Below are 56,253 nucleotides of genomic sequence, written 5' to 3'. Positions count from 1 at the left end.
TTTTTGCCGGGATAAAATTGTCGCCTTCTGCGTGTGTGTTTACAGGGAATGTGATGAAAAAACAGCTATTACAAAACCATCCAGGAAGTGAGAAATTTTCTTTTAACGGTTGGGAAATATTTAATATTAGTCTGGATTAGATAATTAAAGAAAATAAAGCCATGCTGGTTTATAAGTGGGGGTTTTATTTAACCTGTGCTTTTGCCGCTTTGTTTGTTGGTGCAGGTCTCACAGAAAATGGCTTAAGTAATAAAGGTAAAATGTCCGCTGGCTATGCTTTTCTTTATCTATTAATTATGGCTGGGTTAGTTATTTACGCAGGCTTCAGGGCAAAAAAAGAACAGTTGCACTATTATAAGGTTAAAGGAATTGAGCCGCTGAGTGAGGAAAAATTGCAGGCATTGCGGCTGGTTGCACCTCATCGCTTTAATTATAAACAGTGGTCTGAAACGCTTGAGTTTTGGCCACGCCAGCCAGCATCGGGAACGGATACTTTTCGTTATCAAATTTTAAGCTTTGAGTCTGTCGGCGTGACTCGCCAGCGTCGTAAGTGTTTAGACGACGACTGGGGGATAGTCGATACCGAAAGTTATATCGCGCTAATGGAATATTTTCTCTCGGGGGAGCATGGCGCTAATCATTTTAAAGAACACATGGAAGAAAATCCGCAAGAAGTCATTGCGATGTTAAGTAAGGTTAAGGAATTTCCTGAAGATTATCTTTATGACTGTACCGTCCGTCGATTTGATAAGTCATCTCCGCGCTTGATATGGGGGGCCGAGATAGAATGGATAATAGGCTTAACCTGCTCAACATATCAGAATGGAACGATTGAGGAAGATCTGGCCTGGCACTATATTTTGATTGCCTCGAAAAAGGCCTATGAACTGTTTGAGAGCGAAGAAGAATTCCATCGAAACAGGTTGATGGGGTCCTGGTACTGGCATGCTTTCTGCTATCGAATGAAGCTTATGGATGCTGAACTGGAAGAAGGGCATCTTTACGACGTGGAAATTCTGGAACATTATCGTAAGAATTGTCTCTGGCCCATTAAAAATCTCCCCTGGGGCACATCCTCAACCTGACCTCTTCGCCGGGGCGCTGCGCTTGCCCGGCCTACAATAGCGCACAATTTCAATGAATTGCGTCCAGTTGTAGGCCTGATAAGCGCAGCGCCATCAGACATTTGCTACTTAAATCACACCCTGTGATAGCATTGCATCGGCAACTTTCACGAAGCCTGCGATGTTCGCGCCCTGCACGTAGTTGGTTTGCTTGCTTTCGCCGCCATGCTCGACGCAGGCATGGTGAATATCCAGCATGATGTGGTGCAGACGCGCATCGACTTTCTCGGCTTTCCAGCCCAGACGCGCGGCGTTTTGCGCCATCTCCAGTCCTGACGTTGCCACGCCGCCCGCGTTCGCCGCTTTACCCGGTGCAAACAGCACGCCTGCTTCAAGGAACAGTTCGGTGGCTTCGATGGTGGTTGGCATATTCGCACCTTCGGCAACGGCTTTGACGCCGTTAGCAATCAGTACGCGAGCCGCATCGGTATCCAGCTCGTTCTGCGTGGCGCACGGCAGGGCGATATCAACCGGTACGGACCACGGCTGCTGACCTTCCAGATACACCAGGTCAAATTCACGCGCGTAATCGGCCACGCGACCGTCGCGGCTGGCTTTGATTTCAATCAGACGCGCCAGTTTCTCTTTGGTGAAGCCGCTTTCATCCACCACGGTGCCGCTGGAGTCGGATGCGGTAACCACACGTGCGCCGAATTCCATCGCTTTTTCAATCGCGTATTGCGCGACGTTACCGGAGCCGGAAACCGATACGCGCATGCCTTCAAAGCCCAAACCGTGACGTTTAAGCATCGCTTCGGTGAAATAAACCAGCCCGTAACCGGTGGCTTCCGGGCGAATCAGGCTGCCGCCGAACGAAAGACCTTTGCCGGTAAACACGCAGGCGGTGTTGTTGGAGAGTTTTTTCATCATGCCAGCCATAAAGCCGACTTCGCGACCGCCCACGCCGATATCGCCCGCCGGGACGTCGGTGTCTGCGCCAAGATGACGATAGAGTTCAGTCATCAGCGCCTGACAGAAGCGCATCACTTCGCCTTCGCTTTTGCCTTTGGGGTCAAAATCGCTGCCGCCTTTGCCGCCGCCCATAGGCAGGGTGGTCAGGGCATTTTTGAAGGTTTGCTCGAAGCCGAGGAATTTCAGAATAGACAGGTTAACGGAAGGGTGGAAACGCATCCCGCCTTTGAACGGCCCAATTGCCGAACTGAACTGAACGCGCCATGCGCGGTTTACCTGTACCTGATTGCGATCGTCCACCCATACCACGCGAAACTGGATCACGCGCTCTGGTTCAACCAGCCTTTCGAGCAGCGAGAGGCGACGATATTGCGGGTTCTGTTCCAGAAATGGCCAAAGAGTGGTCATGACTTCGCGTACGGCCTGAGAGAATTCTGTCTGGTGTGGGTCGCGTTGCTGAACGTGGGCAAGGAAGTTTTCCAGAGAGCCAACCTGATCCATAAGTATAAGTTCCTCTTATAGTTAATGATGTATGTGCTTGTTGTGATTTATGTTTTAACGTCGTGATGTTTTTTGACTATATCATTACGTTGCTAACTTTTGACAAGCAAAATTGAGCCCGAAAGGAAAATTAATACGCAGCGGTGGGTCATAATAAAAACCGATAGGCATTTACACTTAAGGAAGTGAGTAAATGGGTCGATATAAAGATACACAGAAGCAGATAACAGGGGCTCGACGATGAAAACGCAATGGCTGGCAGGGTTACTGGTGGTAATGGCGGGAGCCGCATTCGCGCGCCCGCAGGTGGAGGTGAATGTGCCCCCCGAGGTGTTCAACACACAGGGGAAAAACGTGCAGAATTGTAGCCAGTGCTGTGTGTATCAGAATGAATATTATTCCGAAGGCGCGGTCATTAACACCGATGGCGGCCTGTTACAGTGCCTGCGAGACGAGAAAACCCTCAGCACCAACCCGCTTATCTGGCGTCGCGTAAAGTGATAAATGCCTCAAGCAGTGGGACATCGGCGGGTGCAAGCTCATAACCGAGTGCTTCATCCGGGAGGCACCACACGAGCGCGCTATGTTCGTGGGCGACGATCTCACCCTCGTAAACCGGAACGTGCCAGGCGTGCAGATGAATAATTCGCCCGGAGACCTCACGCTGGTGGCTGGCGATGTAGCGGGTGGGTTGCGCGATAATACCTAACTCTTCACGTAACTCGCGGATCAGCGCTTGCGGCTGGCTTTCGCCGTGTTCCACTTTTCCCCCGGCTAACTCCCACATTCCGGCCTGATCGGCGTGAGCAGGGCGCTGGGCGAGAAGGATTTTTCCATTTTGTTCGATAATGGCGGCGACAACATCAATGGTTTTTAGCATATCGGTCAAAGATCCTGTGAATGTATTACCATAATATCCTTGCCTCTTCTTTCGCTAAAGCCTTGCCGGAGTTTTCGGGTGAAAAACAAACCATTCTGGGTGCAACCGCTGGCGTCATTGCCGCTGAGCCTCAAACCCATTGCCGCCATACAGCAAAAACATTACGGCGCCGTGCTGAACCCTACGCGCTGGTGGGGGCGTATGCCGCGTTTGTTCTGGCTGGTGGCGCTGTTTGTCGGCTATCTGGAGCGCAAAAACGCGCGGCTTGACCCTGGCCTGCGGGCGCTATTGATGACGCGGGTGTCCCAGCAGTGCGAATGCGCATTCTGTATTGATGCCAACAGTCTGCGGCTAGCGCAGCGCAGCGGCGCGATGGAGAAAGTGCAGGCAGTGGCGCAATGGCGTGATTCAGCCCTGTTTAGCCCAGCGGAACGTGTCGCGCTGGCCTATGCGGAAGCGGTTACCGCAACGCCGCCGGTGGTCACCGAGGCAGAAAAAGAGGCGTTACACTGTCACTTTAACGATGCACAAATTACTGAAATGACGGCGCTGATTGCTTTTCAGAATCTCTCGGCGCGATTCAACGCCGCGCTGGATATCCCTTCTCAGGGTTTATGTTCCCCAACAGGAAAACCGCATGCTTGACCGACATCTTCACCCTCGACTGAAACCCTGGCTCAATCGTGCGGCGAGCGCACTGGATCGCCCGTCAGTCACGCCCGATGGCGTCACGCTGGTCGGTTTTGCCATTGGCGTGCTGGCGCTGCCGTTTCTGGCGCTGGGGTGGTACGGTGCGGCGCTGGCAGCGATAGCACTCAACCGTCTGTGCGACGGGCTGGACGGCGCGCTGGCGCGGCGGCGGGGGTTATCAGATGCAGGCGGCTTCCTTGATATCGCGCTTGATTTTCTTTTCTACGCGCTGGTGCCGTTTGGTTTTGTCCTTGCGGACCCGGTGAACAACGCTATAGCGGGTGCGTGGCTACTGTTTGCATTTATCGGTACCGGCAGCAGTTTCCTGGCGTTTGCCGCGCTGGCCGCCAAATACAATATCGATAATCCCGGCTATGCGCACAAATCATTTTATTACCTCGGCGGCCTGACGGAAGGCAGTGAAACTATCGCGTTATTTGTGCTTTGCTGCCTCTTCCCGGCTTACTTTTCCTGGCTGGCGTGGATTTTTGGCGCGCTATGCTGGCTGACAACGTTTAATCGGGTGTGGGGAGGGTATGTGACGTTGAAAGAGTATGAGAAATGACAAATAATCGAGACAGGATAATAACGTCGATTATCATGCTGTTATGAACAAGAAAGCCAAACCCAGAAAAACACAGACCGCGAGCGTGAGCCCTGAAATGAGCACAACGGTCCAGATAATCCAGCCCGTTTTACCGGAACTATCCTGAGCGACTTTGATTTTTCGCCATACCAGGATGGCGACAATGAGGCTTGCCAGAAGCGGAAATACCACGACATAGCCAATAAAGGCGTGAAAGAAGGGAATTGAAACGTACATGTAGAGCCCTTTATTCCGGTTAACAGGAAATAAGATAAACAGTTCGAATAAGAAGGGGTTAACTCGTCAGAGATGAGATGAAAAGCAGAAAACCAACGCCGGCACTGATAACAATCCCCAGAATCGCGTCACGCCAAACGCGCCAGTGCTTACCTGCATAGTGTGGCCCCACATTATGCTTCTGCCAGCTATTCAGTGCCACGATGATACCAATGATGATTGGCATGATCACCAGCAATACCAGTGCAAGAGTTGTGACGTCATTAAGCCGTTGTTCACTTATCATGAATTGATTATCCTTAATCCGTTAGTTGCCGGAATACTCCGGCTCAACATTCATTCTCAGCCCACTTACTGGGTGATTGCCCCTAAAACGACTAAAATGCCAATAATAAGACATCCTAAGAATGCCAGAATACTGTTGCGCCATACGCGTGCTTGTTTCGCGGGTTCGTCAAGACCGGAGTGTTGATTCTGGTTAGTTTTCAGTCCCACGATGATACTGACCGCTAAGGGCATTATCACCATACAAACGACCAGAAGACGTATAAGATTGCCAAAATATTCCATTTTTTGGTTCCTTCCAGTGGATATGCGACGTTATTCTCTTATTCAGGCGATAATGAAAAATTGTCTGCACGATCGAGAGATCTCTCCCGGTCATGTCGGGTAACACCGTTACCCGACAGAGTCTCTTGCGCTATTCAGGTTTGCGATCGCCCGTCGCCACCGGGTTTTTCGGGTTCGCGCTCCATTCGTACCAGCCGCCGTCGTAGACTGCAACGTTTTGCCAGCCCATGGCACGCGCGTACATAAAGGTCTCAGAGGCGCGCCAGCCGGTGCCGCAGTAAAACGCAACATGCTGTTCAGGCGTGATATTCCAGCTCTTCCACATTTCCGCAATATCATCCGCACTGCGCATGGTGCCGTCCGGGTTGTGGAAATCTTCCATATGCGTGGAGTCGCTGCCCGCGTGGCCCCAGCGTGCACCAGCGATGTCGCCTTTTGGCTTAATGTAGCTATACCCGCTGGTGGTGCCGATAAATTCCGGCCAGGAACGAATGCTGACCAACGAGGCGTCTTTACGGTTGAGCAGGCCGCGAGCCTGTTCCATATCCAGCATCAGCTGCGGCTGCGCCGGAATCGTGACGCCAAAGTCTGGCTCGGGTTTGACTTTCGCGGCAGTACCGCGTTCAACCGGCAGTCCTGAGTCAGACCAGGTTTTCCAGCCACCGTCGAGCAAACGGACATCTTTCACCCCGGCGTAGAGCATAATTTGTGCCACGCGCGCGGCGGCATAAACGTCACGGCCGTAGAGAATAACCGTAGTGTCGTGGCGGATGCCGTGCTTCGCCAGCATCGCTTTCAGCTGTTCGTCAGAGACTTTATTCCACAAAGGCTCGCTTTCGACTTCGTTGGTATCAATGTAGCCCGCCCCTGGAATGTGGCTAAGTAAGTAAAGTTTCGGCGCGCCCCAACCGGCTTCAAATACCTTCCAGTCACCCGTAGGTTTAGCCTCTACAGATTTGCTTTTCTGGAGATCGTGAAGCCACTGTGGGTAGACCAGTTGTTCAAAGTGGGGGAGCTTTTGCAGGCGATTTGGCTGTTGCAGGGCGTCGCTTAAACGTGAGATCTGCGTGTAGCCGATTTTCTCTAAACGGTCAGCAACGGCCTGATTGTCTTTATCGCTGCCGTACAGCGCGAGAGCGGTCTCTTTTTTCAGCTTATGCTGCTGCGCCCAGGCGGCAAGCTGCTCGTCGCTCATCGACGAAAGCCAGCTGGCTGACAGATTAAGCGCCATCGGTTCATGCCCCTGCGGGCCATTGGCGCTTTGCGGCCAGCCGTTATAGAACGCGCTCATCCGCGTATCAATAGCGACGCCATTTTGTTGCAACAGGTGGGAATAGCTCAGCGTTTTCGCCATATCAGCAGCCAAAACCGAGGTGGAAAGACCAAGCGCGAGGGCCAGCAAAGAGAATTGAGAAACACGTTTCATCGAATCGCCCGACAAGTAAAAAATGGAACGCCATTTTGAACGCCTGCCTCAGTAAATACTTTGCGTTAACGCAGTATTATCGCGCCTGAACAGTTTTCATGGTGAAATATCACGTCGCTAAATAGTATGATGCCAGCGCATCATATCAAGGCATGGCGCATTTTCAGGCGCATCCGCCGCATCGTGCGTCACCAGAAGAGTGGGGATATTTTGCGCGCGAATCATGTCGAAGACCCACTGGCGGAAAGAAACTCGCAAGGTGCTATCCAGCCGGCTGAAGGGCTCGTCCAGCAGCAGTGCGTCGGGCTCGGCCAGCAGCGCGCGCAATAGCGCTACCCGTGCGCGTTGGCCGCCTGAGAGTGTTGCCGGATCGCGGACATAAAAATCGCTTAGCCCGGCACGCGCCAGTGCGTCTTGTGCGGCGACCTTGCGCTGATGACCGCGCACCGAGGCCGGGAGCGCCAGTTGAAGGTTGTGGCCCACGCTCAGATGGTCGAACAACAGCGCATCCTGAAACAGAATGCCAATGCGTCGCCGCTCGGTAGGCAACTGTTCAATGCGCGAGCCGTTCAACCACAGTTCGCCACTGGCCTGAAACGCGGAGGGCAGCGCGCCAATCATCCAGGAAAACAGCGTGGATTTTCCGCAGCCGGAGGGGCCCATCAGCGTGACGATTTCGCCAGGCTGAACGGTCAAGGAGACATCGCGCAACAGCAGCTGTTGGCCTTTCTTCAGCGTGACGTTGTTTATCTGCAACATTAGCGTAGTCCTTGTCGAAAGTGGCCGATCGTTCGCGCAAGAAGCGCCGTGAGCGTGAAAAACAGCACGGGCAGTATGAGCTGCCAGAGCCCCTGAGCGGCAAGTTGCGCCGATGCGCCGCCGCTGGAAAGCGCTACCGCTTCGGCGGTGAGCGTCGGAACGCGGCCTGCGCCCAACCACTGGGTAGGTAAATATTGCGCAATGCTGACTGAAAAGCCCACCGCCAGCGCAGAGAGTAGCGGTTTGAGTACCAGCGGGCATTTGATTTGCACAAAAATGCGCGTCTGATGCCAGCCGAGGGTGCGGGCAATCAACACCTGTCGCGGGTCGATGCGTTGCCAGGCCGGGCGGAGGATGAAAAGCATCCAGGGGATCACCCATAGCAGATGTCCCCATAGCACGGTGGTAAATTGCCCATCCAGCCAGCCATATAACGCAATCTCATACTGTCCCGCCGCTAGCGGCAAGGCGGGCAGAATAAGCGGCAACCACAGACAGCGCGTCAGGGCCCCTGGCCCCCATTCCAGCCATAGCAGGCAGAGCACAGCGCCCAGCAATGAAGCCCACAATGCCAGCCAAAAACTGTTGCTAACTATCAGCGCATCCGCAAGTGCGGCATGGGCGAGCAGCACAAGCGTCAGTGTACAGAGCACACCGCTCAGCGGGATGACTTCACTCACTAGCTTCCCGCTCAACCGTGACGTTTGCGCACGGCGACGACCATGAAGGCCGGGAAAGAAATATTGCCAGGCTCGCCACAGCCCACATGCGCTAAGCGCCAGCGCAGCCAGCAATACCAGCAGTATCATACAGCTCAACTGGCCTTTGATTTGCGCATGGTCATCCCCCTGATTGAGCCATTGCCACGCCAGCACGGCAAGCGTTGGCGGGTTACCGGGCCCAAGGATAATCGCCACATCGACGACGGACAGCGTCCATGCAGTGGTCGCCAGCAGGGCGACGCTCAGTGCGGGCAGCAGAGTGGGCAGGATCAGATAGCGCAAGCACTGCCCCCGGCCATAGCCGAGACTGCGCATGACGATGAGCTGTTCACTGAGCTGTTTTTCGCCTAATACCGCCCAGCTTACCCACAGCAGAAACGCACTCTCTTTAACCGCCAGCACCAGCCCAAGCCCGATACCGTAGCGGTCAGGGATCGCGTGCATAACGGGGATAAAACGGTAGATAACGCCACCTTCAGCAAACAGCAGCAGTGCGCCGGTAGCGAAGGCCACGTGCGGCAGCGCGAGCAGCAGCGGCAGACGGGCTGTGAGGCGCTGCCAGCCGGGAGAAGGCCATAGCGCGGCAACCATGAGTAGCGTCAGGGTGAGTGCGCCGCCCACGGCAATCAACGATGAAATAAGCGTGGCACTAAGGGCCTGGCTGAGTTGCGGATCGTCAGCCAACAGACGCCAGTTTTCTGGGGTAAATGCCGGGCGCAAAAAGCCTGCCGCAGGAAACAGCGGCAGGTAGATAATCAGCATTGCGCCGCAACAGAGAGCGCTTAATGTGTACCGTAGCGGCGTAGCCATTCCTGCTCCAGCGCGTTAACCCATGCGGCATGCGGCTCAGCCAGCACGGGGGGCAGGTCAGCGGGGATGCGGGCCAAAAGCGCATCGCGCTGTGAGGCGTTGAGCTTGTTTGCATCCAGCACGCTCGGGTCGCCCCACACCGCAGGGTCGGCTTTGCGCAGTTGCGCTTCAGGCGACAGCAGGAAATTCGCCACAACCTGCGCCGCCGCGCTGGCCCGGGCGTTCGCCGGAATCGTCACAAAATGGACGTTACCCAGCATTCCGGCCTGAAAACCAAAGCTGTAACTGTCGTCCGGCAGTTCGCGGGTGGCGATTTTTTGCTGAGCATGCAGAGGGTTGAAGGTCAGCGACAAACGCAGCGTCCCGTTCGCCAGCATGGCATCCATTCGCGCAGGCGTTGGCGGGAAATCGCGTCCGTTACGCCACAGCAGCGGATGAAGTTCGTCGAGATAGCGCCAGAGCGGGGCGGTAACCTGCGCGAAGTGACCCGCCTGTGGAGGCTGTTTGAGCGCATCAGGTTCGGTGGTGAGATTAATCAACAACTGCTCAAGCAGCGCCGTCCCGATAAAGTCTGGCGGACGCGGGTAGGTGACGGTTCCCGGATACTGTTTCGCGTAAGCCAGCAGCGCCTGGGGCGACAACGGCGGCTGCGGCGTCTGCGTGCGGCGGCCGATAAACGTCAGCTGCGCGCTGCCCCACGGCGATTCCGCGCCCTCTACCGGCACAGAAAAATCTTCGCGCACCGGTTTTTGCGTATCGACATACTGCCAGTTGGGCAATTGCTCGGCCCAGCCGGTGCGCAGCAGGCCGCCTTCTTTCAGCGTGCGGAAGTTTTCCCCGTTCACCCACAGTAGATCTACCGAACCACCTGCGGTGCGCCCGGCTTTGGCTTCGGTCTGAATGCGTTTGACCGTATCTGCCGCATCGGCAATGTGCACGATCCGCAGGTTTATGGCGTAATCACGTTTTACCTCGCCGCTGACCCACTCCAGATAGTGGTTGACCGCCGCATCGCCGCCCCAGGCGTTGAACCAGACTGTTTGGCCTTTAGCTTCGTGTTCGATAGCCTGCCAGTGAGCATCCCCGGCGGTGGCGAATTGAGGCGCCAGCAATAACACTCCCAGGCACAGCAGGCGGCATCGCAGAAAACGCATAATTTCTCCTGAATCGTTTTAATGTTCGTTTTTTCCCCGGGCAAGCCACAGGCTTTTCGCCATGACAATCAACACGCTCAACGCAAAAAGGATAGACAAACCCGTGACAAACCAAAAGGTTCCTCCCGTCAGCATGCTTCCCACCCACGAGTAGACCACGGTAGCGGGAAGCTGGCCGATGGCCGTCGCCCAGAAGAAATGACGAAAGCGCAGGGATGTCAGACCCGCCGCATAGCTAATGGGATCAAAGGGGACAAAAGGCAGCAATCGACAGATAAGGATCGTATGTTTGCCGTAGCGGGCAAAAAAGCCGTCCATGCTTTTCAGAACGCTTTTACCGGTGAGCTTTTCTACCGCTTCGCGCCCAAGGATGCGGGCAAGATAAAAGCACAGCGTGGCCCCGGCCATGGCGCTGCTCCATGAAAGCAAGGCGCCCCAGAACGCGCCAAACAACGATGCATTGGCGAAGGTGATCACGAAAGCCGGAAGCGGGGCAATAATGGCCTGTAAAATCATCAGGAAGAAGGATACGACTGCTGCCTGAGGGCCCCAGGAGTGAATAAAGTGTTCTATGCCCTGTTGGTCCAGCGAGGCGAGTGCGGCAATACTGTGGTTGATAAACAGGTTCACCGCAGGGATAAAGGCCCATGCGAGCGCAGCGGTTATCACCAGGACGGCAATGGCTGCACGGCTCCACCAGACGTTATTCATGGTAATTCTCCTGGCGCAAATCGATTTTACGGTAACGCGCGTAGCGCTTCGCTATCTGAACCAACAGAAACAATACACCGCCCGCCAGGCAAAGCTTTACCATAAATATGGCCGTTAATCCTTGCGCGGCGAGTTCATTGGCCATCAGGGTGTAGATAAATATACCCGGCAATGTGGTGACCGCAGAGATTAATGTATATCGCCAGAACGGAATAGCCGTTAGCCCGTAGGCGTAATTCTGGATGTTGTAAGGGAATAACGGAATTAGCCGCGTCAGAATTAAATAATCGCTGCCGCTGCGTAGTATTCCTTTTTCTATGGACTGAAAGACGGCAGTATGGCCGAGATATTTCAACAGAATATCCCGGCCCAGCCAGCGGGCAAATAAAAATGACACCGCCGAGGCCAGCGTCGCCGCAATCAGAGATAACAGCGTGCCTGTCAGGGTGCCAAACACCAACCCACCAACAATAACCACCAGACTACCCGGCAGCAGGAACAAGCTTGCAAGGATAAATAACGCAATATACAGCGCATAACCTCGCGTACCGCTTTGCTGTACGACAGTCTGTAAGCGAGAGAAATCGGTTAATAGCGAAAATAATCCGTATGCATGCAGCAGATAGCTCACCACGCCGAAGAATAAACCGGCAAGGATCAACTTACTCTCTGCCCGAATTAACACTTCTTTCGCATGATGGTTCCCTGAGTAAGCCAGTTATAAAAGAGGCGCGACGGTATAATAAATCAAGGTAAACAACAAAGTGTAAGTGTGGGTTTGTTGATTTGTCGCAAAAGAAACGCTCCCGGTGGGGAGCGTCAGATTGCTGACAAAGTGCGCTTTGTTCTTGCCGGATGCGGCGTAAACGCCTTATCCGGCCTACAAAATATCGCGAACTCAATATATTGCAGAAACCTTGTAGGCCTGATAAGCACAGCGCATCAGGCAATGTTGTGTTTATCATCAGTCTCACGCTCCCGGCAGGGAGCGTTGTGAATTACTCTTTAAACGTCGCCCAGATTGGCGCGTGGTCAGAAGGTTTTTCCATGCTGCGGATCTCGTAATCAATCCCCGTTTCAATGCAGCGCTCCGCCAGTGGCGGGCTCGCCAGCAGTAGGTCGATACGCAGACCACGGTTATCGTCAAAGCCTTTAGAACGGTAATCGAACCACGAGAAGCGATCGTTGGTTTCCGGGTTGGCATGGCGGAACGTGTCGACCAGGCCCCAGTTCAGCAGGCGTCCCATCCACTCGCGCTCTTCCGGTAGGAAGGAGCATTTGCCGGTACGCAGCCAGCGCTTACGATTCTCTTCGCCGATACCAATGTCCAGGTCCGTCGGGCTAATGTTCATATCGCCCATAATCAGCACCGGATTGGTACTTTTCAGCTCGTTCTCCAGGTAATCCTGAAGGTCCTGATAAAACTTCGCTTTTGCCGGGAATTTAGTTTCGTGATCGCGGCTTTCGCCCTGCGGGAAGTAACCGTTGATGACGGTGACGTTCCCTAAGGGAGACGGGATTTCGGCGATGATCAAACGACGCTGCGCCTCTTCGTTATCGTTGGGAAAACCACGGCGCACAGCAACAGGCGTCGCTTTGGTCAGCAAGGCGACGCCATAATGACCTTTCTGCCCATGATAGAAAATGTTGTAACCGAGCTTTGCCACCTCTTCGAGAGGGAACATATCGTCGTGAACTTTTGTCTCCTGCAAGCCGATAACGTCAGGTTGGTGTTTCTCAACGATGGCTTCCAGTTGATGAGGGCGTGCGCGCAGGCCGTTGATATTAAAAGAGACAAATTTCATAGTCGCTGCCACTTTGCAAGGTGAATTGTAACGGAATGGTATCAGAAATGGTGGCTTACGTGAACGATTCGTCAGAATTTGCGAGGCGCTACGAGGAACCCGTAATTGGTCGTCAAAAAGCCGGGAAACGGGTCGCTTTTATCGGGGGATGAGCAGAGAATTCGCGTGGGTGCTTGAGGCTTTCTGGCTTCAGGCAATCGATGAGGTTCAGAAGGACGAAAGCCCCAGGAAGATGTTTAATATCAACCTGAGGCTAGCTTCCGAACCCAAACATTCGGATGTTAGTCTCTTCTTTGCATGGAGGCAAGACATGCTGACGAAATACGCCCTTGTGGCAATCATAGTGCTATGCATAACGGCACTGGGGTTCACGCTGATGGTACGAGACTCGTTATGTGAGCTGAGTATCCGGGAGCGTGGTATGGAGTTTAAGGCCATTCTCGCTTACGAACCGAAGAAGTAGCCTGACGCGCGGGGAGCTATCCCCGCGTTTCGGATGGCTGGGTTTAGCATTCAATGCACCCAATTTTTTCTTTTGCTGTCATATCACCTCATACTCCGCAGCGTAATAGAGCAAAATCTGCACCACATTGACGCGTCAGGCCCCCAAATGGCGCATAAAACTACGATAAATTTCGTATCGGATCACAATTCCAGAATTATATTTTATTAATGCATAATCGTTCGAATGATATCTCTGGAATCATCGATTGAATGTGTTTTATTCACTATTTATGCAATATGTGTGAATAACAAACATTCGTAACTTATTGATATTACATACTCCTCTTCTGGCTATGCATTTTTAACGCTGGCTGGCACGAACCGTGCAACCTACATTTACAGCGCAAACACCTATATTTATTAACATAAATGAAACCTTTCATTTACCAGAAGAGGTCGCTATGTCTCAGTCAATTACCCGTCAGGATTTTGATCAGTGGATGATGCCGGTTTACGCGCCGGCGCCGTTTATTCCGGTGCGAGGCGAGGGTTCTCGCCTGTGGGATCAACAGGGAAAAGAGTATATCGACTTTGCAGGTGGAATTGCGGTCAATGCATTGGGGCATGCGCATCCGGCTATGATCCAGGCGCTTACCGAACAGGCGGGCAAATTCTGGCATACGGGCAATGGCTACACCAATGAACCCGCGCTGCGTCTGGCGAAACAGCTGATTGATGCCACGTTTGCCGACCGGGTATTTTTCTGCAACTCCGGGGCCGAGGCTAACGAGGCCGCGCTTAAGCTGGCGCGCAAATACGCGCACGATAAGTTTGGCAGCCATAAAAGTGGCATTGTCGCGTTCAAAAATGCCTTCCATGGCCGCACGCTGTTCACCGTTACGGCGGGCGGACAGCCAGCCTATTCACAGGATTTCGCGCCTCTGCCCCCGGATATTCGTCACGCGGTTTATAACGATCTGGCTTCCGCCAGCGCGCTGATTGATGACGGCACTTGCGCCGTGATCGTCGAACCGATGCAGGGAGAAGGCGGCGTGGTGCCTGCCGATCCGGCATTTTTACGCGGCCTTCGCGAACTGTGCGATCGCCACGATGCATTGCTGATTTTTGATGAGGTGCAAACCGGCGTGGGGCGCACCGGCGAGCTGTACGCTTATATGCACTACAGCGTGACGCCCGATCTCCTGACTACCGCAAAAGCGCTGGGTGGCGGCTTTCCGGTGGGCGCATTGTTGGCAAAAGACACCTACGCCAGCGTGATGACGGTGGGTACCCACGGGACGACCTACGGCGGGAACCCTTTAGCCAGCGCGGTGGCGGGCGCGGTCTTTTCCATTATTAATACCCCGCAGGTACTCAATGGCGTGAAGCAGCGTCAGCAGTGGTTTACCGAGCGCCTGCTGTCGATTAATGCCCGTTACAGCCTGTTCAATGAGATACGCGGCCTGGGGCTGTTGATTGGCTGTGAGTTGAAAGCGGCTTATGCGGGGAAAGCGAAACAGATTAGTCAGTTAGCGGCAGAGGAAGGGCTGATGGTGCTGATCGCGGGGGCCAATGTTGTGCGCTTTGCGCCTGCGCTGATTATCACAGAAGAAGAAGTTACTCATGGCCTCGACCGTTTTGAACGCGCCTGTGAACGTTTCCTGGCAGGAGTCTCTCCATGATGATTATCCGTCCGATCGAACGCGAGGACCTGCCTGGCCTGCTACGATTAGCGGGAGAGACGGGTGGTGGGCTGACTTCGCTCCCTGCCGATGAATCTACCCTGTCGGCACGTATCACCCGATCGCTGGCCACCTGGCGGGGTGAGCTTCCACGCAGTGAGCAGGGTTACGTTTTCGTGCTTGAAGAGAGTGACAGCGGCAACGTGGTGGGCATCTGCGCCATCGAGGTGGCGGTGGGGTTGAACGATCCCTGGTACAACTACCGGGTCGGTACGCTGGTACATGCCTCGAAAGAGCTGAACGTTTACAACGCGCTGCCGACCCTCTTTTTAAGTAACGATCACACCGGCAGTAGCGAACTTTGCTCGCTGTTTCTTGAGCCTGAATGGCGTAAAGAGAACAACGGTTATCTGTTATCGAAAGCGCGTTTTCTGTTTATGGCGGCTTTCCGCGATCGTTTCAGCGAAAAAGTGGTGGCAGAGATGCGCGGTGTGATTGATGAACACGGCTACTCACCCTTCTGGGATGCGCTGGGAAAACGCTTCTTCTCTATGGATTTTTCTCGCGCGGATTATCTGTGCGGCACGGGGCAGAAGGCCTTTATTGCTGAACTGATGCCAAAGCATCCGATTTATACCGATTTTTTGCCCGACGAAGCACGGGCGGTGATTGGCCAGGTACACCCGCAAACCGCGCCCGCGCGTAACGTGCTGGAAAAAGAAGGTTTTCGCTATCGCGATTACGTCGATATTTTCGATGGCGGCCCAACGCTGGAGTGCGATCTCGACCGCATTCGCGCGATTCGCAAAAGCCGACTGGTGACGGTGGCGGAAGGCCAACCCGCGCCGGGCGAGCTGCCCGTCTGCCTGGTGGCTAACGAACAGTACCAACATTTCCGCGCCATGCTGGTGGCGGCGGACCCCCATTGCGACAAGCTGTTACTCAACGCACAACAGCTGGATGCTCTGAAATGCCGTGCCGGTGATAGCGTTCGCCTGGTGCGCCTTTGCCCGGAGGAGAAAAAAATATGAGTTTATGGATTGGTGGTGAATGGCTCGACGGGCTCGGGCAGGCGCGGGAGAAAACCAACCCGGTCACCCAACAGTCGCTCTGGCAGGGGCAGGATGCCAACCCCGCTCAGGTTGCCCAGGCGGTCGCCGCCGCCCGCGCGGCGTTTGCTGGCTGGGCGGGCGAACCGTTCGAATTACGCCAACGCATTGCTGAAACCTTCGCCCAGTTGCTTGAAAGTCGTAAAGCGTCGATGACCGAGATTATCGCCAGTGAAACGGGGAAGCCGCGTTGGGAAGCGGCCACGGAAGTGGCGGCGATGATCAATAAAATCGCTATCTCCGTTCGGGCGTATCACAGCCGCACCGGCGAGCAACATACGGATATGCCGGACGGCGCGGCTACGCTGCGTCATCGCCCACATGGCGTGCTGGCGGTGTTCGGCCCCTATAACTTTCCCGGCCATTTACCGAATGGACATATTGTCCCGGCGCTGCTGGCGGGGAATACGGTGGTTTTTAAACCCAGCGAGCAGACGCCGCTGAGTGGCGAAGTGGTGATGAAATTATGGCAGGAAGCCGGGCTGCCAGCGGGCGTGCTGAATCTGGTGCAGGGTGGACGAGAAACCGGGGAAGCCTTAAGCAGCGATCCGGGTATTGATGGGCTGCTTTTCACCGGTAGCTCACACACCGGTTTTCACCTGCATCGCCAACTGGCGGGGCAGCCGCAGAAAATTCTTGCCCTTGAAATGGGCGGCAATAACCCATTAATTGTTGATGAGCCGGAGGATATTGATGCGGCGGTACATCTGACGATTCAGTCGGCCTTTATTACCGCCGGGCAGCGTTGTACCTGTGCACGACGTTTGCTGGTGAGTCGCGGCGATCGTGGCGATGCTTTTTTACGCCGGCTGGTAACTGTTGCACAACGTATTATTCCCGGTGCATGGGATGCTGAGCCACAGCCCTTTATGGGTGGCTTAATTTCACCGCAGGCCGCGCAGCTGGTGCATCAGGCGTGGTTGCAGCATGTCGCTAATGGCGGAGTCACGTTGCTCGAGCCGCGTGTATTGCAAAGCGGCACCTCGCTGCTTACGCCTGGCATTGTCGACCTCACGGAAGTGAGTGAAGTGCCCGATGAAGAGGTCTTTGGCCCGTTGCTGTGCGTGTGGCGTTATGACGATTTTGATGTAGCGATTGCCCTTGCCAACAATACCCGCTACGGACTGGCAAGCGGGTTAATTTCGCCCGACAGGGAAAAATTCGACCGCCTGCTGCTGGAAGCGCGCGCCGGGATAGTGAACTGGAATAAACCTCTCACCGGTGCTGCAAGCACCGCGCCGTTTGGCGGCGCGGGAGCCTCGGGGAATCATCGTCCCGGAGCATGGTACGCCGCAGACTACTGCGCCTGGCCAATGGCAAGCCTGGAATCACCGACGATTGCGCTACCGCAGATCCTGAGCCCTGGGCTTGATTTTAGCCAGGAGAGTGCATCATGAACGCCTGGGAGGTCAATTTTGATGGCCTGCCAGGCCTGACGCACCATTACGCCGGTTTATCTTTTGGCAACGAAGCTTCAACGCGCAATCAGTTTCAGGTATCGAACCCACAGCGCGCAGCCAAACAGGGGCTGCTAAAAATGAAAGCGTTGGCGGATACGGGATTTAAGCAGGGGATCATTCCTCCGCAGGCGCGCCCCAACGTTAGCGTGTTGCGCCAGCTGGGGTTTGATGGCAGCGATGAACAGGTGGTGGCGAAAGTTGCCGCGCAGGCACCACAACTGTTGAGCGCGGCCAGTTCCGCATCATCTATGTGGGTAGCGAATGCGGCAACGGTGGCGCCCTCGGCGGATACGCTGGATGGGCGCGTGCATCTTACGGTGGCTAATCTGAATAACAAATTCCATCGCGCCACGGAAGCGCCGACGACAGAGGCGCTGCTGCGGGCAATTTTTGCTGATGAAAACCGTTTTGCGGTACATCGCGCGCTTCCTCCGGTGGCGATGTTCGGCGATGAGGGCGCGGCAAACCATAACCGGTTGGGCGGCGACTACGGCCAGCCGGGTCTGCAACTGTTTGTCTATGGCCGTGATGAACGGCTGGAGACACAGCCCCAGCGGTATCCGGCGCGTCAGACTCTCGCCGCCAGTGAAGCGGTGGCGCGCCTGAATCAGGTCAATCCCAATCAGTTGCTATTCGCACAGCAAAACCCGGCGGTTATCGATCAGGGCGTCTTCCATAATGATGTTATCGCGGTGAGCAACCGACAGGTGCTGTTTTGCCATCAGCAGGCGTTTGTTAATCAGCCCGCATTAATGACGGAACTGGCTCGCCGGGTACCCGGTTTTGTGCCCATTGAAGTCCCGACAGCGCGCGTGACGGTCGCGGACGCGGTCGCTACTTACCTGTTTAACAGCCAGCTATTGTCGAAACCGGATGGCAGTATGCTGGTGGTGCTACCCGCTGAATGTGAGGCGAATCCGCGTGTCTGGCGCTATCTGAACGAATTGCTGGAGCGGGATAACCCGATTAACGAGCTGAAGGTTTTTGATTTGCGAGAAAGTATGGCTAACGGCGGCGGCCCGGCCTGCTTGCGCCTGCGTGTGGTGCTGACGGATGCAGAGTATCGCGCGGTGAATCCGGCAGTGTTGATGAATGACACGCTTTTTGCCACGCTGAATGACTGGGTTGACCGTTACTACCGCGATCGTCTGACGCAGTCCGACCTCGCTGACCCACAGCTGTTACGGGAAGGACGCGAAGCGCTCGATCGTTTGACACAAATTCTGCAACTGGGATCGGTCTATGACTTCCAGCAATAAGGAGCCGCCATGCACCATTTTTTACCCCTAACGCTGGCGGAGACGCAGCCAGAGACAGTACAGGGCGAGGGGCCATCATTTTACTGGCGCTGGCGTGGGGCGGGAATTCTTGAACTGACGCCCTATCAGCCGTGTCGACGCGCGCTGGTGCTATCAGCAGGGATTCATGGCAACGAAACCGCGCCGGTAGAAATGGTTGATGCGCTGCTTGCCGGATTGTTGAGTGGAAGTGTTGTTTTGCGCTGGCGGCTGCTGGTGATTCTTGGCAATCCTCCCGCGCTGCGAAATAACCGGCGTTATATTCACAGCGATATGAATCGCATGTTTGGTGGGCGCTGGCAGCAGTTCTCGCCTTCCGATGAGACTGCCAGAGCCGCGGAGCTTGAACAGGCGATAACGGCCTTTTACCACGCCCAGCCTGCCGACAGCGTGCGCTGGCATCTTGATCTGCATACGGCGATTCGCGGCTCGCATCATTTGCGTTTTGGCGTGCTGCCTGCGCGTGATGCGCCGTGGGATGACAATTTCCTGAACTGGCTTGGGCGCGCAGGCTTGCAGGCGCTGGTGTTTCATCAAACGCCAGGCGGTACCTTCACGCACTACAGCTGTGAGCGCTTTGCGGCGCTTGCCTGTACGCTGGAACTGGGGAAGGCGCTACCGTTTGGTCACAACGATCTCTCCCGTTTTGCACTCACGCAGCAGCAACTGGGATATCTGCTGGCAGGTGAGTGGGGCGGCGGTTCATCAGATACGCCGCTTCGCTATCGTGTTGTGCAGCAAATTACTCGGCGCAGCGAGGCGTTTCACCTCTATATGTCGGCGCAGACGCTTAACTTCACCCCGTTTGCGCGCGGCACGCTGCTCGCGGAAGATGGCGACACGCGTTACGTGGTGGAGAAGCCCTGCGAATACGTGCTCTTTCCAAACCCTGATGTGGCGTTAGGGCTGCGGGCGGGGCTCATGCTGGATCGCTGCGGTTAATATGTTGATACCGCTGAGGTAACGCAGCGGTATTATTTTTTTTGCTTGTCTATTTAATACGGATTATTCCGATCAAATTGCTTTATTAATCGGCAGTGCTGTTTTATACTTCTCCATATTCCCTTCGTAATCAGTGTGTTGTTTATTCTTGTTGCAACTCTCCATTGTTTTTCCTTAATTCCTTCACAATTGGCGTAAAATTGTTTTTTACACTTTCATTGTTTTACGCACGCTCTGATTTATTGACGATAAACCCCGTAAAGTTAATATCGTCAACACGGCAATGCGCCGTTATATACCCGTCATACTTCAAGTTGCAGATGCGTTGGCTGCGCTCGCTCACTCCAGTCACGTACTTATGTACGCTCCTGGGGATTCGTTCACTTGCCGCCTTCCTGCAACTCGAATTATTTTGGGTATAGAAGAACTTCAACGTAAGGAATTAATGATGAAAAAGATGACTGCACTGTTTGTTGCCTCTACTCTGGCTCTGGGCGCGGCTAACCTGGCACACGCTGCCGATACGTCTACGACGCCAGCCGCACAGCCGGATGGCAAAACCATGATGCATCACCACAAAGGCAAACCGGGCCCGCGTCATCATGAAATGATGATGTTCCAGGGGCTGAATCTGACCGATGCACAGAAACAACAGATCCGCGACATCAAGAAAGCGGAACACGACAAAATGCAGGACAACCGCCGTGCGATGCACGACCTGATCGCCAGCGACAGCTTCGACAAAGCGAAAGCACAGGCGCAGATCGACAAAATGGATACCCAGCGTAAAGAGATGATGCTGTCTCACATGGAAACCCAGAACAAGATCTACAACATTTTAACGCCGGAACAGAAAAAACAGTTTAATGCTAATTTTGAGAAGCGTCTGACAGAACGTCACGCGCCAGAAGGTAAAATGCCGGTACCTGCTGAATAACTCAGCTCACTGACTTAAGACCGCCGGACCTGCTCATACGCTCTCAGAAGCTGTGGGCAAGTCCGGCGGTTTTTCTTTATAGATTCTGAAACAGGGCGGCTCACCTCGTCTCGCGTATTCGGCAGGAGTACGATGTTTCCATCATGATACGGAACATCGGGAACTCTGCGTATGGACAAGATGATTGGTTTGCTTTTTTTGCTTTGTGCCAGCATCCCTCTCGGCTATGCCAGTGACAGCATTACGCCAAATGAAATGTATGAGCACATTGCTGATTTTGATTCACACGCGAGCTTCAACGCCGATGGCAGCATGGATGTTGAAGAGAAAATTGCGGTGGTAGCTCTTGGGCAAACTATCCGCCGCGGCATTTTTCGCACGCTCCCGTTAGTATGGTGGCGTGCCGACGGCAAAGCGTTTTACGTTGATTATCAGATAACCTCTGTAACACGCGACGGTATGATAGAACCTTATTCCGAGGACCGTACGGCACGCACGTTAACGCTGCGAATTGGTCGGGACGATCAGATTCTGCGCTCTGCTATCCATCACTACACCATCCATTATCGAGTCAAAAATCACTTCAGCCGCTTCCGGGAATGGGATGAGCTCTACTGGAACGTCACCGGCAATGACTGGGCCTGGCCGATTAGCCGCGTCAGTTTTCATCTGCGATTGCCCGACGCTGCGCCAAACCTCAATCAGGACGGGCGAGATACCCGGTTCAGCACCATCGATGTGTATACTGGCCGGCGTGACGCGAAAGGCAACGCCGCTACCATCCTGCTTGATGGCAGCGTTTTGACCTGGAAGCCACTGGCAGAAGGCGAAGGATTAACGGTGGCATACACCTGGCCACGCACGGTGCTGGTGAATGCGCCCGACCCAGAAGTGTTTTTTCCATGGGTACATTTTCTGCTGCCCGATAGTAAAACGTGGGTGTTATGGCTGCCGTTGCTGCTGCTGGCAAGCTATTTTCTGTGGTGGCGCTGGAAGAATGTCTCTGCCGTTGGCCTGAAAATGCCCGCCGTGGTGCCGTTGCATGAACATCCGGCCACGATGACGGCGGGTTATCTGCGTTTTCTGTGTCAGCGTGATTTTGATGACGTGGTCTTTAGCAGCGATGTGCTGGATCTGGTAGGAAAACGCGCCGTTACGCTGACGGTCCAGAAAAATAAAGATACCAGTGTGTGGGGAAAAACAGGCAAAAATGATTTCTCTTTAACCCGCTTAGCAGACGACGGCAGGACGGTATTGAATGCCGATGACCGCAGCCTGCTGAGTGTCTTATTCCGCGGCAAACGAAAAAGTCTCAACATTAGCGTGCCGCATCAGGAGCGAATGCAGCAGGCGCGCAACGCGACAGAGAAACGTTACCGCGACCTTGAAGAGAAACTGTTTTTTAAATGGGGTAAAGCGCTTTGGCGGGGGATCTGGCTTGCGATGCTCATACCTTTACTGTGTGGCATCACGTCTGGCGGTAAGGTTGCGGCCCTGACGTTACCGATAGTCATTGTGGTGGGGGTAGGCATTGCGCTGACCTGTTTTACGCTCTCCTCCCTTTGCCGCCCAGGAGCGCGGCGCAGGATAGGCGTTATGGTTTTCCTGATGGTTTCTCCATTTCTGATAGGGATGGGAAGTCTTTTTTTCAATGTGCTGGTGACGACACCCGTTCCCGCGGGTTACTTTGGTGCGGTGTTACTCGCCGCTATTCTGTGTTTGGTGTTTGCCTGGCGCGCGCCGCGCTACACCCAGCGAGGTCTAAACGAACTGGCGATTGCCAAAGGCCTGAAACGCTATATCAGCGCGGCAGAGAAACATCGCTACGAGACGCTTTTCCCGCCCGATCAACTGCTGACGCATTTTGAAAGTTTGCTGCCGATTGCGTTGGCTTTAGGTGTTGGCAATACCTGGGCAAACACTTTTGCCCGGCATCTGGCCCACACAAGCGCCGTGCCGGGCGTATACAGCCTCGCGGACTGGGACACCATCAGTGACTTTAATCGGTGCTGTCATTCATCCTCAAGCGCAACGCCGAGCGCCAGTGGTGGTTCCGGATCATCATCGGGCTCAAGCGGCTCAGGCTCATCTGGCGGAGGTTCATCCGGCGGCGGTTCTGGCGGCGGTGGCGGAGGAGGTTGGTAAAAAACGCCCCGGCATGACACCGGGGCGGGAAAGTTACTTTTTCCAGAAATCGTCAAACACCGTAATCGGCGGGCGGCGTTTATGCTCCGTTTTCACGTACCACCCTTCGATAATCTTCGCCAGCTCAGGCGCGACGGTTTTGCCTTCCAGGTAGTCGTCGATGTTTTCATAAGTCACACCCAGCGCCACTTCGTCGGGCAGAGAAGGGCGATCGTCTTCCAGATCCGCCGTTGGCGCTTTCAGATACAGATGCTCCGGGCAGCCCAGCGCGGCCAGTAGCTGTTTTCCCTGACGCTTATTCAGACGGAAAATCGGGTTAATGTCGGTACCGCCATCGCCGTACTTGGTGAAGAAGCCCGTCACCGCTTCCGCCGCGTGGTCGGTGCCGACCACCACACCTTTGGTCATCCCGGCGATGCTGTACTGGGCTTTCATGCGTTCACGCGCTTTTTCGTTGCCGCGAACGAAGTCGCTCAGTTCAATTCCTGCTTCTCGCAGGGCTTCTTCGCTGGCGAGGACTGCGCCTTTGATATTAACGGTCAGAACGCGATCCGGCTGAATAAAGGCGATGGCATCCTGGCAATCCTGCTCATCGGCCTGTACGCCGAACGGCAGACGCACGGCGATAAATTGCAGCGCGTTATCACCGCTATCTTTACGCAGTTCACTGATGGCCTGCTGGCACAGTTTGCCGGCGAGAGTGGAGTCCTGGCCGCCGCTGATGCCCAGTACCAGAGATTTAATAAACGGATAAGTTTGCAGATACGATTTCAGGAAATCGACGCTGCGGCGGATCTCCTGTTGCACGTCAATCTGTGGTTTCACGCCAAGCGCCTGGATGATTTCCTGCTGTAAACTCATTTACCCCTCCAAAAGATGTTGCCGATACCCATCAGAACAAGACCTTAAAGCTACCTCTTTGAGGCTGAAACGACAAGGCGTGACGCGCCGAGTGACGTAAATTAGCGCAATTCAGCGACTTACTTTTTTATCAGCAGAATGTTCTTAAAACCAATCGATTTTCAGCGTAAGGTTGAAAAATAAGATCCTTTATTCCAGGCTTAAACTACACAAAACAACAAAGAGGATGTTTTATGAACAAGTACGTTACAGGATTTCTGGGTGCAGCAGCAGCTCTGACCATGTTAGCCGGGTGTACGACTTACGATCGCACGAAAGATCAGTTCACTCAGCCAGTGGTAAAAGATGTGAAGAAAGGCATGTCGCGCAGCCAGGTTGCGCAGATTGCAGGTAAGCCGTCTTCTGAAGTGAGCATGATTCATGCGCGCGGTACCTGCCAGACCTACATTTTGGGTCAACGTGATGGTAAAACTGAGACTTACTTCGTAGCCCTCGACGATACGGGCCATGTCATGAACTCTGGTTATCAGACCTGTGCCGAGTACGACACCGACCCGCAGGCCGCTAAACAGTAATCGTTCATTTTCCTGAGCACTACGTAAGCCCGACGAACTCGTCGGGCTTTTTTGTGGTTTCTGATGCTTATTTAATTGCGCGAATTATTTTGACCAAAGTGTGAAGGGAATCATAAGGCGAGGTCAATGAGAGACAATTTTGGATGAGGAGGAATTATCCTGGTCCAAAGAGATACCGTATACTCAACTCATAAACAAAAGTGAAACATCTGATGTTGAAATGGGTTCATGGGCGGATGGAACGAAGCCCGATGATGGCAGATTCGATAAGTTGAGGAAGCGTGAATGGAAAAGAAACATATCTATCTTTTTTGCTCTGCAGGGATGTCGACTTCATTACTGGTCTCCAAAATGCGTGCGCAGGCGGAGAAATATGAAGTACCAGTAATTATTGAAGCATTCTCAGAAAGCTTTGCCGCAGAAAAAGGCCCACAGGCCGATGTCGTATTACTGGGGCCACAAATTGCGTACATGAAGGCAGATATTCAAAAGTTGCTGCCTACTAAACCGGTAGAGGTTATTGATTCAGCACTCTACGGTAAAGTCGATGGTTTAGGTGTTCTTAAAGCAGCCGTTGCTGCAATTAAAAAAGCTGCTGCGCAGTAATTTTTTTATTTTTCCCGTCAAAGAGTTATTTCACATTTAACGCCGCGGTATTCGCTGCGGCCTTTAAGGGTATTTTTCTATGAGTAAAGTGATCAGTTCGCTTGAAAAGGTACTCCTTCCTTTTGCTATTAAAATAGGAAAACAGCCTCACGTTAATGCGATTAAAAACGGTTTTATTAAGTTAATGCCATTGACCCTTGCGGGTGCGATGTTCGTCTTAATCAACAACGTTTTTCTAAGCTTTGGTGAGGGATCTTTTTTCTATTCAATGGGTATTCGCCTCGACGCGTCTACTATTGAGAATTTAAATAGCTTTAAGGCCATTGGCGGTAATGTTTACAACGGTACGTTGGGCATTATGTCACTGATGGCGCCTTTCTTTATCGGTATGGCGCTCGCGGAAGAACGTAAAGTTGACTCGCTGGCGGCAGGCCTGTTATCCGTCGCGGCTTTCATGACAGTAACACCCTACAGCGTGGGCGAGGCTTATGCTGTGGGAGCAAACTGGTTGGGTGGGGCGAACATTATTTCCGGCATTATTATAGGCCTGGTGGTCGCGGAAATGTTCACCTTTATTGTGCACAAAAACTGGGTTATCCGTCTGCCGGATAGCGTGCCTGCCTCCGTATCACGTTCCTTCTCGGCGGTTATTCCTGGCTTTATTATCCTCTCTATTATGGGGATCATCTCCTGGGCGCTGACCCACTGGAGCACCAACTTCCACCAGATCATCATGGACGGCATCTCCACACCGCTGGCCTCAATGGGTGCGATTGTGGGTTGGGCGTACGTTATCTTTGTTCCGCTGCTGTGGTTCTTCGGTATCCATGGTTCCCTGGCGCTGACCGCGCTGGACAGCGGCATCATGACGCCTTGGGCGCTGGAAAACATCGCAACCTATCAACAGTACGGTTCTGTTGCCGCGGCGCTGGAAGCCGGTAAATCGTTCCACGTTTGGGCGAAACCGATGCTCGACTCCTACGTCTTCCTGGGCGGTAGTGGTGCGACTCTGGGCCTGATTATCGCTATCTTTATCGCTTCTCGTCGCGCAGATTACCGCTCTGTTGCCAAGCTGGCGCTGCCATCAGGCATCTTCCAGATTAACGAACCGATTCTGTTTGGTCTGCCGATTATTATGAACCCGGTGATGCTGATTCCGTTCGTACTGGTTCAGCCAATCCTCGCCGCCATTATGATTATCGCGTACTCACTGGGCATCATTCCGCCGATTACCAATATGGCGCCATGGACCATGCCAACCGGCTTAGGCGCCTTCTTCAGTACCAACGGAAGTATCGCCGCGCTGCTGCTGGCGCTCTTCAACCTGGTTATTGCCACGCTTATCTACATGCCATTTGTCATCGTAGCCAACAAAGCGCAAACGGCCATCGAAGAAGAAGAGACCGAAGAAGATATCGCGAATGCACTGAAATTCTGATGACGTGCGGTAGGGGAAACTCTACCGCCATCACTAAAAGGAAAATGTATGTTTGATCTGGACAATATCACGGCAGAACCTGTGCAGGAAAATGACCTCGAAGAAGTGGTGATGGGCCTGATTATTAACTCCGGGCAGGCGCGAAGCCTCGCTTATATGGCGCTGAAACAGGCTAAGCAAGGCGATTTTGAAACCGCCAGAGCGACGATGGAACAGTCGCGCATTGCACTGAGCGAAGCGCACCGTGTACAGACGCAACTCATCGAAAGCGATGAGGGTGAGGGAAAAATGAAGGTGAGCCTGGTGCTGGTTCATGCTCAGGATCACCTTATGACCTCAATGTTGGCGCGCGAGCTGGTTGCCGAATTGATCGAGCTTCACGAGAAGGTACAATAGGTTATCCGTATTATGAGGCAGCCTAAGATGATGACCATGGAAATTAACACCGCACGAGAACAGCAACTGTTTGATGGCCGGAATTTTCATGTCTTTATCTACAATAAAACGGAGAGCGTAAGCGGCCTGCATCAGCATGATTACTATGAGTTCACGCTGGTGCTGACAGGCCGCTACTACCAGGAGATTAACGGCAAGCGCGTCCTGCTGGAGCGCGGCGATTTTGTCTTCATCCCGTTGGGGTCGCATCATCAGAGCTTCTACGAGTTTGGTGCGACGCGTATCCTCAACGTCGGGATCAGCAAAGATTTCTTCGCCACGCACTATCAGCCGCTGTTGCCATTTTGTCTGGTGGCGTCGCAGGTTTACTCTGTTAAAAGTACTTTTCTCAGCTATATCGAATCGGTTATTGCCTCGCTACACTTTCGCGAAACTGAATTCGATGAATTTATTGAAGTGGTGGCTTTTTATGTGATTAACCGTCTGCGTCATCATCGTGAAGATCAAACTCAGGATGTGACACCGCAGTGGTTAAAAACAACGGTTGAAGCCATGCACGATAAAATGAAGTTCGGTGAAGGTGCGCTGGAAAATATGGTCGCGCTCTCCGGGAAGTCTCAGGAGTATTTAACGCGAGCAACCCAGCGCTACTATGGTAAAACACCGATGCAGATTATTAATGATATCCGCATCAATTTTGCCATGAAACAACTGGAAATTACGAACTACTCCGTTACTGATATTGCGTATGAATCCGGGTACAGCAGTCCAAGTTTGTTTATTAAAACATTCAAAAAGCTGACCTCTTTTACCCCGAGCAATTATCGCAAACGACTGACGGTCATTAAGTAAAATAATTCACGCACTACGGTATTACCCGTAGTAATGCGACAGCAAATTTAATATCCGCGCTGAATGTGGAGGGTTGACTGCATTTAGCGGGTGGATCACGAGGGAGAAAGTATGAGCCAGAAATTAAAAGTTGTAACCATCGGCGGCGGCAGCAGCTATACACCAGAATTACTGGAAGGTTTTCTCAAACGTTACCATGAATTGCCGGTAAGCGAATTGTGGCTGGTTGATGTTGAGGGCGGTAAAGAGAAGCTGGATATCATTCATGCGCTGTGTGAGCGGATGGTGGAGAAAGCAGGCGTACCGATGAAAGTCTTCAAAACGCTCGACCGCCGTGAAGCGTTGCGTGATGCCGACTTCGTGACCACCCAGCTGCGCGTGGGCCAGCTGAAAGCGCGTGAAAAAGATGAACGTATTCCGCTAAGCCACGGCTACCTCGGCCAGGAGACCAACGGCGCAGGTGGCCTGTTCAAAGGTCTGCGTACCATTCCGGTTATTTTCGACATCATTAAAGATGTCCAGGAACTGTGCCCGAATGCGTGGGTGATCAACTTTACCAACCCGGCCGGGATGGTCACCGAAGCGGTATATCGTCACACCAATTTCAAACGCTTTATCGGCGTGTGCAACATTCCGATTGGCATGAAAATGTTTATCACCGATGTGCTGAATCTTTCCGAAAAGGACGATCTTTCTATCGATCTCTTTGGCCTGAACCACATGGTGTTTATCCGCGATGTGCTGGTGAATGGCAAATCGCGTTTCGCTGAGCTGATTGATGGTGTCGCTTCCGGTACCCTGACGGCCAACTCGGTGAAAAATATCTTCGACCTGCCGTTCAGCGAAGGGTTGATTCGTTCTCTGAATCTGATTCCGTGCTCTTACCTGCTTTACTATTTCAAAACCAAAGAGATGCTGGCGATTGAGATGGGCGAGTACTACAAGGGAGGCGCGCGTGCGCAGGTGGTGCAGAAGGTTGAAAAGCAGCTGTTCGAGCTCTACAAGAACCCGGACCTCAACGTCAAGCCGAAAGAGCTGGAGCAGCGCGGTGGAGCGTATTACTCCGATGCCGCATGCGAAGTGATCAACGCTATCTACAATGATAAGCAGGCTGAGCACTACGTTAACTTCCCGCACAATGGCCACGTGGATAACATCCCGGCAGACTGGGCGGTTGAAATGACGGCGATTCTGGGCCGCGATGGCGCGAAACCGCACCCACGCCTGACGCACTTTGATGACAAAGTGCTGGGGCTTATCCATACCATTAAAGCCTTTGAAATTCAGGCAAGCCATGCGGCACTGAGTGGAAACATCAACGACGTCGAGCTGGCGATGAACTTAAGCCCGCTGATTGGCTCTGACAAAGACGCGGAGATCCTCGCGCGTGAAATGATCCTCGCGCACGAAGAGTGGTTGCCGAACTTTGCCGCCACGGTGGAGAAGCTGAAAAAGTGACAGGAGGTACGATGGAACGACTGCTGATCGTCAATGCTGATGACTTCGGCCTGAGCAAAGGGCAGAACTACGGCATTATCGACGCCTGTAAAAATGGACTGGTGACCTCAACCACCGCGCTGGTGAACGGCGCGGAGATTGAACATGCGGCGCAACTGAGCCGCCGTACGCCGGAGCTGGCCGTCGGAATGCACTTTGTCCTGACGCTGGGCGAACCGCTCTCTGAGATGCCGGGGCTGACCCGTGAAGGCAAACTGGGGAAATGGATCTGGCAGATGGCGGAAAACGATACGCTGCCGCTGGACGAAATTGCGCATGAGCTGGCATGCCAGTTCGATCGCTTTGTCGCCATTTTCGACACTGCGCCAACGCACATTGATAGCCATCACCATGTGCATATGATCCCGCAGATCTACCCGCTGGTGGCGAAGTTTGCCTTAGAGAAGGGCGTGGCGTTACGTATTGACCGCTCTCTTCCGCCGGCAGAGGGCGCACCGGATGACGTACGCAGTAGCGCCGGATTCAGCAGTGAGTTCTACGGTGATGAGATTTCCGAAGCGTTATTCCTGCAGGTACTGGATAAATCTGTGCAACGCGATGAACCCTCAGTTGAGGTGATGTGCCACCCGGCGTTTGTTGATAAGACAATCATGGGCAGCGCTTACTGCTACCCACGACTGGCTGAGCTGGATGTCCTCACTTCGCCATCGCTGAAAAATGCCATTGCGGAACGGGGTTATCGTCTCGGCACCTATCGCGACGTCTGATTCTGCGAGTTGAGAGAATGTTGTGCTTTTTGCCCGGTCATCCGTCACCGGGCATTTTTTTATGCCGGTATCGCCGCCGCTTTGCCAGCGCGTGACCAAACGCGATGCGCTGCGACCAGACTGAGCAAATCTTCCACGGTTGATTTGGCAATCGTATCGCCTTCGACAATACCTTCTTCGCCCTGGCTATCGACGTTTAGCAGGCCTTTAAACTGACGCGAATCGCCCGCCAGCAGGATTGGCTTAAGGTGTTTGTAGGCTTCCAGCAGGTAGTATTGCGCGTCGCCACTTTTTAGCAGATCGCTGAGATCGCCGCCAGGCACGACAACCGCATCCACCGTCAGTGAAGGCGAACCGGCAAATGTACCGGCGACAGGCAGTTTTGAACCATCATCGGCGGTCACTTCCCCCATACGCGAATAGAGCAGTTTGGCATGCACGCCTTGTGCCTTTAGCCCTTTCAGAAGCGTCAGCACATCAGCGGATGCCGTGTTCTGATTAAGCAGAACCGCCACCACACGTCCTTTTACGCCACCGCTGGGGATTGCATATAAGCTGAGGGTGGGATCTTTATCCAGCCCATTGACATCCCCAGGCGGTTGTCGATTTTGCTGCTCGTCACTGAGGGTAATACCTAAATTTTCTGCAACGGCCTGTGCCAGACGAATATCGACGCTGACGAGTTGATCAACGACCCGTTCACGGATCCACTCGCGTGCGACTTTGCTGAGTTCGAAACTAAAAGCATCAATAATATGCTGTTGCTCAATCGGCGTCTGACTGTTCCAGAAGAGGCGAGGCTGAGCGTAATACTCACCAAAGGAAGGGCTACGCTCGCGTACCTTATGCCCATCAACGCGTTCCTGATACGACTCGAAACCGCCACGTTTCGGCCCCGGCGGTGTTTCGCGCGGCCAGTTATCGTTGATCGAGTTTGGCTCGTAGTTTGCCGGGTTGCTATCGATATCCTGACGATGCATGCCATCGCGCTGGAAGTTGTGATACGGGCAGGTTGGGCGGTTAATTGGGATCTCGTGGAAGTTTGGCCCGCCAAGCCGGCTGATCTGCGTATCGGTATAGGAGAACAGACGTCCCTGAAGCAGGGGGTCGTTACTGAAATCCAGGCCGGGAACAATATGCCCTGGGTGGAACGCGGCCTGTTCATTCTCGGCGAAGAAGTTATCCGGATTGCGGTTAAGCACCATTTTCCCGACGCGCTGCACCGGGACCAGCTCTTCGGGAATAAGCTTGGTCGGGTCGAGCAGGTCGAAGTCGAATTTGAATTCATCCTCTTCCGGGATGAGTTGCAGCCCCAGTTCATATTCCGGGTAATCGCCCGCTTCAATCGCTTCCCACAGGTCGCGGCGGTGGAAGTCGGGATCGCGCCCCGTAAGTTTCTGCGATTCATCCCACAGCAGGGACGCCTTTCCGGCGACCGGCTTCCAGTGGAAACGTACAAACGTCGCTTTCCCTTCGGCATTGATTAAACGGAACGTATGAATGCCAAAGCCTTCCATGGTGCGATAGCTTCGGGGGATCCCGCGGTCCGACATCGCCCAGAACACGTTGTGCAGTGTTTCCGGCTGCAGTGAGACGTAGTCCCAGAACGTATCATGCGCGCTTTGCCCCTGCGGCATCGCAGAATGCGGCTCAGGTTTTACCGCATGAACAAAATCAGGGAATTTCAACGCATCCTGAATAAAGAAGATGGGGGTGTTATTGCCGACCAGGTCAAAAATACCCTCATCGGTATAAAACTTGGTGGCAAAGCCGCGGATATCACGCACCGTATCGGCTGACCCCGCGCCACCTTGCACGGTTGAGAAACGCACGAAAACAGGCGTAATTTTCTCCTTCGAGGAAAGGAAGTCCGCTTTCGTGACATCACTCAGGCTTTCATAAGGCTGAAAATAACCGTGCGCCGCAGAACCACGGGCGTGGACGATGCGCTCCGGAATACGCTCATGGTCAAAGTGGGTGATTTTCTCGCGCAGAATAAAATCTTCCAGCAGCGTAGGGCCACGGCTACCGGCGCGCAGAGAATTCTGGTCATCAGCAATACGAACGCCCTGATTGGTCGTCAGCGGGAAGTTTTCGCCGCCTTTACGCTGCTTATCAAGCGCCTTAAGTTTCTCATTGCTGGTTTTTGGCGCTTTCAGACTTCCCGGCGCGGTAGGTTCTTCGCCTGGAGCGGTAGGTTTAGGTGTCGGTCTCCAGGAACCGTCCGCAGGTGCCAGGGAATCCAGACCGGGTTTTGATTCGCTCGAATCGTGGACCGGTGATTGATGGGTTTTGGGTTTATTGTGTTGATCCGACATGCTCATCTCCTGTTTCCATTACTGAAAGTTGGCCGATTTTGCGGCAAAACCCTTCTAACTATAGAGCAATATCATGTTTTATCAGGAACTCAGGGGCTAATGGTGCCGGTAAAAGCGCCATTCCGACGCCAGAAAACCACGTAAGGCGCGACGGGGCGGGGATAAATCGGCTATTATAGAATATTCCTGTTTTTGCCCGAGTGATTGAAATAACCGTTTATGAAACCGCTTCGCCAACAAAACCGACAGGTCATCAGCTACATTCCCCGAACCGAACCCGCTCCTCCCGATCACGCTACCAAGGTGGACGGCTTTCGTGATGTGTGGCTGCTGCGCGGGAAATATGTTGCGTTTGTGTTGATGGGGAACGCTTTCCGGCGTTCGCAGGCGTTTAGCGTACCCGAGTCTGCACAGCGTTGGGCGGTGCAGATGAAGCAGGAAGGGGATATGAGCGACGAGTGATCGTTAATGCTGAATATTACAAACGCAAAATTGCCTGATGCGCTACGCTTATCAGGCCTACGTTATTTCTGCCATATTTTGTAGGCCGGATAAGGCGTTTACGCCGCATCCGGCAATAACAAAGCGCACGTTGTCAGTAATCTGAAACCGCTGATTTATCAGCGGTTTTTTCTTAAGTGTGCAAGTGTTAAAAGTCTAATCCTAAGTCATCGTATTTTTTATTCTGTTGATCGAGTTCCTCATCTTTCTTGATTAAACTGCGTTCGTACATTTTAAAGAACGGGAAATACATGACGACACCCGCCAGAATAATGAGAATAGCCAGGATCGGAGCACGCCAATCCATTGTCATAAAGTACTGCGCGAAGGGCGTTGGGATACCACCGACCTGCGCAATAGGGCCATTCACAAAACCGAAATCAAAAATCAAAAAGATAATTGATGCCAGTATCGGCGTGCCAATAACAAACGGAACAAAAAAGTAAGGGTTAAAGGCAATCGGGAAGCCATAAACGACAGGCTCCGAGATACCAAACAAGGACGGTACGATAGCGGCTTTTCCTGCCGCTTTTAATTGCATTGACTTGCTAAACAATCCCAAAATCGCGATGGAACCGGTAATGCCGGAGCCAGTACAGGCCGCAAATGCCCCCCACCATCCTTCGGTAAATACATGTTCAGTAGGCAAACCCTGTGCAAAACTGGCCGCGTTGAGGGAGAGATATTGTGTCATGAATGGAAGCGTGAAACCGATCAAAATCGCATAGCCATTCAAACCGAAGAACCAGAAAATCATTTCCATCTGGATGATAATGTACACTCCCCATACAGAATCAATTCCGCTGACCGCAGGTGCTAGCGCCGTTGTAAACAGCTCAGGAAGGATCTGCTGATGGAAGAACGCCTGGCTAGTTGCCGTGATAAGGCTCGCGATAACCACGACAAACAACAACGGAAATATAGACTCAAATGTTTTGGCGATCATATCCGGTAGACCACTAATGCGGATAGTAATCTTTTTTCGATAGGCCCAACTGATAAACTCAACGGTAGCCAGCGAAGCAAAAATCGCAACAAACAATCCTCGTGAATCAAGGAATGCAATGTTGATATTCCCATCGATGATTTTTGTGTTGAGTATTATGGTGACCATTACCGCACTGATTATCGGATAGAGCGGGGTTACGTTGATACGCTGAGTGTGATGGTAGCTAATAGTGATGGCACAATATACTGAAAGCAGTCCGAAAGTATAAGTAAAGGGGAGCTGTAGTAAGGATCCATAAGTGGTAAAAAAAACGCCCATTGCCGAATCAGAAGAAAACAACGATCCAAGACCCGCAACAATCAGACTTATTGAACCTACCATCAAAATAGCCATTAAACTGATCATCCCATTTTTTATCGATGAGATAAAGCGATTCTGCTCAATAGCTGTGGCAATAGTTACCATATGCGTCTCAAATTTTTTGAGATGCCCGTGAGAAGTTTGCATAATGGAAACTCCTGAGTTTAAACGCGGGAAGTATTATAGAGATATAAAGCTTGTTTCAAAATCAGGCCGCCATCAGCCATCCCATAGGCTTTACTGTCGATCACTTCAATAGGCTTGTTAAACGCATCAGCAACACTCTTTAATTCAACGAATTTATGCTTCATCTGTGGGCCGATGAGGACGACATCATAGGCCTCAATATACGCTTTTAAATCTCCGGCATTACGAGCATCAATTCGAATGTTTTTGTCTTTTAACATCGCACTTTGAGCGACAACTTCACGCATTTTAGAGACCATAACGCTAGTGGAAGCGCCAAGATTACAAACCAGAAGAATACCGACATTATCATAAGTCATAGTACATTATCCTTAATGCTTGTTATGTTGTAATTCGATAAGTTCGCGATAAATATTTTGTGCCAGTATCACATTCATTAAATGATCCTGGGCATGAGTGAACAACATCGAAAATTCTATGGACTTTCCATTTATTTCATTTTCTAATAGTTCATTTTGTATGTGATGAGCTTCCTTTAGAATGTTTTCTGAATCCCCAAGCAAACGTTGCGAGGCATCGAAATCTTGCTTTTTGGCTGCAATTAAAGCCTCATTTAAAAGAGAGAAACTTTCTCCAGCAAAGGCGATAATGCTGAACCATTTTTGCTCATCAGTCATAGAGTGATTCCCGATGTAAGACTTCATCATCTATTAACAGCACAGTATTATTATGAAGCTTTAGGCTGCTCGCCGGTAACATGATATCTGGCTGGTCAAAAATAATACGCTGGGCAATTTCGTTCTTGTGCTTCCCTCTGATAGTAAGAATAATTTTTTCACTTTTAAGAATATTAGCTATCCCAAGCGTGATCCCATGCGTTAAGGGAGTTTGCTGAGTAAAGTATTTTTGGGCGACGTTAATCGTAGATGGGCTGAGCGTCGTCACGTGCGCGCCGGTTGTGAAATCAGTACCCGGCTCATTTAACCCAAGATGTCCATTTTGACCGACGCCCAAAATAACCAGGTTAAGGGTTAGAGAATCCAACAATCGATTCATTTTTTCACATTCGCCAGCCAGGGCCTGCGGTGTCTGCCTGGCATTGAATTCGATGAGTTGGCCCGGTTTGAGTGGTAGTTTGTCGAACAAATCCAGGTGCATGTAGTATTGACAACTTCCCACATCGTCCGGACCCAGGCCTGCCCATTCATCCAGCCCTATAAGCGTCGCGCGAATGGGGAAGGGATGACGATGATAGTATTCAGCAACATATTGATAGGCTGCCTGTGGGGTATCGCCCGAAGCAAGACACACGGCTCCTGGCTGCTGCAATGCTTTGATGAGTTCATTACCGAGAATGGCGTTAAATTTATCTGAAGAGCAAATTGCCAGTTTCATTAGTGCCACTCTCCTGTATAGGTTTTATATTCAGTTAATAGCGTCTGTAAGATCTCTTCTGCAATACAGTAGTCATTAATGAGTGGGTGGATCATTAGTGCCTGTATGGCGCTGGTCTTACAGTGTTTCTCTATCGCATTAATTGTCAGGTTTTCAAAGGTTTTGATCGTTTTAATAATGTGCAGTTGATAAGGAGGAATGTTATCTACACAACGAGGGATGATTTTTTTATCAATAAGATCGCAAGTAATCTCAATCACATCATTGGGTTGCAATTCGCGAATGCTTTGATTATTTTTCACCAGAATGGTCATCGGATAAGCTGTTTTCCCCTGAAGACCGCGAATAATATTCAATGCGATGCCTGAGTAGCCACCAGTATCGGGTGCAGAAATAAACTCACTGAGTTTCAATGCCTGATAATGATTGTCGCGTTTACCTTCGCTCTCGATGGCGAAGTAAGAATTTTCACGCTCGAGCAAATATTTTGCAAAAATATCAAATTGTTGTTCGACCGTGGCTTGTTGGTGAGTGGTGAGATCCTCCAGCATCCTCTTGTTGATGTTTTCAATCGTTTCGCCGCGTGCACAACCATTTGTTTCAATAGATTGAATGATCTTTTTGTTATTAAAGAAGAAGTAAAGATACTCGTTGGGAAGTTCCTTGTTCAGGAGCGGTAGCGTGTTGTGCTCGAATAACTTCATTTCCGTATCGGTAAAAAGATTTTTGTGCGCGCGCACTGTATCTGAAACATCATGACCGTCGACACTAAAATCGCGATAAAACGAAAGATGATTTAACCCATAGCAGGTAGCAGAGAATCTCATGATGTCGACATCAAGCATGTGTGCAACTTCGCGCATGAAACTAGCAGGGCCATCGCAAATACCATACACATTATCGTAACCGGCGTTGATTAACGCCTGAGTCACCAGACCCGATGGATTGGTAAAATTAAAAAAGAGTACATCTTTAGCCGAAACTTTACGTGCAAGGTCGAGATATTCTTTTAACACCGGGATGGAGCGTAATGCCATTGCAAAACCGCCAATGCCGGTCGTTTCTTGCCCGAGTATCTTATAATGCTGTGCAAGTTTTTCATCAAAGACGCGGCTGCTGTCCCCGCCCACACGAAGGGTGGTGATAACATAGTTGGCATCCTGTAATGCAAGCTTCGCGTCGCTGGTGGTATAAATATTGAGATCGGGATTAATCATTTTGGCAATAGCAATTGCTAACCGACCATAAATATTGAGTTTCTCTTCGTTGATGTCCATTAGACATATCTCGGAGATAGAAACATCTTTCGATTGCAACGCTAAAGTTTTCGCGAGGTAGGGCGCACGAACCCCTCCGCCGCCAAGTACGGTTAATTTCATAATGATATCCTTTAATTAAATTAACAACTTTGATGATTGCGAGAAACAGTAACTATACGGTAGATATTGCTGAATTCATCGTGACACCTTGCAATTCAATGGTGTATTCAAATTTGCTACCACGAGCAATCTCGATAGTATATTCAACGGGCGTCAGCCCTATAAATGCTACCCTTTCAATTTGTAGACCTGAGACTCCCTGTTTTTCATGAAGGAAAGATGCGATTGACACAGGGATGTTAATAGCTCTGAATGTGTCGATCGCTCTGCGAAAGGCAATGTTATATTTTTCTTTAATGACGTTATATAAGCTGTCCTGTTCAAGTATTTCTCGTGTAAAACCAGGGAAATGGCTTTGAACCAAATAAGTTTCCTCATACAGCACGGGATCGGCGTTCGCCGAGCGCAAGCGAATAATGTGATAAACAAATTCATCAGTTTGCAATTTTTGTGCAACGGCGCTCGAGGGAGCAATGAGCTCAAAGGTAAGAATTTGGCTTGAGGGCTGCCTGTTAAGGCGCATCATTTCTTCGTGGAAACTGTACACGGTCATCAAACTTTGTTTTACCGCCTGACCACGGACAAACATGCCTTTGCCATGAATTTTGTAGATGTATCCCTCTTTTTCCAGTTCGGCCATTGCCTGTCTTACCGTGGTGCGGCTGATGCTATGGATTTCGCAAAGCTCACGCTCAAAGGGTAATTGGTCTCCCTCTTTAAGCTCACCCGATGAAATTTGACGGGTAATGATTTCGAACAGTTGTGCGTACATGGGGAGCTTGCTTTGTTTATCGATGTCCATCGCCACGGCCCTTCATTGTTCAACTATTGATCATGATGTCATGACATCATGATGAACGTTTTTTGTTTGAGCAAATACCGAAAGCGATCACATAACGAATTATATTTGGCATGAATAACTGAATGGTCTGTTATTAAATTGATTAAATATCATATGGTTATGAATTTAATCTAACTTAGTTTTATGAAGGGGGATGTCCGAATGCGGACATACCGGCAGGGAGCCGCGCACGGTGGGTGAAAAACATAAAAAAAGCCTCTTATGACGAAGCAAAAGAGGCTTTCTATAACGAAGGAAGAGGTTAACGATGCGCCAGTTCCGCATCATCCTCGCTGTTCAGAATTTCTTTATCCGTCTGGCGCAGCCATTGGCTTGTCAGGGTGCCGGCAGTCATGGAGCCGCTGACGTTCAGTGCGGTACGGCCCATATCGATCAGCGGCTCAACGGAAATCAGCAGCGCGACCAGCGTGACCGGTAAGCCCATTGCTGGCAGTACAATCAGCGCCGCGAAGGTTGCACCGCCGCCGACGCCTGCCACACCCGCAGAACTCACGGTGACGATACCGACCAGGGTCGCAATCCACAGCGGATCGAGCGGGTTGATGCCAACGGTTGGCGCAACCATAACGGCGAGCATTGCCGGGTAAAGACCCGCACAGCCGTTCTGACCGATCGTCGCGCCGAAAGAGGCGGAGAAGCTGGCGATAGATTCAGGAACACCCAGACGGCGCGTTTGTGCTTCCACGTTCAGCGGAATGGATGCGGCGCTGGAACGGCTGGTGAAAGCAAAAGTAATAACCGGCCACACTTTACGGAAGTATTTCAGCGGGCTGACGCCGTTCACGCCCAGCAGCAGGCCGTGTACGGCGAACATAATAGCCAGACCGATGTAAGAGGCCACTACGAAGCTGCCGAGTTTGATGATGTCCTGCAGGTTAGAGCCCGCCACGACTTTGGTCATCAGCGCCAGCACGCCGTAAGGGGTCAGTTGCATGACCAGGCGAACCAGTTTCATCACCCAGCTTTGCAGCGTGTCGATTGCCGCGATAACGCGCAGGCCTTTCGGCTCGTCATCTTTCAGCAGTTTCAGCGCCGCCACACCCAGGAACGCGGCGAAGATGACGATGCTGATGATAGAAGTTGGGTTCGCGCCGGTCAGATCGGCAAACGGATTTTTTGGCACAAAGGAGAGCAGCAGCTGCGGCACGTTCAGGTCAGCAACCTTGCCAGCATAGTTACTGTGAATGGCATCCAGGCGCGCGGTTTCAGCGGTACCCTGGACCAGACCTTCCGCCGTCAGGCCAAACAGGTTGGTGACCAGTACGCCGACCAGTGCAGCAATCAGCGTAGTGAACAGCAGCGTACCGATGGTCAGGAAGCTGATTTTACCCAGCTGTGACGCATTATGCAGACGGGCCACGGCGCTGAGAATCGAGGCGAATACCAGCGGCATAACAATCATTTGCAGCAGTTGTACGTAGCCATTACCAACGACGTTGAACCACTGAATAGAATCTTTAAGAATCTGGCTGTCGGAACCATAGATAAATTGCAGCGCGAGGCCAAACACGACCCCCATCACCAGACCGACCAGTACTTTTTTTGCCAGACTCCACTGTTTGTGACGCGTTTGCGCCAGCAGTAACAGCAGTGCCGCGAACACGATAACGTTCGCGATTAATGGAAAGTTCATCCCCGTTCTCCTGATTTCATTATATAGCCAGCCTCACCGGGCTGGTCAGATGTGAAAAGGTTAACAGAACTGGCGATCGTCGCTTATATCCAAATGGAATGGATTATGACAAAAGTGATAGTTTTGTGCGGTTATTGTTCGATCTGGTGATTTATAAAGCGATTAAAGGTCATTTGCAGCGAATTAATCATTCCCGATGACCAACGAACGGCGCTGTTTTCCGGCAACGACTGCGGCATCCAGACGGCATAAGCGAACAGCGCCATGCACAGAAAACGTTCTAGTTGATTGCCTTTTTGTGGCGCGAGTATCGGCAGACGAAAACGCCAGCGGCATGGCCATAGCAGCGGCACGCCCGCAGGGGTGAGCATATCGGCCAGAATATGGCTGAGATAGCCCAGAACCATTCCCTGAAGCGCGTCGGCGGGAACAAACCAGCTGTCCGGCACTTTAAGATAGAAAACCGTGAGCAGGGCGAAAACAGCCAGCAAACTGTGGGTGAACCCGCGATGGCCAAATGCGCGGGCCACGGGCTTCGACAGCCAGCTTAGCCGCTGACCGAGAAACGATTTCGGGTGATCGATATCCGGTAGCAGGCAGGTCAGCACCGCTGACGGCACGATATGCCACCAGTCGCCTTGCGCCAGCACAGGCGTAAGCTCGGCATTTTTAGCAAATACCGCACAGGCGATGGAAAAGAGCAGGTGGCCTTCCGCCGTCATGATAAAACCCGATAAAACTGTCAATTCATACAGTATAGGGTTTTTATACAGTAGGCGGAAGAGGTTACGGTGTAACTCTTTGTTAAAAAATTAACGCGCCAGCCAGCCGCCATCCACCGCCAGCGTATAGCCGTTGATATAGTCAGACGCGGACGACGCGAGGAATACTGCCGGGCCTTTTAAATCTTCCGGTGAACCCCAGCGCCCGGCGGGGATACGGTCGAGAATTTCTTTGCTGCGCTCAGCATCGTCACGCAGTTGCTGCGTATTGTTGGTCGCCATATACCCCGGCGCAATCGCGTTAACGTTGATGTTATGCTGCGCCCATTCGTTAGCCAGCAGACGCGTGATTCCCAGCACGCCGCTTTTAGACGCGGTATAAGAGGGGACGCGGATCCCGCCCTGGAAGGAGAGCATCGAGGCAATATTAATAATTTTCCCGCCGCCGCCCTGATGCAGAAACTGTTTCGCCACCGCCTGAGACAGGAAAAAAACCGACTTCAGATTCAGGTTAATCACGTCATCCCAGTTTTTTTCGCTGAAAGAGAGCGCATCTTCCCGACGGATGGTTCCGGCGTTGTTTACCAGAATATCGATGTGGCCCATCGCTGTGACCGACTTCGTCACGATATCTGCAATCGCATCCTGACGGCTGAGATCCGCCTGAATGGCGCTGAACCGACGCCCAAGAGCCAGTACTTTGGCGGATGTCTCTTCGGGTATTTTGCGGCTGACGCTAATGATATCGCAGCCCGCTTCCGCAAGCCCCAAAGCCATTCCTTGTCCCAAACCCGTATCGCACCCGGTGACAAGCGCAACTTTACCGTTCAGGTTGAAGGCGTTCAGTATCATAGTGACCTCTGTATGCTGTTATTGTCGTTATGGCTGATCCATACGACAAGCATAGAAGGGCGTGATGAAAAACTCAAACCAAAATGAAACGATGTTTCAATAATTTGACGGGCGTTGGATTTGCGGACAACCTGGCGTTGCCCGCGAAAGGTGTTAACCGCGAAGATCGCTCAGCGTTAAATCGGCTAAGGAGTGCAGTTTGACATTGGCCAGTACGAAGCGAGGATCGTTTTGTCCTTCTTCTGCGGGCACCACTACCGAGCGCATACGCGCGGCTTTGCTGGCAATCATGCCATTAACAGAATCTTCCAGCGCCACGCAGGTGAGCGGATCGACGCCTAGTTTCGCGGCGCAGTCGAGATAAACCTGCGGATGCGGCTTGCTGTACGGCAGTTTTTCCGCCGATGCCAGCGCATCGAACTGATCGCGCAGCTCAAACATAGTCAGCACTTTTTCCAGCATATGCAGCGGAGAGGCCGATGCAAGTCCGACCTTCAGACCGTTTGCTTTGCACAGGGCGACAGCTTCACGCACACCCGGCAGCAGCGGGCGAGTTTCTTCCACCAGACTGATGGCGCGTTCGATAATGCGCGCAGTGACATCTTGACGGCTCGGCCCGTTCCATGGCTGCTGGGCAAACCACAGATCCACCACCATATCGATGCGCAGACCCAGGGTATCCGGCAGTTCGTTGCGGCGGGTAATATCAACGCCAAGGCTCGCAATGACCTCCAGTTCAGCACGATCCCAAAGCGGCTCGGAATCGATCAGTAATCCATCCATATCAAAAATAGCGGCGAGTATCTGGCGCTCTGCGGACATAACAACCTCTCTGTTGAGTAACTTAGGCGATGAATGCCGTTTAATATGGTATATCATATCGCGCGTAAAGTCGGGAAAAATGGCTGCCAGCAGGTAGACTGATAAGATATAGCCTGACAAAAAGACGTCTGAACAAGGGGAACCCATGACGTATCAACAAGCGGGACGCATCGCGATTCTCAAACGTATTTTAGGCTGGGTGATTTTCATTCCTGCGCTCATTTCAACGCTGATCTCGGTACTGAAATTTATGTACGATCACAGCGAAAAACAGCCGGGCATCGATGCGGTGATGATGGATTTCGCGCACGTGATGATCGAGATGATGCGTTTCAACACGCCGTTCCTGAATTTCTTCTGGTATAACTCGCCGACGCCAAACTTCCAGCAGGGGCTGAACGTGATGTTCTGGCTGATTTTCGCGCTGGTGTTCATTGCGCTGGCCTTGCAGGACTCTGGCGCACGCATGAGTCGCCAGGCGAAGTTTCTGCGTGAAGGCGTTAACGATCAAATGATCCTGGAAAAAGCAAAGGGCGAAGAAGGAATGACGCGCGAGGCGCTGGAAGCAAAAATAAAGGTGCCGCACAACACCATCTTCCTGCAAATTTTTCCGCTCTATATTCTGCCGATTGTGGTGATCGTAATAGGTTACTTCTTCTTTAAAGTACTCGGTTTTATCTAACGGATTTTGGCGCCCGGTGAATGGCCGGGCGTCGTATTAGTCGGCAGGGATCGCACGCGGTTTGCCGGAAGGGTCAACCGCCACATAGATAAACAGCGCTTCAGTGGCTTTGTAACGCTGGCCAATCGGCTCAGACGACACCTTCTTAACCCACACCTCAATATTCACCGTAATCGACGTATTGCCTTTTTTTACACAGCGCGCATAGCAGCAAACAACATCGCCCACGGCAACCGGGCGCAGGAAGGTCATGCCGTCAACCCGCACGGTAACCACCCGGCCATGTGCAATCTCTTTCGCCAGAATCGCGCCGCCAATATCCATTTGTGACATTAACCAGCCGCCGAAGATGTCTCCGTTAGCGTTGGTATCCGCTGGCATGGCGAGCGTGCGTAAAACCAGTTCACCCTGCGGGGCGTCATTTTTCAGTGTCATTATAATCCCTGTGCTTATTCAAAAGACGTCGGGCGGGATGCTACTACGAAATGGGCAAGGAGAATAGTGAAACGCGCGTCAGACGGGGCTCGCGGGAGAAAAAACGTGCAATCTTAAGATAGTACATCGTGCTGAAGCCTGGGGAAATATTGGCAATTTCCGGTGATAAAAATGCAGGTCAGACTAAACTAAAATTGTAGCAATAGTCTGGGCGGGAGATTGAACATGTATACGCCACTCGTCGCGATTATTTTTATCCTCCTGACTGCGCAGGCGCTCATTGAGATGGGTGTTATTCATCACTAAGTTGCCTCAAGGGTTCCCCTGTGATGACAATAAAAAAGGCACACAATAAATGCTGTGTGCCTGTTTGTGTGTCCGAAAGAAGACGGTGTTACTTCTCTTCCTGCGGCATATGGCGATAGATGTAAACGCCGCTCAGTACGGTAAACAGAAGCGTCATTGCCGTCAGGCCAAAGACCTTAAAGTTGACCCAAATGTTTTGCGGGAGCCAGAACGCAATATAGATATTGGCCAGGCCGCAGAGAATAAAGAATACGGCCCAGGCGATATTGAGATTGGACCACACCGACGCAGGCAGCGTTAGTTCTTTACCCAGCATGCGCTGAATCAGCGGTTTTTTCATCACCCACTGGCTCACCAGCAGCGCACCGGCAAACAGCGCGTAAATCACGGTGACTTTCCACTTGATGAATTCATCGTTGTGGAAGAAGAGCGTCAAGCCACCGAAAACCGCGACCAGAACAAAGGTGATAAGCGCCATTTTTTCGACTTTGCGGTAGCGTACCCAGCTGTAGATCAGAACGATAGCGGTTGCGACAATCAGCGCAGACGTTGCGGCGTAAATGTCGTAAATCTTATAAAACGCGAAGAAGACGACCAGCGGTAAAAAATCCAGAAACTGCTTCATACTTCGATTCCGTACTCCAGTTGCGGCCCAAAGACAATCGGGCCTGCAGGAAAATTAGTTGCGAATAAGCATATACAAGCGGAATAAATAAATCAGCAACACGGCAGAGATAAGGTTGCTGAGCGTATTCACCACTACCGCACCAACGTTCGGCGTCAGCACGGCAAAGTTCGGTGCGAACACCAGTAACAGCGTTTTCGCCAGCAGCCAGCCGATGACCGCCGGTGCAACCAGGCGCATATTTGCCCACGCCAGTTTCATGCTGCTACGCATCGATACGAAGATACCCATTTTATCCTGCACTAACATGACAGGCGCGAAAGCCAGCACAATGGCCAACAACACGCCCGGCACGACGATCAGCATTACGCCCATCTGTACCATAAAGGTGGTGAGGAAGATCAGTATAAACAGTTTAGGCAGGATAGGCGCGCTTGCGCCAATGGCGCGCAGGGCACTGACGCGATGACCGGCAGAGACCAGTTGAATCATCAGCATGACGCCGCCAGCCAGAATGGCGTTGCCAATCAGCCCAGAAAACGTTGATGCCGCTGAAGCACGCAGCAGGATTTGCTGCTGCTCTGGCGTCATGTTTTGTACCAGATCAAACAGACCGACGCTTCCGGTGAGGTTGTCACCCTGACGTAAGAGAGCAAGCTGTTCATCGCTGGGTGTAAAGGCGTGACCAATCACCACGGTGATAAATGCGCACAGCAGCGCAATCAGCAAAATGGTTAAAAACTGATTACGGAAAAAATTGCCCGTGTCACGGTATACGGACTGCGCCGTGATAGACATGCACTCTCCTTGATTATACAGGTGTTAATTAGGCGCTGATTGTACCGCAGTTAATACACTCGTTGCAGCCTCAAGACTCGTATGGAAAAGCATATCTTTGTAAAGAGGAGGTAAGCCGTAGCGCGCCCGGGCACGATTACAGGCTTCATTCTCTTCGTCATTTTCACCCGACATGGCAAATTCACGGCAAGGCGAAGGGCGATTAGGGTAGATAGCACAGCTGACCCTGTGGCCAATTTCTCCCTCAAGTGACCCACAGCGCGGATGTTTGCTGTTGGTACCCATCATACAACGTAAAAAAGGCGTAAGGGGCTCAGTAAGCTGCGCAGGTACCAGACCACCGCCATCGTTGGCTTCAGCCCAGTAAAAAGAGACACGGAAATACGCACAACAGGCCCCGCACGTCATGCACGGATTCAAATCGCTCATAGCACACCTGAAAAAAACGCATCAACAGAAGTTGTCGCGTCTAAATTATCCAGACGCTTGCAAGAGAGCAAGTGGGGATCCGGACAATTCTGTTTCAGAAAAATACCAATGAAATTGATGTAGATACGTATCTTTCATCTCAACTAAATAAGCAAAAATTAATCCAGATCAACAAATGTTAAAATTTAACATTTGGTGTGATCCGTGTTGCGATCCAATTAACTATTTGTAGGTATATTTGTCACGACTAATAAAACCCCTAAAAAAGGAGTGGGTATGAAAAAATTAGCAGTGGCGGCCTTAGCACTTTCAACACTGTCTGGTGGCGCATGGGCCCATGATGCGGGCGAATTTTTCATTCGTGCGGGTTCTGCAACGGTGCGTCCAACTGAAGGGTCAGACAACGTTCTGGGTGCTCTGGGTGGATTTAATGTTAGTAATAACACGCAGTTAGGTCTGACATTTACCTATATGGCAACTGAGAACATCGGTATTGAACTGCTGGCGGCTACGCCGTTCCGCCACAAAGTGGGCACCGGCCCTACGGGTGATATCGCCACCGTTCACCACTTACCGCCAACCTTAATGGCGCAGTGGTATTTTGGCGATTCCAGCAGCAAACTGCGTCCATACATTGGTGCAGGTATTAACTACACCACATTCTTTGACAACGATTTTAACAAAACAGGTAAAGAAGCTGGTCTCTCAGACCTTAGCCTGGATGATTCCTGGGGCGCCGCAGGGCAGGTGGGGATGGACTACTTAATCAACCGTGACTGGCTGGTGAATATGTCCGTCTGGTATATGGATATCGATACCAATGTGAAGTTTAAACACAATGGCGAACGCCAAAGCGTCAGTACGCGTCTTGACCCATGGGTGTTTATGTTCTCAGCAGGTTATCGCTTCTAACGGCTTGCAAGGCTGGTCTTCTGCGGCCAGCCTTGCCCGTGCATCAAACCACCATTCCAGAACGCTTCACTTCAGCAAAAAATGATCGCTATACCGCGCCCATCCTCGTAGTGCGTCCAGCCAGGGATCAAACCATTGCATGATAGTGTGTACATCAATGTCCATCTCAAGAATAAAGCTGGTCACGGCTGCGGCGGCAATTACTAAATAATTCGTACACATAAGAACATCCTTATTCTTATTAAGGTATTAAACGAATTTACAATAATTGAATAATCGTCGGCGGGCAATATCAGCTCTGATACATTCCACTATGTTCCGGGGCGAATGACCGCTAGAATTAATATCAGATTACCTAAAATTACGATAACCATTTTGCCGTAAAGCCAGCAGGCGATATCAGGAGTACGTTAATGCCGACTGAAAACAGGATGGAAAAAACGGGCGTTCAGCCAGGACGAATGGGGTGGGTGGCGATCGTTTTCGTGTTGGTTGTCGTGGCAACCGTGTTGACGGGAAAGCCGCTGGGCAATGCGCAGCAAATCCTGCGTAACCCTGGGCTCTATATTGATGGTATTGGCCTGATATTCCTTGTCTTTATGTACTGGAGCGCAACGCGGGTTCGTCTTGCTCATGACGTATTGCGTTGGGTGCGCTATGGTTTTCTGCTGTGGATTGCGGGCATGACGTTCGATGTGATGGACGAAATTGTTCAGCAGCCCCGCTGGATGGGATTCTATTGTGAAGACATGTTGCGTCTGGCCGGAATGTTGGCGACGGCGGTCGGTGTCTATAAAATCATTCAGCGTATAAATATGTTGTATGTCGATGCGCGCTTTAAATCCCTGCGCGATGAATTGACTCAATTACCGAACCGTCGCTTTTTTATCGATACGATTCGGGAAAAAGAGGGGCGTCAGGTCTCACTGATTATTCTGGATATCGATTTTTTCAAACGCATCAACGATACCTGGGGCCACCTGATCGGCGATGAAGTGTTGTTTGCGCTGGGTAAACAGCTGCTGAATTTAAGTAGCGATAGCGTGATGCCTGCGCGCATCGGCGGGGAAGAGTTCGCCATTATCGTTGAGGGGCGTTCGGCGAGCGACATGCATCTCTTTGCGCAATCGGTGCTCGAAAATGCGAGAACGATTCTGGTCAATGGCGATCAGCCTCTCTCTATCAGTATTGGCGTGGGTTCACGAGATTTGGGCGAGGCGCAGGATTCGTTTATTCGCAAGGTGGACGAGGCACTCTATCGGGCGAAGAATAATGGACGTGGCCGTATCGAATGGGCAGAGTAAGCGTCTAATCATTCAGATTTAGATTTTTGTTGTAGAAAGACTTCCTAACCAGGAAGTCTTCATTTATTCTCGAACAGTATTATTGTAGTTTTCCTAATATTACAAGAGTATTCGTAAGAGTTATTAATTAGATTGTATTGTAATCAGGGCTAACTCTCCCTGTAATTAATTAAATATTGAGTGACGCATGCTATTTTTTGTCTTTCTTGACAAAGTTTTAATGAATTGTTGTTAATGTTTCACGTCACACGCTTAACGTTATTTTCGGAGGCCAGATGAACAGGAAGTTAAAAGAGATAGATGAACTGCTTACGGGATTGAATCGTTCTGTCGGGGGGCACTATCGCTGGCTGGTGCAGGCGTTCCGCCTTATCGCAAAACGCGACGGTAGCCCTGATGACATTACCAGTCTCGAAGCACATAACTGCTGCCAGTTTGGCGGCTGGTTGAATCAATATCTGGTCACTCATACCGAAGATAAGGGTTTTTTATTAACCATTAATGATAAACATATTCGGGTGCATGAAGTTTGTCGTCAATTAGTCGATTCGGTTTTACAGAATAATATACAAGAGACACTGTTTAATGATTTTGAACATGCCCTTCAGGAATTTGTCGCGGCCATAACTGTTTATCAGACACATTTATTACAGCTACGTATAAGTTATGATGCATTAACCAGTTTGCCGTTGAGAAGAATCCTGGATGAATCGTTCGAAAGCCAGGTTATAGATCGCAGCAACGGCGATCTGTACGTGATGATTCTGGATATCGATCATTTTAAACGCATTAACGATACCTACGGGCATATTATTGGTGATGAAGTTTTGCGCGCCTTTGCACAAAAATTGCAAAGCTGCACGCGCAATTATGAGCCGGTGTACCGTTTTGGCGGCGAAGAGTTTATCGTGATCCTGAAAGCGAAGGGTGAGGCGGAAGCGATGGCGGCTGGCCTGCGTATCACGCGTGCGATTGAGCATCATCAAATCAGGGTTGGGCAATACGATATTCCGGTTACCGTTACCGCAGGCTTAACACGGGCAATTCCGGGGGAATTGCTGCGTATCGTGCTTGAACGTGCCGATGGCGCGATGTACGTGGGTAAACAGTCAGGCAGAAATCGCTGCATGTATATCAATGACCAGGGGTCGATTGAGCGGGTCATGGAATAAAAAAAAGCCCGCACGAAGCGGGCAAGTAATACTGGAAGCAATGTGAGCAATGTCGTAACGAATACCTGAGTGATTTGCTCAACTATTCGTTAATGAGAAAGATAATGGTTCTCATCTAAGATATCAACCCTACATTTTGTGTTAATTGCATTTTTTCCGCATCTAAAAGAAAAAGCTGCCGGTTGGCAGCTTTTGCATATCAGCCGGGGGCGCTACGCTTGCCCGGCCTACTCAGCACTACGCATGGCGCGTTGCGGCCTTCATTGCCTGCGCAAAGGATTTCAACTCGGCCAGCATAACGTCGGGCTTATCAAGATTCTTCTCGATAATTTTCACCGTGGCAGAACCGGAAATCGCCCCGGCGGCACCGGCTTCAATTGAGGCATGCACCTGCTCTGGCGTAGAAATACCAAAGCCCTGTAACGGAGGGGCGGCGTGATATTCCGCCAGCTTTTCAACGAGGTGGTGCAGGGGAAGCGCAGCGCGGCTATCCACTCCCGTCACGCCCGCTCGGGAAAGCAAGTAGGTATAACCGCGACCGTGTGAAGCAATCTGACGCAGCAGTTCGTCATCGGCGTTCGGCGGGCAGATGAAGATAGGCGCTACGTTATGGCGCAGTGCAGCCTGGCGGAACGGGGCAGACTCTTCAACCGGCACATCGGCGACCAGCACGGAATCAACACCCGCTCGCGCGCATTCGGCATAAAACTCATCAATACCGCGGTTAAATACCAGGTTCGCATACATCAACAGGCCGATAGGCATGGTCGGATGTTTTTGGCGAATCGCCGCCAGCATCTCAAAGCACTGGGTCGGCGTGACGTTAGAGGCGAACGCACGCAGCGTTGCACTCTGAATGGTCGGGCCATCCGCCAGCGGGTCAGAGAAGGGGATCCCCAGCTCCAGCGCGTCCGCGCCGCCTTCAATCAGCGCATCGATAATCTTCAGCGATTGCTCGGGGTTCGGATCGCCGAGGGTGACAAAGGGAACAAATGCGCCTTCCTTGCGGGCGGTGAGTTGTGCAAACAGGTTGTCATAACGTTCCATCAGATTTCCCCTCGAGCTTTCAGAATATCGTGTACGGTGAAGATGTCTTTGTCGCCGCGACCGGAGAGGTTAGCCACCAGAAGCTGCTCTTTCTCCGGGTTTTCACGCATCATTTTCAGCGCGTGCGCCAGGGCGTGTGACGACTCCAGCGCCGGGATAATCCCTTCGTGACGGCTGAGTTCTTTAAAGGCGTCGAGCGCCTCGTTATCGGTAATAGAGACATACTCCGCGCGGCCAATGCTGTTCAGATACGCATGCTGTGGCCCGACAGACGGGAAGTCGAGGCCCGCAGAGATGGAGTAAGATTCTTCAATCTGCCCCTCATCGGTCTGCATCATCGGCGATTTCATACCGAAGTAGATGCCGACGCGACCATGTTTCAGCGGTGCGCCGTGCTCGCCAGTTTCGATACCGTGGCCCGCAGGCTCAACGCCAATCAAACCGACGCTGGTTTCAGTAATAAAATCGGCAAACATACCGATGGCGTTGGAGCCACCGCCCACACAGGCGATGACCGCGTCTGGCAGACGACCTTCTTTTTCCAGCACCTGAACTTTGGTTTCTTCGCCAATCATGCGCTGGAATTCACGCACGATGGTCGGGAACGGGTGCGGGCCTGCCGCTGTGCCGAGCATATAGTGCGCGGTTTCGTAGCTACCAGACCAGTCGCGCAGCGCTTCGTTACAGGCATCTTTCAGCGTGGCTGAACCACTGTGCACTGCAATCACTTCCGCGCCCATCAAACGCATACGAAAAACGTTCGGTGACTGGCGTTCAATATCTTTCGCACCCATGTAGATGCGGCACTTCAGACCAAGCAAGGCACAGGCGAGCGCCGATGCCACACCATGCTGACCCGCCCCGGTCTCGGCGATGATTTCGGTTTTACCCATGCGTTTAGCCAGTAATGCCTGGCCCAGCACCTGGTTGGTTTTGTGCGCGCCGCCGTGCAGCAGATCTTCACGCTTCAGGTACAGCGTGGTTTTGGTACCCGCTGTTAAGTTACGGCATTTGGTCAGCGCAGTCGGGCGACCCGCGTAGTTTTTCAGCAGGTCGGTAAACTCCGCCTGAAATGCCGGATCTTTTTGTGCGCTGACGAAGGCTTCTTCCAGTTGACGCAGCGCAGGCATCAGGATTTGCGGAACGTACATTCCACCAAACTCGCCGAAATAGGGGTTAAGTAACGTGCTCATTGTTGCTCCTTTCATACCTTAATATGCGCGCAGTGTCTGGAAAACCGAGGCCAGTTTGCTGGCATCTTTTACACCCGGTTGCGACTCTACACCTGAATTGAAATCCAGCCCGGCGCAGCCGCTTTTGGCTGCCTCTACGCAGTTATCTGCGCCTAATCCACCTGCCAGAATCACGTTGCTGAGATCGTGGCCCTGCAACAGCGACCAGTCGAAACGTTGACCGGTACCGCCCTGGCCGTTATCGAATACGTATTTATCTACGTGATTCAGATTTCGCGCGGGCAGGGTTTCGCCCACGCTGAGGGCTTTCCAGATTTGCACTGTCGCGGGAAGTTGCTCACGCAGGGCGTCGATATAGGCTTGGTCTTCATCGCCATGCAACTGGACGGCGGCGAGTGAGAGTTCCGTCGCGCGGGCGACAACATCCTGCACCGGTGCATTACGGAAGACGCCGACGTAATTCAAAGGCGCGGAGGCCATGACTTCGCGCGCCTGCTCAGTCGTCACGGCGCGAGGCGAGGTGGCGACAAAAATCAGCCCGCCGTAAATGGCCCCGGCTTCATGGGCGGCCTGTGCATCCTGAGGACGGGTCAGCCCGCAGACTTTATTTTCGCCCAGCAGCACGCGGCGGACTGCCGTATTCAGATCGTCGTGCGACATCAGCGCAGAGCCAATCAGGAAGCCGTTGGCAAAGTGGCTTAACTCGCGTACCTGGGCATAGGTGTTAATCCCCGATTCGCTGATCACCGTTACGTCATGGCCCAAACGCGGTGCGAGCTGGCGGGTACGGTTCAGGTCGATAGAGAGGTCGCGCAGGTCGCGGTTGTTGATTCCGACCACTTTTGCACCCAGCGCAATCGCGCGTTCCAGCTCTTCTTCATTACTCACTTCCGTCAGCACGCCCATTTTCAGGCTGTGGGCGACGGCGGCGAGCTGGCGATACTGTTCATCATCAAGGACTGAGAGCATCAGCAGACAGGCATCGGCCTGGTAAAAACGCGCCAGGTAAATCTGGTAAGGATCGATAATGAAGTCCTTACACAGAATCGGCTGGTGAGCGATTTTGCTGACGATAGGTAAAAACTCAAAATTACCCTGGAAATATTTCTCATCGGTTAACACGGAAATAGCCGATGCATAATGCTTATAGACACCTGCAATACGCGCAGGGTCGAAATCATCACGGATGACGCCCTTCGACGGAGAGGCTTTTTTACACTCCAGAATAAAGGCGGTGCGTGTACCGCGCAGCGCATCGTAGAAACTACGCTGCGTAGGCTGAACATCATTCTGGAACGTGGCTAACGGTTGTTGTTGTTTACGTGCTTCTACCCAAATCGCTTTATCGGCTACGATTTTTGCTAATACGGTCTGCATTTTTTACCCTCTTGCCGCTAATGCGGTGACGCAATCATAGGCTGCACCGCTGCGCAGAACATCCAGTACTTTTTGTGCGTTGGCTTTTAAATCTTCATGGCCATAAAGGCGCATTAACATGGCGACGTTGGCAGCGACGGCGGACTCATGCGCTGTCTCACCTTTACCTTGTAACAAGCGCGTCAGAATGTCACGGTTTTCTTCCGGCGTGCCGCCAGCCAGCTCTTCCTGATGGTAAGGCTTGAGGCCAAAGTCGGCGGCGGTCAGCTGATAGCTCTTAATTTCGCCCTGATTAAGCTCGGCCACGACGGTTGGCGCATGCAGCGAAACTTCATCCATACCGCCGCTGTGTACCACGGCCGCGCGTTGATAACCGAGCACGCGCAGGGTTTCGGCAATCGGCAGCACCAGTTCCGGGCTGTAGACACCAATCAACGCCAGCGGCGGATGCGCCGGGTTAATCAGCGGCCCCAGCACGTTAAACAGCGTACGGGTTTTTAGCTGCTGGCGAACCGGCATCGCATATCGGAACCCGGTGTGGTATTTCGGTGCGAACAGGAAGCATACGCCCAGTTCATCCAGTGCTTTTCGCGACTTATCAGCATTCATATCCAGATTGATGCCGAATGCTGCCAGTAAGTCCGATGATCCGGATTTACTGGAGACGCTACGGTTACCGTGCTTCGCCACTTTCAACCCACAGGCCGCCGCGACAAAAGCGCTGGCGGTCGAGATATTGATACTGTTGCTGCCGTCGCCGCCGGTGCCGACAATATCGGCAAACGGATAATCCGGGCGTGGGAACGGCGCGGCGTTTTCCAGTAATGCGGTGGCCGCCCCGGCGATTTCAATCGGGCTCTCACCGCGAATTTTCATGCTGACCAGCGCGGCAGCCAGCTGCTCCGGCTTCACTTCACCGCGAACCACGGCAGAAAATAGCTGGTGGCTCTCCTGTTGCGTCAGGGTTTGCGCCTGATACAGTTTTTCCAGAATCGGTTGCAGGGTGTTGGTCTGCTCTAGTTTTTGCAGCGCCCATGCAAGGGTTTGTTCCAGCAGGCGTGCGCCCTGCGTGGTCAGAATCGATTCCGGGTGGAACTGGAAACCACACACGCGATCCGCATCGTGGCGAACCGCCATCACCATGCCGTTAAAGTGCGCGTTAATGGTTAAGCCCGCGGGAATATTGCTGCCGACCAGCGAGTGGTAGCGGGCGACCGGCAGCGGGTTGCTCAGCCCGGCAAACATTGCCTGGCCGTCGTGTTCAATGCTTGACGCTTTCCCGTGCAGGATTTCACCTGCCTGACCAACGTAGCCGCCATAGGCTTCGACAATCGCCTGATGTCCGAGGCAGATACCGATAATCGGCAACTTGCCACGCATGCGGGTCAACAGTTCCGGCATACAACCGGCTTCGGACGGCGCGCCAGGGCCTGGCGAGAGCATCAGCACCGGGTTTTTCATGGTGCCCAGACGTTCAATTAACGTTTGAGCGGGCACATGGTTGCGATAAATCACCACGTTGTGACCGTTGGCGCGTAGCTGATCTGCAAGGTTATAGGTGAATGAGTCGATATTATCGAGCAGCAGAATGTCAGCCATCAGAAAATCTCCTGTGCGTGGTGTGCGGTCGCGATAGCGCGCAATACCGCGCGTGCTTTATTACGTGTTTCATCGGCTTCGGACTGGGGAACAGAATCCAGTACCACGCCTGCGCCAGCCTGAACGGTGGCGACGCCGTTTTCAACGAAGGCGGAGCGGATCACAATGCAGGTGTCCAGATCGCCGTGAGCGGTGAAGTAACCAACCGCGCCGCCGTAGCTGCCGCGACGCTTGCCTTCTGCGGCGGCGATAAGCTGCATCGCGCGAACTTTTGGTGCGCCGCTCAGGGTGCCCATGTTCATGCAGGCGCGATAGGCGTGCAGCACGTCGAGATCTTTACGCAGTTCGCCGACAACGCGAGAAACCAGATGCATTACGAAGGAGTAACGGTCAACTTTGGTGAGGTCCGCCACATAGCGGCTACCCGGTGTACAAATGCGCGCCAGGTCATTACGCGCGAGGTCAACCAGCATCAGATGCTCCGACAGTTCTTTATGGTCGGTACGCATCTCCAGCTCAATGCGGCTATCAAGGTCGCGGTCCAGAGAACCGTCTGCGCGGCGACCGCGTGGGCGGGTACCGGCAATCGGGTAGATCTCAATCTGGCGGCTGGCGGCTTCATATTTCAACGAGCTTTCCGGTGAAGCGCCGAACAGGGTGAAATCGTTATCCTGCATGAAGAACATATACGGGCTTGGGTTGCTCTTTTTCAGAACATCATAAGCGGCCAGCGGCGACGGGCAGGGCAGAGAGAAGCGGCGAGACGGCACCACCTGGAAAATTTCCCCGGCGCGAATCGCCTTTTGCATTTTGCGCACCACATCACCGTACTCTTCATCGCTTTGGTTGGTCTCGCAGCGCATCTGTTCAACGGTTTCCACCGGCAGAGCCGCAGGCGGCTCGTTCAGTTGTTGACGCAGCTCGGCAATGCGTTGCAGCAGACGGTCTTTTTCGCTTAATGATGAGGTGAACAGGCTGGCCTGAATGCGCGTGTTTTTGGTCTGGTGGTCAATCACCAGCAGGGTTTCCGCCAGGTAGAAGCAGTAGTCCGGGCAGGAGGTGTCGCTCTCAAGCGTTGGCAGGTCTTCAAAACCGGCCACCAGGTCATAAGCGAACAGCCCGCCAAAGAACATTGCATCGCGTTCGTCTTCTGGCAGCGTCACCAGCGTTTGCAGCAGGCGGAACGCGTCAAATACAGAAAGTGAACACAGACGCGCATCTTCATCCAGCAATTGGCTGACCGCCGGGAACGTCAGCACGCGGCCGCTGGCCTGATGCTGGTTGTCAACGCCCGCAGGCAGCGCCGCATCGAGCAGCGGCAGCAGGGACGCGCCGTTGTCGGTTAATGCCTGAATGGTGACAGTGTCACCGAGTGCGGTAATACGCAGCGCACTGTCGACCAGCAGCAGACTTTTTAAATCGTTTTTACTGTCGATATCCGCAGATTCCAGCAGCAACGTCGCCGGGCGTGAACCGCATAACTGATGAAACAGCGCGGTGGGGTTTTCACGATAAATCGCGTCACTGGTCAGAAGTTCAAGCGTTGGTTTTGGTGTTTGCATTGTTTGTTTCGCCTGTTCTGTAAAATAAGTGTTCAATAAAAAGCCCGCTCAGTGGCGGGCCGGGTATCTGTTTGCATAATGCAGACGTGATGACACTGCCCGTTATCTGGGAGTGCGCCACCAACCATGCAGTACATTGATTTTCGTCTTCATTTGCCGATACCTTGCTTAAGTGAACTTGCGTACTAGTTAACTAGTTCGATGAGTCAAAGTCAACCCCTTATTTTAGAAATTCCTCAGTAAACGTTATGATGAGCCGTCTTATACGAATATTAGCCCAACGGGAGCCGTTTTGAGCGACACAACATACGCAGTGATTTACGATCTTCACAGCCATACCACCGCCTCTGATGGTCGATTGACGCCGGAAGCGCTGGTGCATCGCGCCGGAGAAATGCGCGTAGGTACGCTGGCGATCACCGATCACGACACTGTCGATGGCATCCCTCTGGCGCAGGCAGAGATTGCGCGCGCCGGGCTGGCGCTGAACTTAATTACCGGCGTTGAGATTTCGACGCTGTGGGAAAATCACGAAATTCATATTGTCGGCCTGAATATTGATATTGCGCATCCGGCCTTAACCGCCTTTCTGAATCAGCAAAAAGCGCGCCGCAACGAGCGGGCGGCGATGATTGCCGAGCGTCTTGAGAAAGCGCATATTCCCGGCGCGCTGGAAGGCGCACAGCGACTGGCCGACGGCGGTGCGGTAACGCGCGGGCATTTCGCCCGTTTCCTGGTGGAGCAGGGGAAAGCGAACACCATTGGCGATGTGTTTAAAAAATATCTCGCGCGCGGGAAAACGGGATACGTTCCGCCACAGTGGTGTACAATAAGGGAAGCTATTGATGTCATTCATCATTCAGGCGGCGTGGCGGTAATGGCCCATCCGGCTCGTTACAACCTGTCTGCCAAGTGGCTAAAAAGATTGCTGGCCCACTTCAGTGAACAGGGTGGCGATGCGATGGAAGTCGCGCAGTGCCAGCAGGCGCCACACGAGCGCGCTCAGCTTGCAACC

57 protein-coding genes, 1 pseudogene and 1 other annotated feature (1 of these 59 cut by a window edge) are annotated in these 56,253 nt (G+C 52.3%); of the genes and pseudogenes, 25 read left to right on the top strand and 33 right to left on the bottom strand.

The window, feature by feature from the left end; all coding sequences use genetic code 11:
• Positions 1-53 precede the first annotated feature (53 nt).
• A pseudogene (locus G163CM_RS07725) lies at positions 54-1,085 on the top strand (DUF1266 domain-containing protein).
• 108 nt (positions 1,086-1,193) lie between these two features.
• On the opposite strand, the gene gdhA reads toward G163CM_RS07725, so the two are convergent.
• Positions 1,194-2,537, bottom strand: a complete 1,344-nt coding sequence (gene gdhA, locus G163CM_RS07720) for an NADP-specific glutamate dehydrogenase (RefSeq protein ID WP_231827610.1) — start codon at positions 2,535-2,537, stop codon at positions 1,194-1,196.
• A gap of 240 nt (positions 2,538-2,777) precedes the next feature.
• Between gdhA and G163CM_RS07715 the strand changes: the two genes are divergently transcribed.
• Positions 2,778-3,038, top strand: a complete 261-nt coding sequence (locus G163CM_RS07715) for a DUF1496 domain-containing protein (protein WP_015964775.1) — start codon at positions 2,778-2,780, stop codon at positions 3,036-3,038.
• Here G163CM_RS07715 and G163CM_RS07710 read toward each other — a convergent pair.
• A complete protein-coding gene (locus tag G163CM_RS07710) occupies positions 3,016-3,417 on the bottom strand; it encodes a pyrimidine (deoxy)nucleoside triphosphate diphosphatase (RefSeq protein ID WP_231827609.1) in 402 nt (133 codons plus the stop codon). The two genes, G163CM_RS07715 and G163CM_RS07710, sit on opposite strands and share 23 nt — an antisense overlap.
• Before the next feature lie 78 nt (positions 3,418-3,495).
• On the opposite strand from G163CM_RS07710, the gene G163CM_RS07705 reads away from it, so the two are divergent.
• Positions 3,496-4,062: a carboxymuconolactone decarboxylase family protein gene (locus G163CM_RS07705; protein ID WP_231827608.1), complete on the top strand. Its 567-nt coding sequence runs from the start codon at positions 3,496-3,498 to the stop codon at positions 4,060-4,062.
• Positions 4,055-4,672 carry a CDP-alcohol phosphatidyltransferase family protein gene (locus tag G163CM_RS07700; RefSeq protein WP_231827607.1) on the top strand — a complete coding sequence of 206 codons (618 nt, stop codon included), beginning with the start codon at positions 4,055-4,057 and terminating at the stop codon, positions 4,670-4,672. The genes G163CM_RS07705 and G163CM_RS07700 overlap by 8 nt, the downstream gene beginning before the upstream one ends.
• Positions 4,673-4,705: 33 nt before the next feature.
• On the opposite strand, the gene G163CM_RS07695 is transcribed toward G163CM_RS07700, so the two are convergent.
• The 10 genes from G163CM_RS07695 to xthA form a co-directional block, all read right to left on the bottom strand.
• On the bottom strand, positions 4,706-4,930 hold the full coding sequence (locus G163CM_RS07695; RefSeq protein WP_231827606.1) for a hypothetical protein: 225 nt from the start codon (positions 4,928-4,930) through the stop codon (positions 4,706-4,708).
• Between the two features lie 58 nt (positions 4,931-4,988).
• Positions 4,989-5,216 carry a hypothetical protein gene (locus tag G163CM_RS07690; RefSeq protein ID WP_231827605.1) on the bottom strand — a complete coding sequence of 76 codons (228 nt, stop codon included), beginning with the start codon at positions 5,214-5,216 and terminating at the stop codon, positions 4,989-4,991.
• A 65-nt stretch (positions 5,217-5,281) separates the two neighbouring features.
• A complete protein-coding gene (locus G163CM_RS07685; RefSeq protein WP_231827604.1) occupies positions 5,282-5,500 on the bottom strand; it encodes a hypothetical protein in 219 nt (72 codons plus the stop codon).
• A gap of 130 nt (positions 5,501-5,630) precedes the next feature.
• Positions 5,631-6,926 (bottom strand): sulfurtransferase, encoded by a 1,296-nt coding sequence (locus G163CM_RS07680; RefSeq protein ID WP_231827603.1) that lies wholly within the window; start codon positions 6,924-6,926, stop codon positions 5,631-5,633.
• Between the two features lie 117 nt (positions 6,927-7,043).
• On the bottom strand, positions 7,044-7,685 hold the full coding sequence (locus G163CM_RS07675; RefSeq protein WP_231827602.1) for an ATP-binding cassette domain-containing protein: 642 nt from the start codon (positions 7,683-7,685) through the stop codon (positions 7,044-7,046).
• Positions 7,685-9,217 carry an ABC transporter permease family protein gene (locus tag G163CM_RS07670; RefSeq protein ID WP_231827601.1) on the bottom strand — a complete coding sequence of 511 codons (1,533 nt, stop codon included), beginning with the start codon at positions 9,215-9,217 and terminating at the stop codon, positions 7,685-7,687. The genes G163CM_RS07675 and G163CM_RS07670 overlap by 1 nt, the downstream gene beginning before the upstream one ends.
• Positions 9,190-10,371: an ABC transporter substrate-binding protein gene (locus tag G163CM_RS07665; protein WP_231827600.1), complete on the bottom strand. Its 1,182-nt coding sequence runs from the start codon at positions 10,369-10,371 to the stop codon at positions 9,190-9,192. The genes G163CM_RS07670 and G163CM_RS07665 overlap by 28 nt, the downstream gene beginning before the upstream one ends.
• 18 nt (positions 10,372-10,389) lie before the next feature.
• Positions 10,390-11,082, bottom strand: a complete 693-nt coding sequence (locus G163CM_RS07660; protein ID WP_231827593.1) for a TVP38/TMEM64 family protein — start codon at positions 11,080-11,082, stop codon at positions 10,390-10,392.
• A complete protein-coding gene (locus G163CM_RS07655; RefSeq protein WP_231828343.1) occupies positions 11,075-11,761 on the bottom strand; it encodes a TVP38/TMEM64 family protein in 687 nt (228 codons plus the stop codon). The genes G163CM_RS07660 and G163CM_RS07655 overlap by 8 nt, the downstream gene beginning before the upstream one ends.
• Positions 11,762-12,080: 319 nt before the next feature.
• The gene (gene xthA, locus G163CM_RS07650; protein ID WP_231827591.1) at positions 12,081-12,887 is read right to left on the bottom strand and encodes an exodeoxyribonuclease III; all 807 of its coding nucleotides are present in this window, start codon (positions 12,885-12,887) and stop codon (positions 12,081-12,083) included.
• Between the two features lie 310 nt (positions 12,888-13,197).
• Here xthA and G163CM_RS07645 point away from each other — a divergent pair, with 310 nt between their 5' ends.
• From G163CM_RS07645 to G163CM_RS07610, 8 genes are all read left to right on the top strand, one after another.
• On the top strand, positions 13,198-13,350 hold the full coding sequence (locus G163CM_RS07645; RefSeq protein WP_015964762.1) for a Hok/Gef family protein: 153 nt from the start codon (positions 13,198-13,200) through the stop codon (positions 13,348-13,350).
• A gap of 442 nt (positions 13,351-13,792) precedes the next feature.
• Positions 13,793-15,013 carry a succinylornithine/acetylornithine transaminase gene (astC, locus tag G163CM_RS07640; RefSeq protein ID WP_231827589.1) on the top strand — a complete coding sequence of 407 codons (1,221 nt, stop codon included), beginning with the start codon at positions 13,793-13,795 and terminating at the stop codon, positions 15,011-15,013.
• Positions 15,010-16,044 carry an arginine N-succinyltransferase gene (gene astA / locus G163CM_RS07635; RefSeq protein WP_015964760.1) on the top strand — a complete coding sequence of 345 codons (1,035 nt, stop codon included), beginning with the start codon at positions 15,010-15,012 and terminating at the stop codon, positions 16,042-16,044. Before astC ends, astA begins: the two co-directional genes overlap by 4 nt.
• Positions 16,041-17,519 (top strand): succinylglutamate-semialdehyde dehydrogenase, encoded by a 1,479-nt coding sequence (gene astD, locus G163CM_RS07630; protein ID WP_231827583.1) that lies wholly within the window; start codon positions 16,041-16,043, stop codon positions 17,517-17,519. Before astA ends, astD begins: the two co-directional genes overlap by 4 nt.
• Positions 17,516-18,841 (top strand): N-succinylarginine dihydrolase, encoded by a 1,326-nt coding sequence (gene astB / locus G163CM_RS07625; protein ID WP_231827582.1) that lies wholly within the window; start codon positions 17,516-17,518, stop codon positions 18,839-18,841. The genes astD and astB overlap by 4 nt, the downstream gene beginning before the upstream one ends.
• Positions 18,842-18,850: 9 nt before the next feature.
• The gene (gene astE / locus G163CM_RS07620; RefSeq protein ID WP_231827576.1) at positions 18,851-19,822 is read left to right on the top strand and encodes a succinylglutamate desuccinylase; all 972 of its coding nucleotides are present in this window, start codon (positions 18,851-18,853) and stop codon (positions 19,820-19,822) included.
• A 445-nt stretch (positions 19,823-20,267) separates the two neighbouring features.
• Complete coding sequence (gene spy / locus G163CM_RS07615) at positions 20,268-20,759, top strand: ATP-independent periplasmic protein-refolding chaperone Spy (RefSeq protein ID WP_188016895.1); 492 nt, start codon at positions 20,268-20,270, stop codon at positions 20,757-20,759.
• A 171-nt stretch (positions 20,760-20,930) separates the two neighbouring features.
• Positions 20,931-22,904, top strand: a complete 1,974-nt coding sequence (locus G163CM_RS07610; RefSeq protein WP_231827575.1) for a DUF2207 domain-containing protein — start codon at positions 20,931-20,933, stop codon at positions 22,902-22,904.
• A 33-nt stretch (positions 22,905-22,937) separates the two neighbouring features.
• Here the strand turns inward: G163CM_RS07610 and nadE are convergent, their stop codons facing one another.
• Positions 22,938-23,765, bottom strand: a complete 828-nt coding sequence (gene nadE / locus G163CM_RS07605; RefSeq protein ID WP_231827573.1) for an ammonia-dependent NAD(+) synthetase — start codon at positions 23,763-23,765, stop codon at positions 22,938-22,940.
• Positions 23,766-23,998: 233 nt separating this feature from the next.
• Between nadE and osmE the strand changes: the two genes are divergently transcribed.
• From osmE to chbG, 7 genes are all read left to right on the top strand, one after another.
• Positions 23,999-24,340, top strand: a complete 342-nt coding sequence (gene osmE, locus G163CM_RS07600) for an osmotically-inducible lipoprotein OsmE (protein ID WP_015964753.1) — start codon at positions 23,999-24,001, stop codon at positions 24,338-24,340.
• A gap of 285 nt (positions 24,341-24,625) precedes the next feature.
• Entirely contained in the window at positions 24,626-24,946 is a 321-nt protein-coding gene (locus G163CM_RS07595; RefSeq protein ID WP_015964752.1) for a PTS sugar transporter subunit IIB, read from the top strand.
• A gap of 79 nt (positions 24,947-25,025) precedes the next feature.
• Positions 25,026-26,384: a PTS N,N'-diacetylchitobiose transporter subunit IIC gene (chbC, locus tag G163CM_RS07590; protein ID WP_015964751.1), complete on the top strand. Its 1,359-nt coding sequence runs from the start codon at positions 25,026-25,028 to the stop codon at positions 26,382-26,384.
• A gap of 48 nt (positions 26,385-26,432) precedes the next feature.
• Positions 26,433-26,780 carry a PTS N,N'-diacetylchitobiose transporter subunit IIA gene (chbA, locus tag G163CM_RS07585; protein WP_231827562.1) on the top strand — a complete coding sequence of 116 codons (348 nt, stop codon included), beginning with the start codon at positions 26,433-26,435 and terminating at the stop codon, positions 26,778-26,780.
• Positions 26,781-26,792: 12 nt separating this feature from the next.
• Positions 26,793-27,632, top strand: coding sequence for a transcriptional regulator ChbR (chbR, locus tag G163CM_RS07580; protein WP_041686257.1), 840 nt, complete (start codon positions 26,793-26,795; stop codon positions 27,630-27,632).
• Between the two features lie 111 nt (positions 27,633-27,743).
• Positions 27,744-29,090: a 6-phospho-beta-glucosidase gene (locus G163CM_RS07575; RefSeq protein ID WP_231827561.1), complete on the top strand. Its 1,347-nt coding sequence runs from the start codon at positions 27,744-27,746 to the stop codon at positions 29,088-29,090.
• Between the two features lie 11 nt (positions 29,091-29,101).
• Positions 29,102-29,857 carry a chitin disaccharide deacetylase gene (gene chbG / locus G163CM_RS07570; RefSeq protein WP_231827560.1) on the top strand — a complete coding sequence of 252 codons (756 nt, stop codon included), beginning with the start codon at positions 29,102-29,104 and terminating at the stop codon, positions 29,855-29,857.
• A gap of 59 nt (positions 29,858-29,916) precedes the next feature.
• Here chbG and katE read toward each other — a convergent pair whose 3' ends face one another.
• Positions 29,917-32,175 carry a catalase HPII gene (gene katE, locus G163CM_RS07565; RefSeq protein WP_231827558.1) on the bottom strand — a complete coding sequence of 753 codons (2,259 nt, stop codon included), beginning with the start codon at positions 32,173-32,175 and terminating at the stop codon, positions 29,917-29,919.
• Positions 32,176-32,394: 219 nt separating this feature from the next.
• Between katE and cedA the strand changes: the two genes are divergently transcribed.
• Positions 32,395-32,637, top strand: a complete 243-nt coding sequence (cedA, locus tag G163CM_RS07560) for a cell division activator CedA (protein WP_015964745.1) — start codon at positions 32,395-32,397, stop codon at positions 32,635-32,637.
• 187 nt (positions 32,638-32,824) lie between these two features.
• Here cedA and G163CM_RS07555 read toward each other — a convergent pair whose 3' ends face one another.
• The 10 genes from G163CM_RS07555 to hxpB all read right to left on the bottom strand — a co-directional run bounded on the left by G163CM_RS07555 (position 32,825) and on the right by hxpB (position 41,797).
• Entirely contained in the window at positions 32,825-34,132 is a 1,308-nt protein-coding gene (locus G163CM_RS07555; protein WP_231827551.1) for a PTS sugar transporter subunit IIC, read from the bottom strand.
• Positions 34,133-34,149: 17 nt separating this feature from the next.
• Positions 34,150-34,491 (bottom strand): PTS sugar transporter subunit IIB, encoded by a 342-nt coding sequence (locus G163CM_RS07550; protein ID WP_231827549.1) that lies wholly within the window; start codon positions 34,489-34,491, stop codon positions 34,150-34,152.
• A 12-nt stretch (positions 34,492-34,503) separates the two neighbouring features.
• Entirely contained in the window at positions 34,504-34,809 is a 306-nt protein-coding gene (locus G163CM_RS07545; RefSeq protein WP_231827548.1) for a PTS lactose/cellobiose transporter subunit IIA, read from the bottom strand.
• A complete protein-coding gene (locus tag G163CM_RS07540) occupies positions 34,802-35,527 on the bottom strand; it encodes a 6-phosphogluconolactonase (RefSeq protein WP_231827537.1) in 726 nt (241 codons plus the stop codon). The genes G163CM_RS07545 and G163CM_RS07540 overlap by 8 nt, the downstream gene beginning before the upstream one ends.
• Entirely contained in the window at positions 35,527-36,906 is a 1,380-nt protein-coding gene (locus G163CM_RS07535; protein ID WP_231827535.1) for a family 4 glycosyl hydrolase, read from the bottom strand. The genes G163CM_RS07540 and G163CM_RS07535 overlap by 1 nt, the downstream gene beginning before the upstream one ends.
• Positions 36,907-36,958: 52 nt before the next feature.
• Positions 36,959-37,708, bottom strand: coding sequence for a GntR family transcriptional regulator (locus tag G163CM_RS07530; protein WP_231827533.1), 750 nt, complete (start codon positions 37,706-37,708; stop codon positions 36,959-36,961).
• Between the two features lie 301 nt (positions 37,709-38,009).
• Complete coding sequence (locus G163CM_RS07525; RefSeq protein ID WP_015964744.1) at positions 38,010-39,401, bottom strand: L-cystine transporter; 1,392 nt, start codon at positions 39,399-39,401, stop codon at positions 38,010-38,012.
• Positions 39,402-39,532: 131 nt separating this feature from the next.
• Positions 39,533-40,123: a metal-dependent hydrolase gene (locus tag G163CM_RS07520; RefSeq protein ID WP_231827526.1), complete on the bottom strand. Its 591-nt coding sequence runs from the start codon at positions 40,121-40,123 to the stop codon at positions 39,533-39,535.
• A gap of 90 nt (positions 40,124-40,213) precedes the next feature.
• A complete protein-coding gene (gene kduD / locus G163CM_RS07515; protein ID WP_231827520.1) occupies positions 40,214-40,975 on the bottom strand; it encodes a 2-dehydro-3-deoxy-D-gluconate 5-dehydrogenase KduD in 762 nt (253 codons plus the stop codon).
• Positions 40,976-41,128: 153 nt separating this feature from the next.
• Positions 41,129-41,797 carry a hexitol phosphatase HxpB gene (gene hxpB / locus G163CM_RS07510; protein WP_231827518.1) on the bottom strand — a complete coding sequence of 223 codons (669 nt, stop codon included), beginning with the start codon at positions 41,795-41,797 and terminating at the stop codon, positions 41,129-41,131.
• Positions 41,798-41,942: 145 nt separating this feature from the next.
• Between hxpB and G163CM_RS07505 the strand changes: the two genes are divergently transcribed.
• Positions 41,943-42,479: a YniB family protein gene (locus tag G163CM_RS07505; RefSeq protein WP_015964740.1), complete on the top strand. Its 537-nt coding sequence runs from the start codon at positions 41,943-41,945 to the stop codon at positions 42,477-42,479.
• A gap of 36 nt (positions 42,480-42,515) precedes the next feature.
• Here the strand turns inward: G163CM_RS07505 and yciA are convergent, their stop codons facing one another.
• From yciA to G163CM_RS07485, 4 genes are all read right to left on the bottom strand, one after another.
• Positions 42,516-42,914, bottom strand: a complete 399-nt coding sequence (gene yciA, locus G163CM_RS07500; protein ID WP_015964739.1) for an acyl-CoA thioester hydrolase YciA — start codon at positions 42,912-42,914, stop codon at positions 42,516-42,518.
• Between the two features lie 394 nt (positions 42,915-43,308).
• Positions 43,309-43,845, bottom strand: a complete 537-nt coding sequence (locus G163CM_RS07495) for a septation protein A (RefSeq protein WP_015964669.1) — start codon at positions 43,843-43,845, stop codon at positions 43,309-43,311.
• A gap of 54 nt (positions 43,846-43,899) precedes the next feature.
• The gene (locus G163CM_RS07490; protein WP_149464592.1) at positions 43,900-44,643 is read right to left on the bottom strand and encodes a YciC family protein; all 744 of its coding nucleotides are present in this window, start codon (positions 44,641-44,643) and stop codon (positions 43,900-43,902) included.
• 24 nt (positions 44,644-44,667) lie between these two features.
• A complete protein-coding gene (locus tag G163CM_RS07485; RefSeq protein ID WP_231827516.1) occupies positions 44,668-45,072 on the bottom strand; it encodes a YkgJ family cysteine cluster protein in 405 nt (134 codons plus the stop codon).
• 276 nt (positions 45,073-45,348) lie between these two features.
• On the opposite strand from G163CM_RS07485, the gene ompW reads away from it, so the two are divergent.
• From ompW to G163CM_RS07470, 3 genes are all read left to right on the top strand, one after another.
• A complete protein-coding gene (gene ompW / locus G163CM_RS07480) occupies positions 45,349-45,984 on the top strand; it encodes an outer membrane protein OmpW (RefSeq protein WP_015964666.1) in 636 nt (211 codons plus the stop codon).
• Between the two features lie 461 nt (positions 45,985-46,445).
• The gene (locus G163CM_RS07475; protein ID WP_231828342.1) at positions 46,446-47,288 is read left to right on the top strand and encodes a GGDEF domain-containing protein; all 843 of its coding nucleotides are present in this window, start codon (positions 46,446-46,448) and stop codon (positions 47,286-47,288) included.
• A gap of 275 nt (positions 47,289-47,563) precedes the next feature.
• A complete protein-coding gene (locus G163CM_RS07470) occupies positions 47,564-48,460 on the top strand; it encodes a diguanylate cyclase (protein WP_231827514.1) in 897 nt (298 codons plus the stop codon).
• Between the two features lie 237 nt (positions 48,461-48,697).
• On the opposite strand, the gene trpA is transcribed toward G163CM_RS07470, so the two are convergent.
• From trpA to G163CM_RS07445, 5 genes are read right to left on the bottom strand one after another with little or no spacing between them, the layout of a single operon-like run.
• On the bottom strand, positions 48,698-49,507 hold the full coding sequence (gene trpA, locus G163CM_RS07465) for a tryptophan synthase subunit alpha (protein WP_231827512.1): 810 nt from the start codon (positions 49,505-49,507) through the stop codon (positions 48,698-48,700).
• A complete protein-coding gene (trpB, locus tag G163CM_RS07460) occupies positions 49,507-50,700 on the bottom strand; it encodes a tryptophan synthase subunit beta (protein WP_231827511.1) in 1,194 nt (397 codons plus the stop codon). Before trpB ends, trpA begins: the two co-directional genes overlap by 1 nt.
• 18 nt (positions 50,701-50,718) lie before the next feature.
• Positions 50,719-52,077 (bottom strand): bifunctional indole-3-glycerol-phosphate synthase TrpC/phosphoribosylanthranilate isomerase TrpF, encoded by a 1,359-nt coding sequence (gene trpCF / locus G163CM_RS07455; RefSeq protein WP_231827509.1) that lies wholly within the window; start codon positions 52,075-52,077, stop codon positions 50,719-50,721.
• Between the two features lie 3 nt (positions 52,078-52,080).
• Positions 52,081-53,676, bottom strand: coding sequence for a bifunctional anthranilate synthase glutamate amidotransferase component TrpG/anthranilate phosphoribosyltransferase TrpD (gene trpD, locus G163CM_RS07450; RefSeq protein WP_015964659.1), 1,596 nt, complete (start codon positions 53,674-53,676; stop codon positions 52,081-52,083).
• Positions 53,676-55,238, bottom strand: coding sequence for an anthranilate synthase component 1 (locus tag G163CM_RS07445; protein WP_231827508.1), 1,563 nt, complete (start codon positions 55,236-55,238; stop codon positions 53,676-53,678). The genes trpD and G163CM_RS07445 overlap by 1 nt, the downstream gene beginning before the upstream one ends.
• A gap of 34 nt (positions 55,239-55,272) precedes the next feature.
• Positions 55,273-55,367: a sequence feature (Trp leader region), on the bottom strand.
• Between the two features lie 163 nt (positions 55,368-55,530).
• Here G163CM_RS07445 and rnm point away from each other — a divergent pair.
• A protein-coding gene (gene rnm / locus G163CM_RS07440) for an RNase RNM (RefSeq protein ID WP_015964657.1) crosses the window boundary here: on the top strand, positions 55,531-56,253 show its 5' portion. 159 nt of this gene lie beyond the right edge of the window; the window shows 723 of its 882 coding nt (coding positions 1-723); it begins with the start codon at positions 55,531-55,533; the stop codon falls past the right edge of the window.

This window comes from Pseudocitrobacter corydidari (genome assembly GCF_021172065.1).
Taxonomy (GTDB): Bacteria; Pseudomonadota; Gammaproteobacteria; order Enterobacterales; family Enterobacteriaceae; genus Pseudocitrobacter; species Pseudocitrobacter corydidari.
This window is presented reverse-complemented; position numbering and strand designations above follow the sequence as displayed.

Excerpts from the sequence above, each read along its gene's own strand:
- gdhA (WP_231827610.1), bottom strand. The coding sequence starts at position 2,537 with ATGGATCAGGTTGGCTCTCTGGAAAACTTCCTTGCCCACGTTCAGCAA.
- G163CM_RS07715 (WP_015964775.1), top strand. The coding sequence starts at position 2,778 with ATGAAAACGCAATGGCTGGCAGGGTTACTGGTGGTAATGGCGGGAGCC.
- G163CM_RS07710 (WP_231827609.1), bottom strand. The coding sequence starts at position 3,417 with ATGCTAAAAACCATTGATGTTGTCGCCGCCATTATCGAACAAAATGGA.
- G163CM_RS07700 (WP_231827607.1), top strand. The coding sequence starts at position 4,055 with ATGCTTGACCGACATCTTCACCCTCGACTGAAACCCTGGCTCAATCGT.
- G163CM_RS07695 (WP_231827606.1), bottom strand. The coding sequence starts at position 4,930 with ATGTACGTTTCAATTCCCTTCTTTCACGCCTTTATTGGCTATGTCGTG.
- G163CM_RS07690 (WP_231827605.1), bottom strand. The coding sequence starts at position 5,216 with ATGATAAGTGAACAACGGCTTAATGACGTCACAACTCTTGCACTGGTA.
- G163CM_RS07685 (WP_231827604.1), bottom strand. The coding sequence starts at position 5,500 with ATGGAATATTTTGGCAATCTTATACGTCTTCTGGTCGTTTGTATGGTG.
- G163CM_RS07680 (WP_231827603.1), bottom strand. The coding sequence starts at position 6,926 with ATGAAACGTGTTTCTCAATTCTCTTTGCTGGCCCTCGCGCTTGGTCTT.
- G163CM_RS07675 (WP_231827602.1), bottom strand. The coding sequence starts at position 7,685 with ATGTTGCAGATAAACAACGTCACGCTGAAGAAAGGCCAACAGCTGCTG.
- G163CM_RS07670 (WP_231827601.1), bottom strand. The coding sequence starts at position 9,217 with ATGGCTACGCCGCTACGGTACACATTAAGCGCTCTCTGTTGCGGCGCA.
- G163CM_RS07665 (WP_231827600.1), bottom strand. The coding sequence starts at position 10,371 with ATGCGTTTTCTGCGATGCCGCCTGCTGTGCCTGGGAGTGTTATTGCTG.
- G163CM_RS07660 (WP_231827593.1), bottom strand. The coding sequence starts at position 11,082 with ATGAATAACGTCTGGTGGAGCCGTGCAGCCATTGCCGTCCTGGTGATA.
- xthA (WP_231827591.1), bottom strand. The coding sequence starts at position 12,887 with ATGAAATTTGTCTCTTTTAATATCAACGGCCTGCGCGCACGCCCTCAT.
- G163CM_RS07645 (WP_015964762.1), top strand. The coding sequence starts at position 13,198 with ATGCTGACGAAATACGCCCTTGTGGCAATCATAGTGCTATGCATAACG.
- astC (WP_231827589.1), top strand. The coding sequence starts at position 13,793 with ATGTCTCAGTCAATTACCCGTCAGGATTTTGATCAGTGGATGATGCCG.
- astA (WP_015964760.1), top strand. The coding sequence starts at position 15,010 with ATGATGATTATCCGTCCGATCGAACGCGAGGACCTGCCTGGCCTGCTA.
- astD (WP_231827583.1), top strand. The coding sequence starts at position 16,041 with ATGAGTTTATGGATTGGTGGTGAATGGCTCGACGGGCTCGGGCAGGCG.
- astB (WP_231827582.1), top strand. The coding sequence starts at position 17,516 with ATGAACGCCTGGGAGGTCAATTTTGATGGCCTGCCAGGCCTGACGCAC.
- astE (WP_231827576.1), top strand. The coding sequence starts at position 18,851 with ATGCACCATTTTTTACCCCTAACGCTGGCGGAGACGCAGCCAGAGACA.
- spy (WP_188016895.1), top strand. The coding sequence starts at position 20,268 with ATGATGAAAAAGATGACTGCACTGTTTGTTGCCTCTACTCTGGCTCTG.
- G163CM_RS07610 (WP_231827575.1), top strand. The coding sequence starts at position 20,931 with ATGGACAAGATGATTGGTTTGCTTTTTTTGCTTTGTGCCAGCATCCCT.
- nadE (WP_231827573.1), bottom strand. The coding sequence starts at position 23,765 with ATGAGTTTACAGCAGGAAATCATCCAGGCGCTTGGCGTGAAACCACAG.
- osmE (WP_015964753.1), top strand. The coding sequence starts at position 23,999 with ATGAACAAGTACGTTACAGGATTTCTGGGTGCAGCAGCAGCTCTGACC.
- G163CM_RS07595 (WP_015964752.1), top strand. The coding sequence starts at position 24,626 with ATGGAAAAGAAACATATCTATCTTTTTTGCTCTGCAGGGATGTCGACT.
- chbC (WP_015964751.1), top strand. The coding sequence starts at position 25,026 with ATGAGTAAAGTGATCAGTTCGCTTGAAAAGGTACTCCTTCCTTTTGCT.
- chbA (WP_231827562.1), top strand. The coding sequence starts at position 26,433 with ATGTTTGATCTGGACAATATCACGGCAGAACCTGTGCAGGAAAATGAC.
- chbR (WP_041686257.1), top strand. The coding sequence starts at position 26,793 with ATGAGGCAGCCTAAGATGATGACCATGGAAATTAACACCGCACGAGAA.
- G163CM_RS07575 (WP_231827561.1), top strand. The coding sequence starts at position 27,744 with ATGAGCCAGAAATTAAAAGTTGTAACCATCGGCGGCGGCAGCAGCTAT.
- chbG (WP_231827560.1), top strand. The coding sequence starts at position 29,102 with ATGGAACGACTGCTGATCGTCAATGCTGATGACTTCGGCCTGAGCAAA.
- katE (WP_231827558.1), bottom strand. The coding sequence starts at position 32,175 with ATGTCGGATCAACACAATAAACCCAAAACCCATCAATCACCGGTCCAC.
- cedA (WP_015964745.1), top strand. The coding sequence starts at position 32,395 with ATGAAACCGCTTCGCCAACAAAACCGACAGGTCATCAGCTACATTCCC.
- G163CM_RS07555 (WP_231827551.1), bottom strand. The coding sequence starts at position 34,132 with ATGCAAACTTCTCACGGGCATCTCAAAAAATTTGAGACGCATATGGTA.
- G163CM_RS07550 (WP_231827549.1), bottom strand. The coding sequence starts at position 34,491 with ATGACTTATGATAATGTCGGTATTCTTCTGGTTTGTAATCTTGGCGCT.
- G163CM_RS07545 (WP_231827548.1), bottom strand. The coding sequence starts at position 34,809 with ATGACTGATGAGCAAAAATGGTTCAGCATTATCGCCTTTGCTGGAGAA.
- G163CM_RS07540 (WP_231827537.1), bottom strand. The coding sequence starts at position 35,527 with ATGAAACTGGCAATTTGCTCTTCAGATAAATTTAACGCCATTCTCGGT.
- G163CM_RS07535 (WP_231827535.1), bottom strand. The coding sequence starts at position 36,906 with ATGAAATTAACCGTACTTGGCGGCGGAGGGGTTCGTGCGCCCTACCTC.
- G163CM_RS07530 (WP_231827533.1), bottom strand. The coding sequence starts at position 37,708 with ATGGACATCGATAAACAAAGCAAGCTCCCCATGTACGCACAACTGTTC.
- G163CM_RS07525 (WP_015964744.1), bottom strand. The coding sequence starts at position 39,401 with ATGAACTTTCCATTAATCGCGAACGTTATCGTGTTCGCGGCACTGCTG.
- G163CM_RS07520 (WP_231827526.1), bottom strand. The coding sequence starts at position 40,123 with ATGACGGCGGAAGGCCACCTGCTCTTTTCCATCGCCTGTGCGGTATTT.
- kduD (WP_231827520.1), bottom strand. The coding sequence starts at position 40,975 with ATGATACTGAACGCCTTCAACCTGAACGGTAAAGTTGCGCTTGTCACC.
- hxpB (WP_231827518.1), bottom strand. The coding sequence starts at position 41,797 with ATGTCCGCAGAGCGCCAGATACTCGCCGCTATTTTTGATATGGATGGA.
- G163CM_RS07505 (WP_015964740.1), top strand. The coding sequence starts at position 41,943 with ATGACGTATCAACAAGCGGGACGCATCGCGATTCTCAAACGTATTTTA.
- yciA (WP_015964739.1), bottom strand. The coding sequence starts at position 42,914 with ATGACACTGAAAAATGACGCCCCGCAGGGTGAACTGGTTTTACGCACG.
- G163CM_RS07495 (WP_015964669.1), bottom strand. The coding sequence starts at position 43,845 with ATGAAGCAGTTTCTGGATTTTTTACCGCTGGTCGTCTTCTTCGCGTTT.
- G163CM_RS07490 (WP_149464592.1), bottom strand. The coding sequence starts at position 44,643 with ATGTCTATCACGGCGCAGTCCGTATACCGTGACACGGGCAATTTTTTC.
- G163CM_RS07485 (WP_231827516.1), bottom strand. The coding sequence starts at position 45,072 with ATGAGCGATTTGAATCCGTGCATGACGTGCGGGGCCTGTTGTGCGTAT.
- ompW (WP_015964666.1), top strand. The coding sequence starts at position 45,349 with ATGAAAAAATTAGCAGTGGCGGCCTTAGCACTTTCAACACTGTCTGGT.
- G163CM_RS07475 (WP_231828342.1), top strand. The coding sequence starts at position 46,446 with ATGGGGTGGGTGGCGATCGTTTTCGTGTTGGTTGTCGTGGCAACCGTG.
- G163CM_RS07470 (WP_231827514.1), top strand. The coding sequence starts at position 47,564 with ATGAACAGGAAGTTAAAAGAGATAGATGAACTGCTTACGGGATTGAAT.
- trpA (WP_231827512.1), bottom strand. The coding sequence starts at position 49,507 with ATGGAACGTTATGACAACCTGTTTGCACAACTCACCGCCCGCAAGGAA.
- trpB (WP_231827511.1), bottom strand. The coding sequence starts at position 50,700 with ATGAGCACGTTACTTAACCCCTATTTCGGCGAGTTTGGTGGAATGTAC.
- trpCF (WP_231827509.1), bottom strand. The coding sequence starts at position 52,077 with ATGCAGACCGTATTAGCAAAAATCGTAGCCGATAAAGCGATTTGGGTA.
- trpD (WP_015964659.1), bottom strand. The coding sequence starts at position 53,676 with ATGGCTGACATTCTGCTGCTCGATAATATCGACTCATTCACCTATAAC.
- G163CM_RS07445 (WP_231827508.1), bottom strand. The coding sequence starts at position 55,238 with ATGCAAACACCAAAACCAACGCTTGAACTTCTGACCAGTGACGCGATT.